Source organism: Chlamydiota bacterium (genome assembly GCA_012729785.1).
Taxonomy (GTDB): Bacteria; Auribacterota; Tritonobacteria; order UBA1439; family UBA1439; genus UBA1439.
Window position 1 is genome coordinate 1 of the sequence record JAAYCL010000045.1, and the last position, 42,047, is coordinate 42,047.

At 67.4% G+C, this 42,047-nt stretch carries 42 protein-coding genes and 1 other RNA gene; 7 read left to right on the forward strand and 36 right to left on the reverse strand.

Features of this window, described 5'->3' with window-relative positions:
* The 3 genes from GXY35_11550 to GXY35_11560 all read left to right on the forward strand — a co-directional run.
* Positions 1–256 (forward strand): PQQ-binding-like beta-propeller repeat protein (locus GXY35_11550; GenBank protein ID NLW95212.1); only part of this gene is annotated, 256 nt, incomplete at its 5' end.
* A gap of 307 nt (positions 257–563) precedes the next feature.
* Complete coding sequence (locus GXY35_11555) at positions 564–782, forward strand: hypothetical protein (GenBank protein ID NLW95213.1); 219 nt, start codon at positions 564–566, stop codon at positions 780–782.
* A gap of 30 nt (positions 783–812) precedes the next feature.
* Entirely contained in the window at positions 813–1,121 is a 309-nt protein-coding gene (locus tag GXY35_11560) for a flippase-like domain-containing protein (GenBank protein ID NLW95214.1), read from the forward strand.
* A 354-nt stretch (positions 1,122–1,475) separates the two neighbouring features.
* Here the strand turns inward: GXY35_11560 and GXY35_11565 are convergent, their stop codons facing one another.
* The 4 genes from GXY35_11565 to GXY35_11580 form a co-directional block, all read right to left on the reverse strand.
* Complete coding sequence (locus tag GXY35_11565; protein ID NLW95215.1) at positions 1,476–3,353, reverse strand: S8 family serine peptidase; 1,878 nt, start codon at positions 3,351–3,353, stop codon at positions 1,476–1,478.
* Positions 3,354–3,823: 470 nt separating this feature from the next.
* Entirely contained in the window at positions 3,824–4,513 is a 690-nt protein-coding gene (locus tag GXY35_11570; protein ID NLW95216.1) for a response regulator transcription factor, read from the reverse strand.
* Complete coding sequence (locus GXY35_11575) at positions 4,510–6,339, reverse strand: PAS domain S-box protein (GenBank protein ID NLW95217.1); 1,830 nt, start codon at positions 6,337–6,339, stop codon at positions 4,510–4,512. Before GXY35_11575 ends, GXY35_11570 begins: the two co-directional genes overlap by 4 nt.
* Positions 6,340–6,648: 309 nt before the next feature.
* Complete coding sequence (locus GXY35_11580) at positions 6,649–7,032, reverse strand: ComEA family DNA-binding protein (protein NLW95218.1); 384 nt, start codon at positions 7,030–7,032, stop codon at positions 6,649–6,651.
* A 288-nt stretch (positions 7,033–7,320) separates the two neighbouring features.
* Between GXY35_11580 and GXY35_11585 the strand changes: the two genes are divergently transcribed.
* Together GXY35_11585 and GXY35_11590 are read left to right on the forward strand one after the other, a co-directional pair.
* Positions 7,321–8,814 carry a sigma 54-interacting transcriptional regulator gene (locus GXY35_11585; protein ID NLW95219.1) on the forward strand — a complete coding sequence of 498 codons (1,494 nt, stop codon included), beginning with the start codon at positions 7,321–7,323 and terminating at the stop codon, positions 8,812–8,814.
* 124 nt (positions 8,815–8,938) lie between these two features.
* The gene (locus GXY35_11590; GenBank protein NLW95220.1) at positions 8,939–10,864 is read left to right on the forward strand and encodes a hypothetical protein; all 1,926 of its coding nucleotides are present in this window, start codon (positions 8,939–8,941) and stop codon (positions 10,862–10,864) included.
* Positions 10,865–10,882: 18 nt separating this feature from the next.
* Here the strand turns inward: GXY35_11590 and GXY35_11595 are convergent, their stop codons facing one another.
* The 4 genes from GXY35_11595 to GXY35_11610 are packed head-to-tail and all read right to left on the reverse strand — an operon-like array spanning position 10,883 to position 12,914.
* Entirely contained in the window at positions 10,883–11,329 is a 447-nt protein-coding gene (locus GXY35_11595; GenBank protein NLW95221.1) for a hypothetical protein, read from the reverse strand.
* Positions 11,326–11,769 (reverse strand): rhodanese-like domain-containing protein, encoded by a 444-nt coding sequence (locus GXY35_11600; GenBank protein NLW95222.1) that lies wholly within the window; start codon positions 11,767–11,769, stop codon positions 11,326–11,328. The genes GXY35_11595 and GXY35_11600 overlap by 4 nt, the downstream gene beginning before the upstream one ends.
* Positions 11,770–11,829: 60 nt before the next feature.
* Entirely contained in the window at positions 11,830–12,555 is a 726-nt protein-coding gene (locus tag GXY35_11605; GenBank protein NLW95223.1) for a SagB/ThcOx family dehydrogenase, read from the reverse strand.
* The gene (locus GXY35_11610; GenBank protein ID NLW95224.1) at positions 12,552–12,914 is read right to left on the reverse strand and encodes a hypothetical protein; all 363 of its coding nucleotides are present in this window, start codon (positions 12,912–12,914) and stop codon (positions 12,552–12,554) included. The genes GXY35_11605 and GXY35_11610 overlap by 4 nt, the downstream gene beginning before the upstream one ends.
* A gap of 654 nt (positions 12,915–13,568) precedes the next feature.
* Here GXY35_11610 and GXY35_11615 point away from each other — a divergent pair.
* Positions 13,569–14,876, forward strand: coding sequence for an MBL fold metallo-hydrolase (locus tag GXY35_11615; protein NLW95225.1), 1,308 nt, complete (start codon positions 13,569–13,571; stop codon positions 14,874–14,876).
* Between the two features lie 225 nt (positions 14,877–15,101).
* Here GXY35_11615 and GXY35_11620 read toward each other — a convergent pair whose 3' ends face one another.
* The 9 genes from GXY35_11620 to GXY35_11660 all read right to left on the reverse strand — a co-directional run bounded on the left by GXY35_11620 (position 15,102) and on the right by GXY35_11660 (position 24,070).
* Positions 15,102–15,869 (reverse strand): NYN domain-containing protein, encoded by a 768-nt coding sequence (locus tag GXY35_11620; protein NLW95226.1) that lies wholly within the window; start codon positions 15,867–15,869, stop codon positions 15,102–15,104.
* A gap of 25 nt (positions 15,870–15,894) precedes the next feature.
* Positions 15,895–16,329: a hypothetical protein gene (locus GXY35_11625; GenBank protein NLW95227.1), complete on the reverse strand. Its 435-nt coding sequence runs from the start codon at positions 16,327–16,329 to the stop codon at positions 15,895–15,897.
* A 75-nt stretch (positions 16,330–16,404) separates the two neighbouring features.
* Entirely contained in the window at positions 16,405–17,535 is a 1,131-nt protein-coding gene (locus GXY35_11630) for an ABC transporter permease (protein ID NLW95228.1), read from the reverse strand.
* A gap of 27 nt (positions 17,536–17,562) precedes the next feature.
* Entirely contained in the window at positions 17,563–18,693 is a 1,131-nt protein-coding gene (locus GXY35_11635) for an ABC transporter permease (GenBank protein NLW95229.1), read from the reverse strand.
* Positions 18,690–19,652: an ABC transporter ATP-binding protein gene (locus tag GXY35_11640; GenBank protein ID NLW95230.1), complete on the reverse strand. Its 963-nt coding sequence runs from the start codon at positions 19,650–19,652 to the stop codon at positions 18,690–18,692. The genes GXY35_11635 and GXY35_11640 overlap by 4 nt, the downstream gene beginning before the upstream one ends.
* 214 nt (positions 19,653–19,866) lie before the next feature.
* Positions 19,867–20,595, reverse strand: coding sequence for an ABC transporter ATP-binding protein (locus tag GXY35_11645; GenBank protein NLW95231.1), 729 nt, complete (start codon positions 20,593–20,595; stop codon positions 19,867–19,869).
* Positions 20,596–20,669: 74 nt separating this feature from the next.
* Positions 20,670–21,554 carry an efflux RND transporter periplasmic adaptor subunit gene (locus GXY35_11650; protein ID NLW95232.1) on the reverse strand — a complete coding sequence of 295 codons (885 nt, stop codon included), beginning with the start codon at positions 21,552–21,554 and terminating at the stop codon, positions 20,670–20,672.
* Between the two features lie 39 nt (positions 21,555–21,593).
* Complete coding sequence (locus tag GXY35_11655; GenBank protein NLW95233.1) at positions 21,594–22,949, reverse strand: TolC family protein; 1,356 nt, start codon at positions 22,947–22,949, stop codon at positions 21,594–21,596.
* Complete coding sequence (locus GXY35_11660) at positions 22,946–24,070, reverse strand: GNAT family N-acetyltransferase (GenBank protein NLW95234.1); 1,125 nt, start codon at positions 24,068–24,070, stop codon at positions 22,946–22,948. The genes GXY35_11655 and GXY35_11660 overlap by 4 nt, the downstream gene beginning before the upstream one ends.
* Before the next feature lie 171 nt (positions 24,071–24,241).
* Between GXY35_11660 and GXY35_11665 the strand changes: the two genes are divergently transcribed.
* The gene (locus GXY35_11665) at positions 24,242–25,528 is read left to right on the forward strand and encodes a radical SAM protein (GenBank protein ID NLW95235.1); all 1,287 of its coding nucleotides are present in this window, start codon (positions 24,242–24,244) and stop codon (positions 25,526–25,528) included.
* Between the two features lie 15 nt (positions 25,529–25,543).
* Here GXY35_11665 and GXY35_11670 read toward each other — a convergent pair whose 3' ends face one another.
* The 19 genes from GXY35_11670 to GXY35_11760 all read right to left on the reverse strand — a co-directional run bounded on the left by GXY35_11670 (position 25,544) and on the right by GXY35_11760 (position 41,306).
* Positions 25,544–25,849, reverse strand: a complete 306-nt coding sequence (locus tag GXY35_11670) for a hypothetical protein (GenBank protein ID NLW95236.1) — start codon at positions 25,847–25,849, stop codon at positions 25,544–25,546.
* A gap of 59 nt (positions 25,850–25,908) precedes the next feature.
* Positions 25,909–26,266: a transfer-messenger RNA gene (gene ssrA, locus GXY35_11675) on the reverse strand.
* Positions 26,267–26,377: 111 nt separating this feature from the next.
* Entirely contained in the window at positions 26,378–26,797 is a 420-nt protein-coding gene (locus GXY35_11680) for a YjbQ family protein (protein ID NLW95237.1), read from the reverse strand.
* 43 nt (positions 26,798–26,840) lie between these two features.
* Entirely contained in the window at positions 26,841–27,611 is a 771-nt protein-coding gene (locus GXY35_11685; protein ID NLW95238.1) for an NAD-dependent deacylase, read from the reverse strand.
* Between the two features lie 41 nt (positions 27,612–27,652).
* Positions 27,653–28,717, reverse strand: coding sequence for an alpha/beta fold hydrolase (locus GXY35_11690; protein ID NLW95239.1), 1,065 nt, complete (start codon positions 28,715–28,717; stop codon positions 27,653–27,655).
* 63 nt (positions 28,718–28,780) lie between these two features.
* Complete coding sequence (locus GXY35_11695) at positions 28,781–29,902, reverse strand: hypothetical protein (GenBank protein ID NLW95240.1); 1,122 nt, start codon at positions 29,900–29,902, stop codon at positions 28,781–28,783.
* Positions 29,903–29,965: 63 nt separating this feature from the next.
* Positions 29,966–30,364, reverse strand: a complete 399-nt coding sequence (locus GXY35_11700) for a hypothetical protein (protein ID NLW95241.1) — start codon at positions 30,362–30,364, stop codon at positions 29,966–29,968.
* A 129-nt stretch (positions 30,365–30,493) separates the two neighbouring features.
* Entirely contained in the window at positions 30,494–31,330 is an 837-nt protein-coding gene (locus GXY35_11705; protein NLW95242.1) for an A/G-specific adenine glycosylase, read from the reverse strand.
* A complete protein-coding gene (adhP, locus tag GXY35_11710) occupies positions 31,330–32,358 on the reverse strand; it encodes an alcohol dehydrogenase AdhP (GenBank protein ID NLW95243.1) in 1,029 nt (342 codons plus the stop codon). Before adhP ends, GXY35_11705 begins: the two co-directional genes overlap by 1 nt.
* 54 nt (positions 32,359–32,412) lie before the next feature.
* Complete coding sequence (locus GXY35_11715) at positions 32,413–34,125, reverse strand: tetratricopeptide repeat protein (protein ID NLW95244.1); 1,713 nt, start codon at positions 34,123–34,125, stop codon at positions 32,413–32,415.
* Positions 34,125–35,159, reverse strand: coding sequence for a hypothetical protein (locus tag GXY35_11720; protein ID NLW95245.1), 1,035 nt, complete (start codon positions 35,157–35,159; stop codon positions 34,125–34,127). The genes GXY35_11715 and GXY35_11720 overlap by 1 nt, the downstream gene beginning before the upstream one ends.
* 84 nt (positions 35,160–35,243) lie before the next feature.
* Complete coding sequence (locus tag GXY35_11725) at positions 35,244–35,747, reverse strand: hypothetical protein (protein ID NLW95246.1); 504 nt, start codon at positions 35,745–35,747, stop codon at positions 35,244–35,246.
* 22 nt (positions 35,748–35,769) lie between these two features.
* On the reverse strand, positions 35,770–36,249 hold the full coding sequence (locus GXY35_11730) for a hypothetical protein (protein NLW95247.1): 480 nt from the start codon (positions 36,247–36,249) through the stop codon (positions 35,770–35,772).
* Between the two features lie 43 nt (positions 36,250–36,292).
* Positions 36,293–37,057, reverse strand: a complete 765-nt coding sequence (gene hisF / locus GXY35_11735; protein NLW95248.1) for an imidazole glycerol phosphate synthase subunit HisF — start codon at positions 37,055–37,057, stop codon at positions 36,293–36,295.
* A gap of 90 nt (positions 37,058–37,147) precedes the next feature.
* A complete protein-coding gene (locus tag GXY35_11740; GenBank protein ID NLW95249.1) occupies positions 37,148–37,912 on the reverse strand; it encodes an ABC transporter permease in 765 nt (254 codons plus the stop codon).
* The gene (locus GXY35_11745) at positions 37,905–38,822 is read right to left on the reverse strand and encodes an ABC transporter ATP-binding protein (protein NLW95250.1); all 918 of its coding nucleotides are present in this window, start codon (positions 38,820–38,822) and stop codon (positions 37,905–37,907) included. Before GXY35_11745 ends, GXY35_11740 begins: the two co-directional genes overlap by 8 nt.
* A gap of 153 nt (positions 38,823–38,975) precedes the next feature.
* Positions 38,976–39,350, reverse strand: a complete 375-nt coding sequence (locus tag GXY35_11750) for a hypothetical protein (protein ID NLW95251.1) — start codon at positions 39,348–39,350, stop codon at positions 38,976–38,978.
* A complete protein-coding gene (locus tag GXY35_11755) occupies positions 39,337–39,771 on the reverse strand; it encodes a pyridoxamine 5'-phosphate oxidase family protein (GenBank protein NLW95252.1) in 435 nt (144 codons plus the stop codon). The genes GXY35_11750 and GXY35_11755 overlap by 14 nt, the downstream gene beginning before the upstream one ends.
* Positions 39,768–41,306 carry a DEAD/DEAH box helicase gene (locus tag GXY35_11760; protein NLW95253.1) on the reverse strand — a complete coding sequence of 513 codons (1,539 nt, stop codon included), beginning with the start codon at positions 41,304–41,306 and terminating at the stop codon, positions 39,768–39,770. The genes GXY35_11755 and GXY35_11760 overlap by 4 nt, the downstream gene beginning before the upstream one ends.
* Positions 41,307–42,047 lie beyond the last annotated feature (741 nt).

A 42,047-nucleotide genomic window follows, 5' to 3' on the forward strand; every position in this document is an offset into this window, starting at 1 on the left:
GACCTCGGCGGGGGTCTTCTCGTGGGTCTACGAGACGGACAACTACGTCAACTCCTCACCGGCGGTCGGGACGGACGGGACCGTCTACATCGGATCGATAGACAACACCCTCTACGCCCTCCACGGCCAGGCGCCGTCGGTCGCGCCGCCGGTCCAGGTGAACTTCCAGCCGCCGGACGCCTTCCCGCCGCCGGACATCCTTATCATCGACATCGGCCGGGGCTACGACTACCGCGGCCGCGACTGGGGCTGGTAACCGCGGCGCGGACGCTGTAGGTATCCGATTCCGCCCCTTATGGTTGCATCGTAATTTGCCCCCGAGCCGCCGCCCGCGGACGCTCTATATGGCGTTTCCCCCTCCCCTGCATAGTGCCCTAAAAAGTCACTCGGCAGCAGGCGAGAACCGACTGCAACTTCTGCGCGACGGGTGCGCGGGCCCACCCGCACCGCTCCTGTCTGTTCCGGGTGCTCCTTGTCAACCGCCCAGTCCGGGTGTTATCATCCGTATCCGATCCGGGAGCGCGGTCCGCGGCTGCGGCCGCGGCGGAGGGGGAAGCGGCGGGATGAAGAAACGCACGCGGGCCGTACTGGGGATCGCCCTTGCCCTATGCTGTCTCGCCGTGGCGTTCCGCGGCGTCAACTTCGGCGCCCTCTGGGAGGCCCTCGCCCAGGCCGATTACCGGTGGCTCTTCCCGGCGATGGCGTGCGTGTCGGTCTCGATGCTCTTCAGGGTGTTCCGCTGGGGGTGCCTCCTCTCGCCGACAAAGCGCATCGGTTTCTGAAACCTCTTCTCGGCCATCAGCATCTGCTTCATGGCCAACAACGTCCTGCCCGCCCGAAGCGGCGAGGTCATCCGCGCCGTGCTCATCGGGAAGAAGCACGGCGTGAGCATTGGCACGGTGCTCGCCACGGTGGTGCTCGAACGGGTGTCCGACGCCCTGTGCGTGATGGGGACAGTAGGAGAGCGGGTCGCGGTCCGCCAGCAGATCCGCGAGCGTGGGGAGGAAGAGGATCTTGAACGTCCCGGGGCCGCTGCCTGCGGCGATCGGTCCCGGGGGGGATGGCCCCGGCGCGCGCAACGACCGGGGTGCCGTGTATCCGCGGTATCCCCGCCCGTCTGATCGAGCGGCTCGCTCACACGCGTCGGATGCGGCGATTACGGCCCGCTGTCCGCATGCCGCCCCATCCTTGCTCCGCCGCGCACTCGCGACCGTCCGATCGACCGGACAATGGGCTCGGCGCCGCGGCGCTCCTGATGCTTCGACGCCCGACACTGCTGTCCCCCGAATGGTGCGTCGAAACGATGGAACGTCGAGACGACGAAGCTCAGTCAGCCGGCGCATACCGCGGGCTTAAACCGGCGATAGCGGGAACCTCCACGCCGGCGGTCACCGCCCCTCCGCTTCGAGACGGGGAGGAGAAGCGGCGTGAGCCGCAGAGAGAACCGGTCGAAGCTGCAGCCGGTTTCGTGCGCCCTACTGCACCTGGAAGAATGCGCTCACGTCGAGAAACGCCTGCCACCGCGACTGCACGTCGACGGTGCTGTCGAAAAACGCGGTCACCAGCGCGTAGGTGCCCGGCGGTGCCCCCTCCGGGACCCTCGCGCGGAGGATTTCGTACTCGAACGGCGCCCCGAGGGCCGGCATGAACCAGACCAGCGGGTTGAGGGTCATGCCGAGCGTCCGGGCATCGCGCATCGAGCCGTCGGGAAGCACGACGACCACATACGGCCGGAACGGCCTCTTCACCGATTCACGAAGCACAAACGTCCCCCGGAGGATCTCCCCGCGCGTCACCAGCGACGAACTGAGAACATTCTCGGCGGAAGGGAGCGTCGGCACGGGCGTCGGGGGGACCGTCGGCGTCGGGGTCTCCGTCGGCGTCGGGGTCACCGTCGGCACCAGGGTGGGAATCGGCGTCGGCGTGGGAACGGTACGCGGCTGGACCGCGGCGTAGCAGTCGATCTCGCCCCATCCGTACACGGCGTTCGGCGGCGCCGGGGCCGAACATTGACCGTCCTCGGTGGGGACCGCGGACTGCTCGATGATACGTTGTGTCTGCGCGACATCGCCGATGAGACTCGGGTCCGCCGACCATAGAAGCGCCACGAGGCCCGAGGTGTGCGGCGCCGCCATCGAGGTCCCATTCCAGCCGCTCTCGTACGTATTGGTGGGAACCGAGGAGCGGATGTTGACGCCGGGGGCCACCACGTTGGGCTTCGGCGTGACGGGGGTCATCTTGGAAGGCCCGCGGCTGGAGAAGGAGGCGATGGAGCCGCCCTGCGAGACCGCGCCGGTGCTCGTGACGATGTCATAGTCGCCCGGGGACCCGTGCGTGGAACATTTGGATCCGCTGTTGCCCGCGGAGAACGACATGTAGATGCCCGCGTCGACAAGCGTTTGGATCGTCGAGTAGCACCAGTCGTCCCCGCCGGATCCGCCCCAGGAGTTGTTCATCACGTGCGGCGCCTTTTGCGGGTCCGGGTTCGCCCCGGAGAGATCGGTGGGCGCAAGGGCGAACTGGAAACAGGCGAGAAGGTGCGCATCCGAACATGAATTGGACGCACACCCCTTGCAGGCGATCCATTTCGCGCCCGGAGCCACCCCGATCCTGTTCCCCCCCCCGTCGTCGCCCACCATTGTGCCCATCGTGTGCGTCCCGTGATCGTTGTTATCGCCCGGCGCCGCGGGAAAGCGCCCGCCTGGATCAAACCAGTTGTAGTTGTGGTCCGCCGCGGCGCCGTTCCACCCTCGGTAATGGTTCTTCAGGGCGGGATGGTCCCACTGGACCCCCGTGTCGTTGCCCATCACCACGATGCCGCTCCCCGTCACCCCCAGCTCGTCCCAGACCCGGTCGGCCTGTATCTGCGTCAGATTCCACTCGACCGCCAGGGACCCGTCCCCCGCGTCTCCGGTTCCGCGCCGGACGAGATCGATGTAGTTGGCCGTCCTGTTCGGCCTGATCTCCGCTGCGTCCGGATGCTCCGCGACGTCCAGCAGCACCTCGAGGTCGCCGGTTACGAGCACCATGTTCTTGATCCAGTACGGGCGGTACTCGACGCTGCGGCTGTCCAGCCAGGCGCGGATTTTCCTCTGGGAGCTCTCCGCCTTGGCGCGCAGCGTCTCGAAGACGTAGCGGCCCTTCTCCTCTTTCCGCGCGAGCCGCCGCGCCGCGGAGAGGTCCGCCTGCTCCTTGAGGATCACGAAGAACTCCGCTTCGCCGTCCGCGAAGATCGCGTCGGCGATCTCCTCCGGTATGACGGGTGCGCCGGAGGCGGCGTGTGCGGCGAGGAGCGCCGTGATGAAGGGAAGGAGACGCGCTGCGACGCGCATGCGGCCTGGAAGAATAGCCATCGGACACTCCTCGGGTTACTACTCCGGTACGTAGAGCACTCGGTACGACCGCGGTCAATCGCGCTCTGATGCGCTCTTTCGCCGCATTTCAGTCACTCCGGGCGATTCTGCTCCAAACCGGGGCGGGGAACCGGCCATCCCGCCATACAAGTTTGGATCATTTGCGCGGCAGATTACAATCCCCCGAGGGGGGAGATTTTCAGGGGGTCTACTCCGCGCTTCATGGAACGGATGCAGGTGGCGGGGGAACGGATCTCGACGGCCGGCGATGCGGCAACCGATGCTCCCGCAGCGGATTGCAGATCGACAGCGAGGAGCGCGCGCTGCGGCGAGGCGCATGCGGCTCACCTGAAACGGGGGAGACCGCAGCCCCGGGATTCCGGCCGCACGGGAACGCCGGCTGTTCCGTGAAGCGGAATACGATGCGCGGCGTGGCCATGCAAAGCCTGCTGCGGAGCCGAGACCGGCCCCTATGCCGGCTTCAGGGTGAATTCTTTCACCGCCAGCGCCGCCAGATCCGCGGTGCTGCGAAGTTTCAGCTTGGTCAGAATATTTCTCCGATGTGTCTTTACGGTCTCGGGGCTGATGTGCATCCGCTTCGCGATCTCGCTCCTCCCCGTTCCTTCCGAGATTAAGGTCAGGATGAGTTTCTCCTTCTTTGTCAGGTTCTCCCACCCCTCGATCACCTTCGCCGGCCGCGCCGCCAAGATCACCTCGGCCACCACGTCCGAGAGCGCGGGGCTCAGGTACCGTTTCCCCGCCGACACTGCGTCCATCGCGCACAGGATCTCATCCGCGGCCCCGTCCTTGAGCAGGTACCCCGACACGCCCTGCCGGACCGCCTCCGCCACGTACTCACGGTCCGCGTACATCGAAAGGATGATCACCTTCAAGGCGGGGTGCAACTCCCGGATGTGCCGGCAGGCGTTCAGCCCGTTCATTCTCGGGAGCCCGATGTCCATTATCAGGATGTCGGGGCGCAGCTTCTTCGCCAGTTCGATCGCCTCGACGCCGTCGATCGCCTCGCCCACCACCGAGTATCCCGCGCGCTCCTCGATCAGGTCGCGCACCCCCTTCCTGACCAGGGCATGGTCTTCCGCGAGGAGCACCCTCCTCACCGCAGAGGTGCGCCGCCGCTCCCTCATCCGTTTCGTCCTCATCCGCTTCCCCCCTTCCGTCGCGCGCGCGGCGCGCAGAGCGGCAGAGGCACGCGCGCCTCGATCCGCGTCCCCGCGGCGGGGACGGACCTGACCGCGAACGAGCCCCCCACCCCCTCGATCCTCTCGCGCATCCCGGTCAAACCGAGACCCGTCACCCTGTTCGCCCGAAGCGGCCCGAACCCCTTTCCGTCATCGACGATCCGGAGCGTCAGGGTGCGCCGGATCTTGCGGAGGGAGATATCGATGCGGGTGCACTCCGAATATCTCAACGCGTTGGTCAGCGCCTCCTGCGCAACGCGGTACAGCGCGATCTCTATCCTCGCGTCCATCTTGCCGCGGACGTTTCGGGAACGCAGGCGGACGGGTATGCCGCTCTGCAGGGAGAGCGACTCGACGAGCTGCGACAGGGAGGGGACGAGGCCGAGGATGTCGAGGGTGGGCGGGCGCAGCCGCCGGGAGATGGCCCTCACGTCGCCCAGCGTGGCATCGATGAGGGCATAGGCCTCGGTGAATTCGGCCGGCGCGGCGCAGTCCCCCTCCGCGCACCTCTTCCCGATCCGCCGGAGATGGAACCTCAGGGCCGCAAGTCGCTGCCCCACCTGGTCGTGCAGTTCGAGCGCCATCCGCTTGCGCTCCTCCTCCTGGAGATCGATCAGCATCTTCGAGAAGCTCCGCAGGTTGTGCAACTCCTCGGCCCCGACCTCCGTGCCCGCCTCGATCGCCACCACGACGCTCCCCGATATCCTCCCCTCGGAGTCCCTGACCGGGAAGACGCCGACGAGATGGCGGCGCCCGTCCCTGACAGCGGATTCCCCCCACGCCGGCTTGCCTGTCCGGATCGCCACAAGGGCGGGGCACCGGGGACACGGACGGCCGCGGCCGTGCCAGACCTCGTAACAGCGCCGCCCAAGTAGGTCCCGGGGCATCATCCCCGCCCGCCTGGCCGCGGCCAAGTTCGCCCAAACGATCCGTGATCGTCTGTCGTTGTACGAGATCGACTCCGAGATGCTGTCGAGGATCAGCGCCTTCTCCTCGCGCAAACGCGCGAGCTCGTCCGCCGCATTCTTTGCGTCGGTGATATCTCGGCAGCTGGCGACGAATCCGATCTCCCCGCCCTTTTCATCGCGCAGAACGGTTGTCTGCACAAAACAGGGGAACGCGGTGCCGTCCCGCCGTGCGTGCCAGAGTTCTCCGGAATAACGCCCCGTGGACCTCGCCTGCGCGAACGCGGCCCGCACCGCGGCAATCTGTTTCCGGCTGTGTAACACGGCGGACGGTTTGCCGGCCAGCGACCCGGGCGCGCGGCCGTGCATCACCGCGACGGCGGGGTTGGCGTATACGATCTTTCCGTGGAGATCGATCACGCCGACGCCCTCCTCGACCTGCTCCGCGGCTTGCGAGAGCAACTGCAGTCTCCTCTCGTTCGCCCAGCGCCGTGTCCAATCGATGAAGGTGGCCTGCACCGCGGGCCTGCCCTCGTAGCGCACACTCCTCGATGAGATCTCCGCGTGGCAGATACCGCCGTCTTTCCGCACGATCCTCCAACCGTTTAAGAGCGACGCTTCCCTCCCCGCGATGCGTTTCCCCAGGTAATCGAGCACGGCCGCGCGGTCCTCGGGATGGAAGCACCGCGCCGCTTCTTTGGGTCCCAGGGAGGTCAGTTCCCGCGCACGATAGCCGCTCATCCGCAGGAACGCCCTGTTGGCGAACAAGAAGCGCAGCGGGCGGAGCCGCACTATCGCGATCCCGACCTGCATCTGCTCCACGAGCGACCGGTACCGATGCGCCAGTTCACGATCCGCCGCGCGGCGTGCATGCCTTCTCATTTCCGTCGCGCGCCCCCTCGACGAGGCCCGGCCCCTGCCGCCGGCCGGGCAGACAAAAAAGGCGCGCCCGGTTTCGGACGCGCCGCGCGATTCAGATCCATGTCCCCGTCGATGCGCTGTGCCGTTCATGGCGCCCTCGCGTAGCCGATTTTCTCACAGCCCGCTCCTGCGCGCAATCTGAACTTGTCGGATCCCCGCCGCGGACGCCTCTCTGCGCCTCGACCCCGCCGAACGTCCGCGAATACGAGAAGGCAGCTCGCGGCGTCACCGCCGCGAGCTGCCCGGATTAGCCGATGCCAGCGAAAACCGTCAGAGCCTCTTCTCCGCCAGACTCCCGAACGTCACCTCGTCCTTGAGCACCTCGATGCGCCTCTCGCCGATGCCGGGGACATTCTTGAGCTCGGCAAGATTGTCGAACGGACCGAACTCCTTGCGGTGCTCTATGATCCTCACCGCAAGATCTCTGCCGATACCCGGCAGCCGTTCCAGCTTGCGCTTTGATGCGGTGTTGATGTTCACTTTCCCAGCAGCGTACACCTGCGTTTGACCGGCCATCGCCAGGAACGCGCATCCAACCAGCACCATCATCATCATCTTTCTCATTTCGCTCTCCTTTCTAATATGGAGCGTCAAAGCAAATACATCGCCTGATGCACCCAATGATAAGCACATTTGATGCCAAGATTCGTGCATTAAACAAGTATTGATCTAATATGCTGCATTGCAGCATATTACTGATATTGCGGAAAATGATAATTCCAGGTTTTAATAATTAGTTTTGCTAATAATATCACTATTGCATATAACTATATATTCTTTTATGTATGGTAAGAGCAAGCGGTCTAGTTGCTAAGTGAAGCATTGACTCTACTTGCGATTAAGATATAATGCGTCATTGTCTGTTGGGTTGGAGATCTCGTGAGGAGAACATACATCCCTCACTTGAATACGGTTTGAAAGGCGCACGGAATGACTCCCGAGATGAAGCAGCAGTACGTGGTGAACAAGTTGTTCTCTCTTCTCCAGGCGGCGCAGGAGGTCTCCTCCACAAGGGACAAGACCAAGCTTTTGGAGGCGATCGTCTGCTCCGCCACCAAGGTGGTGGAGTGCCGGAACTCCTGCCTGATGCTGCTTCGCCCCGAGACCGATGAGCTCGTCGCGTTCGTCGTGGTCGGGAGCGACAGGAACAAGATGCAGGAGGTGCGGTTCAAGGTCGGCGAGGGCATCGCGGGATGGGTCGCGAAGCACGGAGAGCCGGTCCTCTCCAACGATGTGCAGCACGATCCCCGCTACTCCCACAAGCTCGACGCGATTACCGACATCCCGCTCAAGTCGATCCTCTGCCTCCCGCTCAAGGCACGGGACAAGGTTCTCGGCGTACTCAACATCATCAACAAGCCGGATGACGGCCGTTTCACGGAGGAGGATCTCCATCTCGCGCAGGCGTTCGCCGAGCAGGTTTCCATCGCGATAGAGAACGCGAACCTCTACGACGCGATGTCGAAGGAGAACAAGATTCTCCGCGAACAGCTCGATATGGCCCCCCGCCTCCTCAAGAGCTTTTCCCCCTCGATGAAGGCCGTCATCGAGATGGCCCGGCGTGCGGCCGAAAGCGACGCCACCGTGCTCCTCCTCGGCGAGAGCGGCGCCGGCAAGGAGGTCGTCGCCCGTGCCATCCACACCTGGAGCGACCGCAGCAGCCGCGCCTTCGTGGCGTTGAACTGCGCCGCCCTCCCCGAGCAGCTCCTCGAGAGCGAGCTGTTCGGGCATGAGCAGGGCGCCTTCACCGGCGCGATCCGGATGAAGAAGGGCAAGGTCGAGCTGGCGAACGGCGGGACCCTCTTCCTCGACGAGATCGGCGAGATGAAGCTCGACCTCCAGACCAAGTTTCTGCGCATCCTCCAGGAGCATCAGTTCGAGCGGGTCGGCGGGACACAGACCATAAGCGCCGACCTTCGCGTCATCGCCGCGACGAACAAGGACCTCCGGGAGGAGGTGCAACGGGGCGCCTTCAGGGAGGACCTCTTCTTCCGGCTGAACGTCATCACCCTGCCGATCCCGCCCCTGAGGGAACGAAGGGAGGACATCGTCTACATCGCCAACCGGTTCATCGAGCGCTACTGCGCGGAGGAGGGACGCTCGATCCCCGTCATCACCGCCGCGGCGAAGCAGGCGCTCCTCGGGTACGCGTGGCCCGGCAACGTGCGGGAACTGGAGAACGTGCTCGAACGCGCCATCGTGCTCGGCGCGAAGGAGACGATCGACGCGGACAACCTGCTCCTCGACATCTCCCTCGTCCCGTCGCGGCAGGTAGCCATCGACCGCCCCTACCGCGAACTCGTGAAGGAGTTCAAGAAAGGCGTCATCGCGGAGGCGCTCCGCGAGTGCGGCGGAAACCAGTCGCGCGCGGCGGCGAAGCTCGGCGTCACGCAGCCGTACCTCTCCAAGCTAATGAAGGACCTCGGTCTCAGGTAGACGCCCGCGTCCCCGCGCCGTCGGGGAGGTTCCTCCGCGCGGGGGCGCCGCCGCGACGCCCTTGAACCGCCTCCTCAAGATGCTATGATTTCCCTATCCCCGCGCCCCACGACGGCGCGGGGGGATGAAAGGGTATCGTATGATTTCCGGCTCCCGCCCGCGCCTGTCGGCGCGGCTGCCTGTCGTCGCGGCCTCGTGTCTCGGGGCCGTCTGTCTCGCCGGCTCCTGCGCCTTCCCGCGAACGCCGTTTTTCCCCGCGCCGCAGATCCACGAGGCCCGGCCGTTCGACGGCATCCCCGTGACGAACCGGGACTACGATTTCGACGGCGACCTGAGACCGGAGTTTCGGAAGCAGGATTTGGACGGCGACGGGGTCGTCGACCGCTACCTTAAGGACCTCGACGGGGACGGGACGTTCGACCTCTCCATCCCCAAGGCGCCCGAAGCGGATCGGGCACTGCGCCACCTGATCATCTGCGTCGACTCCGTCCCCTTCTCCGTGATGGATGCGCTGTGGCGGCAGGGGCGCTTCAGGGACTTTTACCCGCCCGGCCGCGTCATCAGTACCTTCCCCTCCGACACCAATCCCGCCTTCGCGGACCTGTTCGGGATGGAGAAGACGCCCGGGATCGAGAACCGATACTTCGACCGCCTCCGCAACCGGGTCGCCGGGGGCGCGTGGGATCATATGGTCCGCCCCACCGGCGACACCTTCCACGCCGCCTTCGACTACGAGCAGCACCCGCGCTACGGAGCCCTGATCTACCTCGCTCCGTACGCGGTCGCCGATCACGACCTGGCACGCTGCCGGGCGGTATTCCGCCGCCTCCTCCGCGAGAAGCCCCCCGACCGGCCGATCCTCCTCTACATCGGTTCGACGGACGCCCTGGCCCACCGCGAGGGCCGTGAAGGGCTCACCCGCCATCTGCTCATGCTGGAGCGGATGCTCGACGAGATCATCTTCGAAACCGCGGGCGAGGTGCGTATCAGCCTCTTCTCGGATCACGGGAACAACCTCGTCCCCAGCGGTCAGCTGGTCGACCTCCAACGGCATTTGTCCCGCAACGGGTTCAGGGTCGCCGGCTCGCTGCGCTCTCCTCGCGACGTGGTGATCCCGCGCTTCGGGCTTGTGGGCGTCGCGTGTCTCTATACCCGGGAGGAGAATCGCGCGGAGGTGGCACAGGCGCTCACCTCGCTCAAGGGGGTCGATTTTTCCGTGTATGAGAACGACGGCGCCTGCGTTGTGGAGGGGGCGCGCGGCAAAGCCGTGATCAACCGGAACGGCCGGCGCTACCGCTACGAGATGCTCTCCGGCGACCCGCTCAGCCTCGGCGGGATAGTTGCGGAGATGCAGCGCCGCGGGGAACTCGACAGGCAAGGGTACGCGGACGACGCGGCATGGTTCGAGGCGACCGGCCTGCACGTCTACCCCGATATCCTGCGGCGCCTCTCCGATGCCGTCGAGAACCACGTCGTCAACCGCCCCGACGTGTTCGTCAGCCTCGAGGACGGCTACTGCTACGGGAGCGGATTCTTCGTCAACATGATCGCGCTCCGCGGCACGCATGGAAGCGCAAACGCTGCGCAGACGAACGGGATGGCGATGTCCACCGACCGCCCGGTGCCCGGCGTCATCCGGGCGGAGGAGATGATGACGGCGCTCGGCGCGGTGAGGCCCGGAGGGCCGCCGGCTTCGCCGATCGGCGCCGCGCCCGCGGAGCCGCCGGACGCGGAACCCCGCCGGGAGCCGGAGAACCCCGCGCCGCCCGTCACAACGGCGACCCCGGCCCCGACCGCCACGCCGACGGCCGAGCCCACCCCGACGCCCACAGCCGTGCCGACGTCGACGTGCACGCCCATGCCGCAGCCGTCCTCGACGCCCACGGCCCCTCCGCCCACGGCGACCGTTTCGCCGGCGACCCGAACCCCCGCCCCGACGAGAACGCGCAGGCCGCGCGTGCGGGCGCTGCGCAGGACCCCGTTGCCGAGGCGCACCATGCCGGCGCGGGTCCCCCCGCCGCAGGGAGACGTCCGGTCCCAACCGGAGTAGGGGATGCGCCACGGAGGGTCAGGAACGGCGTGCGGGCCGCATTTCGTTCCCGCTTCGCCGCGCGCGCTTCTCGCCGGCCTTGATGCGGTTCCAGTTCGCGACCACCTCCCGCGACGACGAGACCTTCGTGTCCGCGAAGACGTGGGGGTGCCGGTGCGTGAGCTTGCCGATGAGCCCCTCGATAACCTCCTCGACCGTGAACGCCCCCTCCCGCGCGGCGAGTTCGGCGTGGAACATCACCTGGAGGAGGACGTCCCCGAGCTCCTCCCGCATCCCGTCCCGATCGCCCCCATGGACGGCGGCGATGAACTCCTCCGCCTCTTCCCGGAGATAGGGGATGAGCGTCTCGTGCGTCTGCTCGCGGTCCCACGGGCAGCCGCCGGGGCCCAGAAGCGTGCGGAACAGGGCCTTCAACTCGCCGAACCGGGTCGCCGCCGAAACCGTCTCCGCGCCTCGCGACTTCACCTCGCGAGTGCGTTTCCTTTTTCTTTCCACTCTTTGAGGCCGCCCTTGTAGTCGAGGACAGTATACCCCAGCGCGGAGAGCTTCTTCGCCGCGGAGGTGCTCGCCGTGCACAGGAAGCTCCCGCAATAGACCACGACCCGCGCGTCCTTTTTCAACATCCTCTCCGCGGACTCCTTCGTGATCTTCCCCACCGGAAGGTTCGACGCCCCGTCGATATGCCCCTCGCGGTACGACTCCTCGTCGAGCACGTCGAGAAGCACGTACTCCTCTCCCGAATTCCTGATCTCGATGAACTGCGCGTAGCTGATCTCCCTGACTCCGTCCTTCTGGGCCGCGGCGGCCGCGATACGGTCAAAGGCCCCCGCCCGCGTCCCTGCCGCGCACCCGGCGCCGCCCGCCGCGACTGCGACGGCGAGGAGGATCGATCCGTGCCGTTTCATCGCACACCTCCGATGGTCGCGCCGGGGGGTGTCCCGCGGCACATTCAGTATACCATGCCGCTACCGCGACCGGCCGATCGCGCTCATGTAGAGGACGCTCTCCGTCGTCCCGTCGATCCCCAGCAGGGCGTTCATCTCGTCGTCGAACAGCGCCCCGATCTGGCAGCTTCCGAGGCCGAGCGCCGCGGCAGCGAGTGCGAGATTCTCCGCGATATGCCCCGCGTCGAGGTAGACGTAGCGATAGGCGCGCTGCCCGTATCTCCACCGCGCGCGGGAGAAGACCGCGGCCCAGATAAAGACCGCGGCGGCGGCGGCGCACATCTCCTGGCCAAGCGCGGCCCGCGCCGTCTCCGCCCCGAAACGCCCGAAGCGGAGCTCCTCGAGCGCGTGCCGCCCGACGGCGTAATGATACACCCCCGGGCGCACGCCCTCCACCCGGTTCACCGTGAGGTACGTTTCGATCGGGTACAGGGCGCCCGCCGAGGGAGCGGTGCGGAACATATGGCTTCCCTCGCGGCGCTGTATGCCGGTCGAGGCCCAGAGGAGGTAGGAGAGCTGCCCGAGGGAGAGCGGCTGCTGCGCGAATGCGCGGACGCTCCTCCTCTTTCGCAAGGCGCTGTCGAGCGACATCCGCCCGCCGGAATCGGGTTCCGGAAGGGGCAGGACCGCGGCGTGGGGATACTCCTTGTACGGCGGGGGCGGCTCCTCTCCCGTCGCGCCGCCGCCCAGCCCGCCGGGACGGTATTTCGTCTCCCGCTGGAACCTCTCCCCGATGCCCTCGGTCATCTCGCCGCCCCCTGCCGTGTCGTCGCGCGCGCGCCGCTGCCCGAGTGGTTAGTGAAGACCGTTTTCGTCTGCGCGGAGAAGTTCACCCCCTCCCCGGCCATCTCGCAGTCGCCGCAGCCGGCGGCCTTGCATTCGCCGAACGGCCACTGCACCTCTTCGAACGGATCGCGGGCCGCCGCGAGTGCCTTGCGCACCTCGGGCTCGCCCGCCGCGACGTGCGGGACGGCCGTTTCGCACCTGTCGGCGGGGTTGACGTTCCGGACCGCGGGGCCGTCGGCCGGCGTTCTCCACTGCCATCCGCCGTGGCTTCGTATCCCCGTCGTGTCGCTCCTGCCTGTCCCAGGCGAGTATGACAGCATACCGCCGGTTCGTCAACCCGCGCCCGCACAACACCGTGGGGGTGAGAAAGATGAACCAACCCGCCCTCACCCCGGCCCTCTCCCCCCATGCTTGGGGGCAGAGGGAGAGCAAGCAGGGGACATTTCTAATAAGTTAATGGAGGGGACATTTCTAACGAGTATTGACACCCGCGCCCACACAAGGATCCTTACTTTTCCATTTTCGTCTGCATGGGGACAGTGAGGGGGGATGACATCTCTTCCCCGTTGTTCACGCAGGAGCGGTAATCCAGAGCGCCGCACCTTGAAACTAAATCGCTGCTTCCGCCCGGACGGCATTCGGCACCCCCTCGCTGTCCCCCCTTCCGAGCGATTTTTGGAGATTTATTAGCTTGACACCGACGCGCAAGTGTGCAATATTAATGTTGAAGGTTGGGGTAGTTGTGGTTGCAGCGGGACCGCAGTCAGACGGCGATGAAGTCAGTGCGGAACGTGCCTTCTGACTGCGGTCTTTTTTGTCCGCAAACGCCGTACCGATCGTCCCCCGGCGCGGAGTCGGGGTCACGCGGAGGAGGTCCTGCCCCCGGAGGTCCATCGATTTTGCCGTTTGCGCAAGGTTCTCCTACGTGCTATGCTGAAAAACAAAATGACTGGACCCGCGAGGAGGATCGGACCATGACGAGACGCGGCGGATACGGCAGACGGCGGGCGCTTATGTGCGCGGCTGTACTGGCACTGACCTGCCGGGGGGGGATCGCACAGGAACAGGCGGCAGCGACGGCGGCCGCGCCGCTCTCCCCCGCACCCTCGGGCACCCTCGCCGTGTACTTCCTCGACGTCGACCAGGGGGATTCCACCGTCATCACGACCCCCGCAGGCAAGACGATCCTGATCGACGGGGGCCGCGGCGGCTCCGGCTACAAGAGAAAGGACAAGGGCAGAACCGTGATCATCCCCTTCCTGAAAAAGAAGGGGATCAAGAAGCTCGACTACGTGGTCATGACGCACGCCGATGAGGACCATATCGGCGGTCTCGTCACCGTGGTCACCGAGACGAAGCCGGACAGCCCCTGGCCGATCGAGATCGTCGAGTTCATCGATCCCGGGCAGGCCCACACGACCTACCTCTACAAGGAGCTCCTCGCGGCGGTGATGAGCCGCCCGGATATCGGGTACCGGAACCTTCTGAGCGGGGAAAAACTCGACCTCGGCGAGGGCGTGACCGCCGAGGTGCTGAGTCCCTCCACCGTCGAGGGGAAAGGCTCCAACGCGGCCAGCATCGTGCTGAAGGTCACCTACGGCGCCGTTTCGTTCCTCCTGACGGGCGACGCGGAGAAAACCGCGGAAAGGAATATGCTCGAGACCTGCGGGGACAAGCTCAGGTCGACGGTTCTCAAGGCCGGGCACCACGGCTCCAACGCCTCCTCCACCGAGGCGTTCGTGAAGGCGGTGAAACCCGAGGTGGTGCTGATCAGCGTCGGGCAGAAGAACAAGTTCCACCTCCCCGACGAGGAGGCGCTCGGACGGCTGCAGGCGACGGGGGCGAAGATCTACCGGACGGACTACCAGGGCACCATCGTCATCAAGACGGACGGCAAAGAATACGGCGTCACGACCGAGCGCGAGTTGCCGCCCCCCGACAAGCGGTGGGACTTCGTCCCGGTGTTGACCGAGGACCAGAAGTTGGATATCAACAGCGCCTCCGCGGCAGAACTGCAAACGCTCCCCAAGATCGGAAAGGCGCTCGCACAGCGGATCATCGATCGGCGCCCCTACAAGAGCGTCGACGAACTCCGCAGGGTCCCGGGGATCGGCGTCAAGATCCTCGAGCGGCTGCGCCCCCTCGTCACGGCACGGCCTCCCGCCGAAACGGCCCCGCGGAAGGCTGCCGATGCCGAAGTTGCTCCCGCCGCGCCGCCGACTGCAAGCCGGCCGCCGGACGAAGCGGCCAAGGTGAACGTCGACGCCGCCTCGATCGAGTAACTCCAGCAGGCGCCGGGCGCGGGCCCCGCGACGGCGAAGGCGATCGTTGAGGGGAGGCGCACGGGACCGTCGACGGCCTGAAGAACGTTTCGGGGGTGGGGGCCGCACAACTCGAGACGACGCGGCCCCGCCTCATCGTTGATGCCCCCGATCGTCCGCGAGCCGGGGGCCGCGGGATCCGATCCGCAGGGTTTCCGGGGCTTCTTCCGATTCCCGGCGGCGCGGTTATTTGCGCCGGATGAGTATGTTCTTGCGGTGAGGATCGGAACCCGACGGACGCGGGCTCATCTCGAACGCCCCCATCGCCCTCACCAGCGTGCTCAGCTTGCCGAAGCCGTAGTTCCGCGAATCGAATGACGGGGACTGGTTTGAGATCGTCTCCCCCACCCTCCCCAGGTCGGCCCACCCGTCCTCATCGGCGACGGCGTCGATCGCCCCGCAGACGAGCTCCATCAGCCTCGAGTCCTTTTTCACGGCGTCCGGGCCTTTGAGCTTGCGGACCGCCTGCCCGCCGCCGGCCTGTTCGTCGTCCTTCTTCTCGCCCCCTCGTTTCAGGATCTCGAAGTAGATGAACTTGTCGCAGGCGCTGACGAACGAGGCGGGCGTCTGGCGCTTGCCGAAGCCGTAGACCGTGATCCCCGCCTCGCGGATGCGCGAGGCGAGGCGGGTGAAGTCGCTGTCGCTCGAGACGAGGCAAAACCCCTCGAACCTTCCCGCGTAGAGCAGATCCATCGCGTCGATGATCATCGCGCTGTCGGTCGCGTTCTTCCCGACGGTGTTGCGGAACTGCTGGATCGGGTGGATGGCGAAGGTGGCCAGGACCTTCTTCCAGCCCTGGAGGCTGGTCGAGGTCCAGTCGCCGTAGATGCGCTTGACACTGGCGGTTCCGTACTTGGCGATCTCCGCAAAGAGCGGTTCAACGACCGAGGCGGAGGTGTTGTCCGCGTCGATGAGCACCGCGAGCCGTTTTTCCTGCGCGAATCGTGCGTCCATGATCGGTTCCTCCATCTGGGGCTGTTCAGCGGGCGGATCGAGGCGGGGCCCCCGTGGCGTTCCCGGGATGCGCCGCGCGTTCGAGCTGATCGACGCGGTAATAGCGCCCGGACGGGACCGCCCTGATTTGGAAGGACCGCCCGACCTCGATCCCTTGCCGCGTCGGATTCCGGACGCGGAAGAAGAATGTCTCGCCCGGTGACGGCCCGGAGAGCACGCGCTCCACCTTCAGGTCGATGATCCAGTTCAGGTCGGAGTTCACCAGGGGCGAGTACGCGATCCGCTCCACCGTGGCGACGAACGTGGAGGCGGGGGACGCGCCCCTCGGGGGGGCGGGGCCGCGCTGCGGGACAATCGCGGTGCAGGCGCCGAGCAGAAGCGCCGCCGCGAGGGCCGCAGACGCCCCCGCGGCCCCGCTGCTCCCGCACAACCTCGTCGCCCGCCTCCGCCAGCCGTTCACTGGATCCTCCATATATCAGCATAGCATATATCTCTCCGCAGGCGTACCGTGTCGTTGCGCCCGCCTCGCGGGGGGTCATCCGAGGGTTTTCCGGAAACGGAGCGACGCGAGGACGATGACGGCGAGACCGTAGACGAGCAGGGCCGCCATCTGCGGCCAAAGGATGCGGATGCCGATCCCCTTCAGGAATATCCCCCGGAGGATGACCAGGTAGTAGCGCAGCGGGTTGAGGTAGGTGAGCCACCGGATGGCCGCCGGCATATTGGCGATCGGGTACATAAAGCCCGAGAGCAGGTTCGCGGGGAAGAAGAAGAGGAAGGTGGACATCATCGCCTCCTGCTGGGTCGAGGAGAGGGTCGATATGAAGAGCCCGACGCCGAGGATGGTCAGCAGGTAGATCAGGGTGCACAGGAGGAGGAGCGTCACGCTGCCGCGCATCGGCACGCTGAACCACCACGTCCCCACGACGGTGATGAGCAGCACCTCGACGAGCGCGATGACCGCGAACGGCACGAGCTTCCCGAGGATGAGCTCTATCGGCCTCAACGGACTCACGATGAGCTGCTCCATCGTGCCGATCTCCTTCTCGCGCACGATCGCCATCGAGGTCAAGATGAGCGTCATCACGGTGATCATCAGGCAGATCACGCCCGGGATGTAGTAATCCCTGGAGTCCAGGTTCGTGTTGAACCAGGAGCGGTCGCGCATCTCCACCGAGGGGTACGGCACGGCCCCGGCCGGCGATGCCGCGACGGCCGCCGCCAGCTCGCGCTCGTTGTAACGCGCGACGATCTGGTTCGCGTAGGAGAGTATGATCCCGGCCGTGTTCGAGTCCGACGCGTCGAGGACGAGCTGGAACTGCGCGCCGCGCCCCCCCCTGAGGTCGCGCCCGAATCCGCGGTCGAAGCGGAGGACCGCGCTCGCCCGCCCGCGGTCGATGAGCGCGTCCTGCTCGCGGTCGGAGAAGATGCGGTGGAGCGCGCTGAAGTAGTTCGAGGAGGTGAAATCGCGCACGAGGTCGCGGCTCTCCCTCGTGTTGTCGAGGTCGTAGACGGCGGTCGGGACGTGCCGGACGTCCGTGTTGGCCGCGTAGCCGAAGACGAGGACCTGGATCACCGGCGTCACGAAGATGGTGATGCGCATCCGCGGGTCGCGGAGGACCTGGATGAACTCCTTGACGAGCATCGCCCGTATCCGCTCGAACACTTGCGCCTCCGCGTCCGTGGACCGCCCCTACGCGACCTTCTTCCTGAACGCGCTCCTCGCCACCGACATCGCCGCCGCCGCGAACACCGCTAGGAGGATCGTCTGCAGCCAGAGCCCCCGCAGCCCGACGCCCTTCAGGTAGATGCAGCGCAGGACCACGATGTAGTAACGCGACGGGACGAAGTAGGTAATCCCCCGGATGAAGAACGGCATATTCCAGATCGGGTACAGGTATCCGGAGAGGAGGAAGGTCGGCATGAACGTCGTCAGGACCGCCATCTGGCTGGCGAAGAGCTGGTTCCGCGCGACGATCGAGATGAGGATCCCCTGCGCCAGGGCGCCGGCGAGGAAGAGCCCGCTCAGGGCGAAGAGGAGCGCGAGGCTCCCCCTCAGGGGCACGTCGAAGACGAACTCGGCCATCAACGCCGCCACGACGATGTTGACGTAGCCGATGAAGACGTACGGCAGGAACTTCCCGGCGACGAGCTCCCCGGCGCTGACGGGGGTGGCGATGAGCTGCTCCATCGTGCCCCGCTCCCACTCCCGCGCCACGGTGAGCGAGGTGAGCAGGGCCGAGATGATCATGATGATGACGGCCATCAGCCCGGGGATGATGAAGATCCTGCTCTCGAAGTTGGGGTTGAACCAGGGCCGCGGCCTGAAGTCGACGGCTGCCGGGAGCGCGCCGCCCGAGCGCGCGAGGGCGTCGACGAGCAGCTCCCGGTTGTAGCGCTCCACGACGCTCGAGACGTAGCCCCGCACGATGGTGGCGGTGTTCGAGTCGCTCCCGTCGATGAGGAATTGGACGGGGGCCCGCCGGTCCGCCTCGACGGCCTGCGAGAAGTCCTTCGGGATGACCATCGCGAAGTACGCGTCGCCGTGGTCGATCGCCCGGAGGAGGGCGGGGTAGTTGTCGTGGAAGCCGGCCATCCGGAAGTAGCGCGAGTCCCTGAAGCCGAGCAGGAAATCCCTGGCGACCTGCGAGTTGTCCCGGTCCCACACGACCATCGGCACGTCGTCCACGTCGAGCGTCAGGGCGTAGCCGAAGAGGACGAGGAGCATCACCGGGATGCCGATCGCCATCGCCAGGCTCCGCGGGTCGCGCAGGATCTGGATGAACTCCTTGCGCGAGATCGCCCGCACCCTCCTGAGGTTCACGCGCCCCTCCTGTCCTCGCCCTGCTCGGCGTCGTAGCGCTCGATGAGGGAGACGAAGACATCCTCGAGCGAGGGGACTATCGTGCGCACCGAGGCGCCGCCCACCCCCGCGGCCGCGAAGAGCGCCTCGATGCGCGGCCCGACCAGTCCGGCGTCGTCGGCCACCGCGTGTATGCCCGAGCCGAAGAGGGCGGTCTCCTTGACCCCGTCGACGCCCTTGATGCGCACGGCCCACTCCTCCGCCTCGGGGACGGCGATCTCCATCACGTCGTCCTCCATACATCGCGTCTTCATCTCGTCCGGCGTCCCCATCGCGATGAGGGAGCCGCGGTAGATGAGCGCCATCCGGTCGCAGTTCTCCGCCTCGTCCATATAGTGGGTCGTGACGAAGACCGTCACCCCGTCGGCGGCCATCGCCTTGATCGTCCCCCAGAAACTCGCCCGCGTGATCGGGTCCACCCCCGAGGTGGGCTCGTCGAGGAAGATGATGCGGGGGCGGTGGATGATGGCGCAGCCGAGCGCCAGCCGCTGCTTCCAGCCGCCCGAGAGGTGCCGGGTGAGCCGCGTCCTGAACTCCTCGATGCCCGCCGTCCTGACGATCTCCTCGGCGCGCGCCGCCTTCTCCGCCGGGGGGATGCGGTAGATGCCGCTGTAGAAGTCGATGTTCTCGTCGACGGTGAGGTCGTCGTAGAGGGAGAACTTCTGGGACATATAGCCGATGTGCTGCTTGATGCGCCGCTGCTCCTTGAAGATGTCGAAGCCCGCCACCGTCCCCGCGCCCGCGGTGGGCGGGAGGATGCCGCAGAGCATCCGGATGGTGGTGGACTTCCCCGCGCCGTTGGGGCCGAGGAAGCCGAAGATCTCGCCGCTCCGCACCTGGAAGTTGACGCGGTTGACGGCGACGAAGGAGCCGAACCTCTTCTCTAGGTCGCGCACCTCGACGGCGACGGCGGCGGTCATAGTGGGCACCCGGGTGGGCCGTCGTAATCCCAAATCCCGAATCCCAAATCCCACAAGATCGGATTCCGGAGCGTACTGGCTCCGCCCGTGGCCCTTGCTCGCGCATCGCTATGTCGGGGCGTGGGCTGCGGAATGTGGGATCTTGAATCCACCCGCCCTCCGCGGCGCCGGCGGTGCACATCTCTTTGGGATTTGGGATTCGGGATTCGGGATTTCATCCGGCCTGCTCGCCGATGATCCGCACGAATGCATCCTCGAGCGTCGGGACTCCGCACTCGCGCTTGATCGCGTCGGGAAAGTCGCAGCGGAGGAGCCGGCCCTTGTGGATGAGGCCGACCCGCCGGCACCGCTCCGCCTCGTCGAGGTAGGAGGTGGAGAAGAGGATGCTCACCCGATCCCTGACGAGGCCGTAGAGGATCTGCCAGAAATCGCGCCGGGAGACCGGGTCGACGCCGTTCGTCGGCTCGTCGAGGAAGAGCACCCTCGGCGTGTGGATGAGTGCGCAGGCGAGACCGAGCTTCTGCTTCATCCCCCCCGAGAGCTTGCCCGCCAGCCGCTTCCTGAACGGGGCGAGGCCGCTGAACCCCAGCAGCCGCTCGACCTTCTCCGCCCGCTCCCGGCGGGGGACACAGTACACCTCGGCGTAGAAGTCGATGTTCTCCATCACGGTCAGGTCCTCGTAGAGCCCGAACCGCTGGGACATATAGGCGATATCCGCCTTCAGCGCCTCCGCATCGCGGCTGACGTGCCGGCCGCAGATCCACCCGTCGCCGGCGGTCGGGTCGAGGATGCCGGTGAGGAGCCGCATCGTGGTGGTTTTCCCCGCGCCGTCGGGGCCGACGAGGCCGAATATCTCGCCCTCCTCGACGGAGAAGGTCAGGTCGTCGACGACGACGGTGTCGCCGAACCTGCGTGTCAGGCCGCGGACGGTGATGGGATGCACGTTCGATCCATGGTCGATGGCTCGGGGGCCATGGCGGGCCGACGGCGCGGGAACGGCCGGCCGCGGATCGAGGACTAGTCGATCCTGATGTAGGCGTCCGCCGGCATCCCCGGCTTGAGTTCGAGACTCTTGTTGTCCACCCGCACCTTGATGCGGTAGACCAGCTTGACGCGCTCCGTCGTGGTCTGGATGTATTTCGGGGTGAACTCCGCCTCCTGGGAGATGAAGGAGACCCGTCCCGGGTACCGCTTCCCGCGGAACGTGTCGGTCTCGACGTGCGCCTCCTGGTTCAGCTTCACCCTGCCGAGGTCGGTCTCGTTCACGTACGCCGTGAGCCAGAGGTTGTTCAGGTCGATCGAGGTGAACACCGGCGCCCCGGGCTGGACCACCTCCCCCGGCAGGGCGCTCTTCAGCAGCACGAAGCCGTTCAGCGGCGAATCTAGGTTCGCGTAGCCGAGCCGGGTCTCTTCGAGCGCGAGCTGCGCCTTGAGCTGCGCGACGTTCGCCCGCGTCGAGTCGGCCTTGGTTTTGGCCTCGTCCCGCTTTTGGGCCGATACGGCGCCCGCCTGGAACAAATTCTCGAGACGCGCGTAGTCGACATCGGCGAGCTCCGCCCGGTACTGTTCCGCCCGGAGCGACGCCGCCGCCTCGTCCCGGATCTTCGAGAGCTCGTCGGTGTCGAGCCGCGCGACGATGTCGCCCCGCGAGATCACGCGCCCCTCGTCCGTCAAAAGCTCGACGATCCTCCCGCCGACCCTGAACGAGATGCGCACATTGTCGCCCTCGATGGTGCCCGAGACCTTGAGCGTCCCCGCGCGGATCCGCTCCGCGCGCCGGACGATGCAGACGAGCGCGACGACCGCACATACGACCGCGACGACGGCTGCGGCCGCCACGCGGCGATGCGCCCGCGCGAAGGCGGCGGCGTCCCTGAGCAGCTTCAGCATCCTGTCGCGCATTCGATCCCTCCTCGGTCCGCTGTCCGCCCCGCCTCGCGCCTACGGTCCCGCCGCGCTCTCCCCCATCGCCCTGTCAAGGGCGGCGCGCGCCATCAGGTACTCGTAGATCCCCGAGGCGTAGTACTGCTGCGCCTGGCTCAGGGAGACGAGCGAGTCCAGGACGTCGAGGTTGGTTCCGACGCCGTTGTCGTACGCCACCTCGGAGATCCGCAGCGCCTCCCGGGCCTCGTCGACGTTGTCGCGCTGCGACTCGATGATCGCCGAGGCCTGGCGCAGATCGAGGCAGGCGCGCCGCACGGCGACCGCCGTTTCCTCCTCCGTGTTCTCCCTGGAGAGGCCCGCCCGCGCGTACCGGGCCCACGCCGCGTCCACCCTCGACTTCGTGTAGAAACCGTCGAAGATCGGCACGCCCACGGTCACCCCCGCATTCCAGAGGTTATGTTGGGAGTTGAACAGGTCCCCGGCCTTGTCGGACTGGAAGAAGGTGTCCAGGACGGCGTCGACCCGGGGCAGGCGCGTCGCCCGTGCCTGCCGGATCGCCCACGCCTCCATATCCACCCCGAGCGCCTTGAGGACCATCTCGGGCCTGCGGGCCAGCGCCCGGGCGAGGAACCTCTCCTCGTCGATGGCGATCGAGGCGTGCTCGAGCCGCCCCGTCAGGACGACGCGGTCCCCCATCCGGAGACTGAGGAGTTTTTTCAGGTCCGCGTCGGTCAGATCGACGCTGTTCCGCGCCGTGACGACCTGGGGGAGGAGCAGGGAGACGTGGACCTTCGACTGGAGCAGATCGAACCGCGAGGAGGTGCCCTGTTCAAACTTGCGTGCCACGACCGCATAGTGCGCCTGCGCCTGGGCGAGGAGGTTTTCGGCGATGCAGACGTTCTCGTGGGCGAGGAGGAGGCCGTGGTAGAGCCGTTTCGCCTCGAACTCCACGTCGAGTTTCAGCGCCCGCAGCGTCTCCTCCCGGACCCGTATCTCCAGATCGGCCTTCTTCAAAGCGGCATAGTCCCCCCCGCCGCGGTAGATCGACTGGGCGACCGTGCCACCCGCCCGGAGGGTGTTCTTGTAGCCGGTGAAGACCCCGATATCCTTGTCGGAGTCGGCCGCAAACGAAGCGTCCCCGTTTTCGAAAAGCGTCGCGCTGTTGCGGGTGTAGCCCCCGTCGATGTCCAGACGCGGGAGGAACGGGGTCACGGCGCCGAGCCGGTCGGCCCGGGCAGCCCGGATCTCCTTGGCCTGCATCTGGAGTTCCTTGTTGTTCAGGTGGGCGCGCTCGATCGTCTCGCGGAGGGACAGCGAGAGCGACGCCGGGAGGGTGGACTCCGCCGCCCGGCAGGGGATGCCCGCCGCGGACAGGAAGGTCAGCGCGACGACAGCCGTATTCGCGGCCCTCATCTCCTCTCCGCCCGCCGGGCGACGCCGGCCGCCCCTGCCACCGCCATCCTGTAGAGCAGACCGGCGGTCGGGTTCCGGTGCCGGATGTACAGGTTGAGCGGCATGAGCGTCCCCCCGAGGCGCAGCTTCGGGCCGTAGCCGTTCTGCCCGGTCTGGTAGCGCCGCACGCCGTGCTCGAGACACCATTCGATATTGCAGAACCATGATACGAAGTAGAGGTTGTGCAGGCGGGAGATCTCGTAGTCGAAGCCGATGTACTTGTCGAGGAGCAGGTCCTTGTGGACGAGGCAGAGATTGAAGGCGGCGAGCCTCCCGTCCGCGCGGTAGAGGAAGAAGAGGAGGCGCGGCTTCATCTGGGCTCCCGCGTGGAGGAAGAACTCCTTCGTCAGCCGGCCGAAACGCGCGCCGCCGGCCCCGCAGGTGTTCATGTAGAGGCGATGCACCTCGTCCGCGATCGGGGCGACATCGTCCGCGATCTCGACCCGCACGCGCGCCTCGGCGAGCGCCTTCCGGACCTTCCGGCGGACATCCTTCCGCGTCGAACGGGAGAGGGCGCGCAGGTACCCGTCGAAGGTGGGGCTCTGAAGGTCGGTGACGACGGTGGGCAGACCGCGCACCTTCGCGAACCCGCGACGCCGCAGCGGTTCGAGGAGCACGGAGTCGCACTCCCTGAAGTCCTTGAAGACGATGCACGGGAGATTGCGCGCCCGGGAGAAGCCGTCCAGGGCGCGGAGGAGCTCCTCGACGAGGGCGCCGGGGTCGTCCGCGCCGGGCCGCACGCCGATAACGCCATACTCGCTGAACGGCGATCCGCAGTAGAGCGTCCGCGTGGAGAGAATGCGCGGGAACGCCTTGCGGAGGCGGCGGAGGAGACGCCCGGCGACGCCGTGGAACCCGGCCTCGAGGGGACAGTCGGAGACGAAGAGCGGCGCGATGAGGAGCACGCGGCTTCGGTCGAAGATCGCCGCGTAGAAAAAGGAGAAGCCGGGGGGGTTCGAGAGTTCGAGGGTGCGGTAGAAGTCGTACCCCTCCGGGATGTCGCCGAAAACGGCATCCCACTCGAGGCGCGGGATCCTCTCGACCGAGTCCACGATCTCGTAGCTGAGGGTCCGGGGTTCCATAGCGGAATGTGCCGTAGTATAGCACAACCAGGCGCGGGCGAAACCCGGCATTGTACGCCCCCCCGCGCCCGCCGAGGGGGCGATTGAGGTTGCGTCCGGGGATAGGCGGGGGTACACTGTGGCCGGATCGCGGTTCGTACCGACGCGGGAACCAATGGGGCTGAAAGCGCAGTGAAGATCGTATTCATCGAACCACGCTCGTCGGGGGCGAACGTCTACAGCAAGATCCCGATGCCGCTCCTGGGCCCCGTCTACCTCGGGACGATACTCCGTGACCGCGGCCACGAGGTCGTGATCCACCACGAGGATTTCCACGCCCCGGACTATTCCCGCCTCGACGCGGACCTGGTCTGCATCTCCATCCTCACCGCCACCGCCCCGCGAGGCTACGAGATCGCGGACAGCTTCCCGCGCGAGAAGGTGATCATCGGCGGGGTCCACGCGAGTCTGATGCCCGAGGAGGCGCTTCTCCACGCGCGGCAGGTCGTCGTCGGCGAGGCGGAGGAGGTGATCGCCGACATCGTCGAGGGGAAGAACCGGGAGCCGATCGTCCGCGGGAGGCCGGTGGAAAACCTCGATGCGCTGCCGTTCCCCGACTTCACCCTCGTGAACGGATTCAGATCCAGGATACCCATCGTCCCCGTCTCGACCTCGCGAGGGTGCCCCTTCGACTGCAGCTTCTGTTCCGTGACGAAGATCTTCGGCCGGCGCTACCGGTTCCGGAGCGCGGGAAACGTGATGGCGGAGCTCACGGCCCGCGGGAAGCAGAAGTACTTCTTCTGCGACGACAACTTCACCGCGAACCCCGCGCGCACGCGGACCCTGCTGACGATGATCGAGGAGGCGGGGATCAGGGGTTGGATCTGCCAGATCCGGTGCGAGGTCGCGCGCGACAAGGAACTCCTGGACGCGATGGCGCGCGCCGGCTGCAGGATCGTCTGCATCGGGTTCGAATCGGTGAACCAGAAGACGCTCAGCTCATACGGGAAACGCCAGTCCGTGAGCCAGATCGTGCACGCGATCCGCTCGATCCACCGGAAGGGGATCCTGATCCACGGGATGTTCGTGCTCGGGGGGGAAGACGACAACGCAAAGACCGTCTGGGACACGGTCCGCTTCGCGCTCCGCGAAAAGCTCGACACGCTCCAGATCTCGATCCTCACCCCGTTCCCGGGGACGCGCGTCTACGAGCTGCTGGAGGCGCAGAAGAGGATCTTCACGAAGGACTGGACGCTCTACGACGGGCATCACATCGTCTTCACCCCGAAGCTCCTCTCGGCAAAGGAGCTCCAGGTGGCCGTGCTGAAGGCCTACATGCGGTACTACTCGCTCACCAGGACGTTCTTCTCCCTGCTGAGGTGCAGGTTCCGCGACGTCTTCTTCCGCTTCATGGGCTTCATGATCCTGCGCAAGTGGCGCGCGCACAACCGCAGGATGTCCTGGATCGCCGACGCATGACGGCGTCCCCACCCTCTACTTGTGCTTGTGCTTCGGGGCGTCGTGGTGCTTCGAGCCGCTTTGGTGCTTCGGGGCATCGTGGTGCTTCGGGGCGTCGTGATGCTTCGGGGCATCGTGGTGCTTCGAGCCGCTTTGATGCTTCGGGGCGTCCTTGTGTTTGACCTCCCTGTCCCGGTAGATGATCTTCTCCCGCTCGATCACCCTCTCCCGCCGCGGATACTCGTACTCGCGGATGACCTCCCTGTCGCCCATTCCCCAGACGGGGCCGGCGAGGGCGATCGCCGCCGCGCACACGGCGCACATACGACAAACGGTTTTCATCTGCCTCCTCGCGGTACGAGGCCCGCAGCGGTGCGCCGCGGGCCTCGGATGGAAAAGAATGGTGGAGGTGGCGGGAATCGAACCCGCGTCCTGATGGACACACGCGACAGCATCTACGTGCGTAGCCCCTGCTTTGAATTCGCCGCCCTGGCCTCCCGAAGGGGCCGGATGCCCGGGCCGCTATCCCCTGCAGAACGATGGGCACGACCCCCAGGGAACAAGGTCCGTGTCCAGCCTGCTTCCGGCGTCCTTCCCGTCACCGCAGGCGGGTTTCAGGAGGACGTGACCGCGTGATTTACGCGGCCAGTGCTAACTGCTCGTTCGCAGTTATGATTGTGCCAGGTGTTTTAAGAGGCCTCCTGACAACCTCTGCACGCAGCTGAAGCACACGTACACCAGTCGAAACCGATCACCCCCCTTTCGTTGGTCCGAAATATAGTATATCCCACCCGCCTCCCGGAATCAAGCCCCGGGGGGCGTCCCCGGGCCCGCTTGAGGCGGAGCCGCCGCATCGTTCACGCCCTTTCGTCACTCCCCCATCACCTGCACCACTAGCCTTCGCCTGCGCGGCCGATTGTCGAACTCCGCCAGCACAATCTGCTGCCATCTCCCCAACGTCAGTTCGCCTCCCTCGAACGGCACGACAAGCGAGGGCCCCTGCAGCGCCGCGCGCAGATGGCTGAAACCGTTCGCGTCCCCCCACGTCTCGTCATGCGCGTAACGCCTGTTGCGGGGAACCAGCCTCGCGTAGAGTTCCGTGATATCCTGGACCATCCCGGGTTCGTACTCGAATGTCGTGACCGCGGCGGTGGACCCCGCGACAAAGACCGTGACGATCCCCGTCTTCAGCTTCGTCGCCTCGAGGATCCGCGCGACCTCCCCCGTGATATCGCGCAGGTCCCCGTCCCCCTTCGTCTCGATCTCGATCTTCCCGTTCACAATCCTCATCGTCCCCCCTTGGGGTCAGGTCCTTATTTATTATATTGCCGGACTAAAATAATAAATAAGGACCTGACCCCATTGCTGAAAGGAGCGCCGGGAGCACCTCGCCCGATCGGCCGCGGATGGCCCAGTCGACCGCATGCGTCGCCGGCGTCGGATCCCGGTTGATCTCGACCGTTTTGGCGCCGCGAGCGAGCGCAATCTCCATGAAGCCCGCCGCGGGCTGGACGACGGCGCTCGTCCCCACGGAGAAGAAGAGGTCGCAGGAGCGAAGCGCTGTATCTGCCGCCTCGACCGCCTCCTCCGGCAGCCGCTCGCCGAACCAGACCACCGCGGGGCGCCGCACCCCTCCGCATTCGCACCGGGGGGGGTAGCGGTTGAACGCCCCTTCCCGCTCCTCGCGCTCCATCCCGCAGCGCAGGCAGCGCCACCGCCGTATCGAGCCGTGGAGTTCGACGACGCGCCGGCTCCCCGCCGCCTGGTGCAGGCCGTCGACGTTCTGGGTCAAAAGCGCGAACCGCCCCCCCCGCTCCTCGATCAGCCGTTCCATTCCCGCCAGCGCCGCGTGACCGGGATTCGGACGGCACGAGGCGCATTGCAGGCGCCGTTCGTCGTACCAACGCGACACGACACGCGGACGCCTCGCGAACGCCTCGGGCGTGGCGAGCTCCATCGGGTCGAACTTTTCCCAGAGCCCCTCCATCGCGTCGCGGAAGGTGGGGATCCCGCTCTCCGCCGAGACGCCGGCGCCCGTAAGAACGACGACGGACGCCGCCTCCCGGAGCGCCGCCGCGACCGCGTCGAGCGTTTTCCCGCCCATCGGCAGATCCCCGCGCGCACGGCCGCCGCGCCCCGCCCCCCTCATTTGGGAAACGGCCGCTCCTCCCCGCGGGCGGCCGCCTTGACCCACGCGGCAATCCGGTCGAGCACGGGCCCCTCGACCGTCCTCCGGCGCTGGAGGTACTCCTCGGGGGTGCTCATCCCCTCCCCCGAGACGAACAGGTGATTGCACTCAGGGTACCAATCGAACTGCGCGTTCTGCCGCCCCTCGAGCGCCTTCTTCCACCTATCGAAATCCGCGGCGGTCACGTGGTAATCCCTCCCGCCCTGGAGGACCAGGATCGGGATATTCAATCTCCTCGCCTCCCTCGGGGGATCGTAGCCGCGGAGACCGAGCCAGTATGAGGCGGGGAGCCCCTGGGGCAGGTCGGCGGAAGAGGTCGTATCCGAGAGCGATGCGTCCTTCACCTTCGCGACCTGCTCCCGGAGCCCCTCCAACGCGGCTCTGTCGCCCGGTGACGGGTCATCCCCCCCCAGGGAGAGAAGGTACTCCGCGCGGGAGAGCAGCACCTCCTCGATCGGCCTGCTCGCGCCCGCGAAGACGATAATCCCCGCGACCTTCTCGTCGCGCGCGGCGATCCTCGGGGCGAGCGTCCCCCCGAAACAGTGCCCGAGCAGGTATATCTTCTTCGGGTCGATCCCGGGCGTTTCGCGCAGGAGCTTCACCGCCGCGAGGGCGTCATCCACCGTTTCCTCATCCGCGGTGAGACGTTCCCGGTCGATCGTGCGCCGGTGCTCCTTCGTCCTCTTCTCGTAGCGGAGGACCGCGATGCCCCGCGAGGCGAGCCCCCACGCGAGGTCGCGAAACGGCCTGTTGGGACCGAAGCTTTCGTCGCGGTTGTGCGGCCCCCACCCGTGCACGAGCACCACGGCGCAGCACGGCTCCTCCTTCGCGGGGAGGGTGAGCGTCCCGGGAAGGGCCCACTGCCCCGCCCCGACCGTCACCTCCTTCTCGCGGAACAAGGCGGGCATCGAAATCGAACGCTCCGCCGCGGTCGGAGACGCGTTTGGCTTCGGCTGCTGCGCCTGCAACGGCGCGCTGCAGAGGAGGGAGACGCACAGCAGACGCATCATCGGTCGTTTCATGCTCGATGCCTCCGGTATCCGCCCGCCGCGATCAGGCCCGCCGGCGGGGGGCGAACCGTGCGGTCACACCCAGCGTTTGAAATAAAACGGGCTCGCCGTGTCCTCGTTCAGGCGCGCGAGCACCTCGATGAACCAGAGATCGAGCGCCGCCTCGTGGAGGTCGAGCCGGGGAAACGGGTTGTGTGAGTCGCCCGCGAGCGCGCGGCCGACCCTGTCGAGCGCGGCGAGGGCGAGCTCGGGCGGATCGACCCGCCGCACTCCCTCGCGCCGCATCAGGGCGTCGAAGAGGCGCGGCATCAGGATCCCCCCGGGGACGAGGGAGAGGGCGCGCGTCTGCATCACCGGCAAAAACAGGTCGACGGCGATCTTGTTCGTCCCGATCGCCGCGCGCGTCGCCTCCCGGAGTATCTCCTTGGGGATGTAGAGACTCGTCGAGTAGGGCCCCTGGCGGCCGTAGTCGGGGCTCGCGGGATCGCGGCTGGTGCGGTCGAGGCTTCCCCGCCAGTCGCAGAACAGCGTCGCCTCGACGCCCACCCCCGCCCGCTCAAGCGCCGCGGGGAACCCGGCGGCGAGACGCCCCATCGGCCCGTGCGTCGCCTCGATCGCCCTTTCATCGAGAGGAAGGAGCCGCCACTGAAAAAGCCCCTCCTCGTCGATGTCCTTCACGTACACGGGAGGGGAACCGGGCATGAGTCCAGAGTGCGCCGCCGCGACGGCGTTCAGGTAGACGACCCGCGACGCCCCCGCCTCGCGGAGCGCCGCGACTATCCGCTCGAACTTCTTCCCCTCCACGGCGAGCCCGTAGTTGATCCAGTGGAAACGCGTCCCCATCCCGGCTCGCGCCGCCGCCTCCGCTGTCAGGATTCCCGTCTCGTAGGCGATCGACCGGGACGGGTCCCGCGAGACGATCGTGAGGCTCCCCTCCTCGCCGAGACGCTCCAAGAGCGCCTGCGCGACGCAGCCGCCGAACCCGGAGCCGGTGCCGCCGGCGACAAGAAAATGGCGTCCGCGGACCCAGTCGAGACGGAATCCGGAACAGGCGGCCTGCGCCGCCCGTATCTGCTCGAGGATCTTCGCCGCCTCCGCGGGGTAAACCGCCGCCTCCTCCTGCGTCGGCATGTCGATCGAAGGGCTGCCGGGTTTCACCCGGAGCCCGGGCTGGGGAATCGCGAACGGACTCGTCATCACGCTCCTCGCTTTCGCATGGATCACGGCCCTGTCCGGCCGACTCTGTTCGCCCTTGACGCACTACGCTCCGCGGGAAACGCCCCGGCGCCTCGCCCGCATCATCCCGTTGCGAAGATTCCCGGGCGAAAGATTGTGCACAGTTCCCGGCCCGTGCTCGAACAGGCGACGGAACCGCGCGTCCCGCGCGATTCCACAAACACGGCGTCCGGGTGCCGCATCGCCCCCCCACGGCACCGCGACGAGGAGGCGCCGGATGAGCCTTTCGGCCGCGAGCGCCTTGTCGGCCTCGCGTGGGGCGAGGATGAGAAGACGGTCCTTCGCCCCGATCGGGCGGAGGGCGCCGGGCGCCGGGGGCACCGGTGCGGGCTGCCGGATTTGGAGGAGGATGCACACGGCGACGGCCGCCGCGGGCCCGATGCCCGCCGCGACCCACCGGACGCGCGGCCCCCTGGCGATCATCGCATCCTCCTCCCGAGCGCGTGCACGATGATACCCCGCGCGCGGCGCCCGTGTCCACCCCCAACGCCCGCACGCATCCGCACCGCCGCCGCGAGGGGCGCCGCGGACGGGGGCGTACCGTCGACCCCCTCAGGCGATCGACCAGCGTGCGCCCCGCTGCGCCACCAGGCCGTCGCGCCTGAGCCCTCCGAGGATTTTTTTCACCCGCGGAACGTCCTCGCCGAGGCGGACGGCGAGGAGGCGCGCGACCGCCGCCCCCTCCGCCAGCATCAGGCGGAGCAGACGCCCCCGCAGTTCCCGGTCGGATCCCGCGAAGGGTGGCTGCCCCCGGTGGTGCGCGCTCCGCCGCGCCGGGTTGCCGTGCCGTCTCTTGAGCATCGCCCCGTAGTCCATGAGGGCGTTGTACCATTCCCGCGGGTTCCGCCTGTCGAGCGTTTGCCTGACGAGGGGCAGCAGCTCGCGGTCGGCCACGGTCCGCCGCGCCGGAAAGAATTCGTGTATGAACGCCGCCCTGATATTCGTCTCCACGAACACGACGGGGGCGTTGAAGGCGAACGCCGCGATCGAGGCGGCGGTCGCCCGCCCGATCCCGGGGAGGAGGCGCAACTCCTCCGGGGAAGGCGGCAGCGCGCCGCCGGGCCCCGCGACGATGCGCGCGGCGGTCTCCTTCAGGGCGAGGGCGCGCCGGTTGTACCCGAGACCGCTCCAGGCCGCGAGCAGCCGCCGCAGAGGGGCGCGCGCGAGCGAGGGGAAGTCGGGAAAGGAGGCAATGAAGCCGGGGAACCTCTCCGCGACGCGGTCGACCTGCGTCTGCTGAAGCATCACCTCCGACACGAGCACCCGATACGGGAGGGGCGCGTCGCGCCAGGGGAACAGACGCCCATGCCGCGCGTAGTGGCGGCGGACGCGCCGCCTGAAGGCGCGTACCTGGGCCGGGGAAAGGCCCCGCATCTTCGTCGCCACCATCACGCACCCGGGGTGAGGACGATCCGGCCGCGCACCTCCCCGCGACGGAGACGGCCGAAGATATCGTTCACGGCCTCGATCGGCGCGGTCTCGACGGCGCAGCGCACCTTCCCCTCCGCGGCGAACCTGAGGGCCTCACGCAGGTCCTTCCGCGTACCCACGATCGATCCCCTGACCGTGAGGCGCTTCAGCACGATATCGAAGATCGGGAGCGGGAACTCGCCCGGGGGCAACCCCACGAGCACGCAGGTCCCGCCCTTCCTGAGCATCCCCACCCCCTGGCGGAACGCCGGCGGCGACACGGCGGTGATGAGCACCCCGTGCGCCCCTCCGGTCAGCGCCTGGATCTCCTCAACCGCCTCCCCGCGCCGCGCGTCGACGGCGACCTCGGCCCCGAGTTCCCGTGCGAGGGCGAGCTTCTCGTCCGCGATATCCACCGCCGCCACGTGCAACCCCATTGCCCGCGCGTACTGGACCGCGAGGTGGCCGAGGCCGCCGATGCCCGATATCACGACCCACTCCCCCGGCCGCGCCTCCGTCTCCTTGAGCCCCTTGTAGGTCGTCACCCCCGCGCAGAGGATCGGCGCGGCCTGGACGAGATCGAGCGCCGTCGGCAGGGGGCACGCGTAGGCCGCGGGGGCGACAAGGTACTCCGCGTAGGCGCCGTTGACGGAGTAGCCGGTGTTCTTTTGAGACTCGCAGAGCGTCTCCCAGCCGGTCAGGCAGTAGTCGCACGCCCCGCAGGCGCGGTAAAGCCAGGGGACGCCGACCCGCGTGCCGACCGACGGACACTTCACCCCGTGCCCGAGCGCGGCCACGGTCCCCGTCCCCTCGTGCCCCGGGATGAACGGGAGCGACGGCTTCACCGGCCAGTCCCCGTCGGCGGCGTGCAAATCCGTGTGGCAGACCCCGCTCGCGACGACACGGATGAGCAGCTCCCCCGGCCCCGGCGAGGGAACCGGGACCTCCTCGATCGAGAGCGGCTTCCCGAACTCGCGCACCAGCGCCGCCCGCATGGTTTTCTTCATCCGTTCCCCCCTGTCCCACGCGGCGGCAGTGCGCCGCGGGCAAACTTCCGTCGGTCAGCGGATGCCGACGGTCTCGTGGAATTCCGGCTGATCCTTCGCGATCTTCCGCAGCATGACACCCGCCATCGTCTGCGACGGTTTGATGCGGAGGGACTCCCTCAGCGTATCGCGCGCCAGGAGGAGATCGCGCGTCCGGGCAGGGTCGGCCTGATACCTGTGCAGGTACGCATCCGCGAGGGAATTCAACACCTTGTAGTTGGACGGATCCTGCGCAACAAGCTCCCGGTAAACGTCGATTCCCTCGTCTATCTTCCCGTCCAACACCAGGATCGTCGCAAGATTGTGTTTCGCCGCGGAGCAGCCGGGGTCGAGCTTGAGTGCCCTGAGATAGGAAAGCCCGGCGGGGCCGACGCGCTGTCCCTGCCACTGGATGTTGCCGAGATTGACGTGCGGTTCCGGGAGCGTCGGATCCGACGCGATCGCATCGTTGAGATACTGCTCGATTGCCTCAGCGGGCGCGAGACCGCCGAGGTAGAGCATTACGGCGTAGTTGTTAAGCGCCTGGGCCCTTGAGGATCCATTGCTCTCCAAGGAGAGCAACGTAGTAAAGATGTCGTTGAGTTCCTTAAGCTCGCCGAATGACTTACGCGTGTGCAGGTACGGGTAGGCCTCCCATCTCTCCCTGTTCTGCAGGATGCGGGCCAGCGCCAAAGTCTGAAGGGCAGGTATATTGGCGGGATCGGGGATAAGCGCCCGACGGCAGGCATCGACCGCGGCCTCGTACTCGCCCGCCTGCAGACGCAGAGCCCCCGCTCGGAGGTCCGCATCCTCGCCGGATGAGGTCGTCCCCGCTCCGTCGGCTGCACCGATCCCGCCCGTCTGCTCCTTGATCGTCTTCATGACAAGGGGGCTCTGAAGCTCCCCCCCAACCCTGAACACGCCCCCGGTGCCGCCGTCCACCTTTTGGAGATCCACCCGCCAGTTTCCGTCCTCCACCGTGACCAGGAGAAAATGGTAAATCCCGCCGTCATCCTCCAGAAAGAGCGGCCCCCCCCCGCCGCCGGTGACGTAGTAGCGAATACCATCGTGCTCCTCGGCGCGATAGAGATGCTCGTGCCCCGAAAATACGCCCGCGACGCCGTGGCGCAGCAGCAGGGAGTGCAGACGCCGGGAATCCGCGATGGGTTCCCTGGAAAAGACCGGGTGGTGCAGGCAGACGAAGATCGGCTTCTTGTCCTTGTTCTCCGCGAGCATCTTCGACAGCCACTGAAACTGCTCTTCGGAAAGGACCCCATGCCGATCCGGATCGAGCATGCTCGTATTGAGAAGGACGAAATACGCACCCTTGTGATGGAACGACTGATAGAACGGCTGCCCCAGCATCCTTGACAGGTCGCCCCTCCCCTGGGGAACGCTCATGTCGTGATTCCCGAACGCGATATAGCACGGGACCTTCAGCTTCCTGGAGGAGTCGATAAACTCGGTAAGCTGCCGCTTGAACGTGCCGAGATTGCAGTACCCCTCGACCACATCCCCGACATGAAGCACGAAATCGACGCCAAGTTTGTTAACCCGGTCCAGGATCATCCCATAGACCTTGTTGGGAAGGGCGTAGGCGTTATGCGGCTGGCTATCCCCCACCACGGCGAAGCGGAACGACTCCCCGCCGGGCGGGGACACGCCGGCCGCCCCCCCCTGCGGGGAGGCGGGCCCGGCGCAGAGGACAGCGCAGAGCGCGCCCGCGAGCCCGAGCGTATGACGGCGCATCAGCCCCCCCGCGGCCACGGCTTCCCCTCCCAGAGGGTGTCGAAGTACCGGATGAAATAGTCGCGCGCGTACGGATCCGTGAGCAGCACGCCGCATTCGTTCCTGCGGTCCATCGCGTCGCGTCCCCAGTTGTACGACCCGACGACCGCCGCGTCGTCGGCGATGATGAGCTTGGCGTGGCTCGTGACCCGCTCGTCGTCCCAGCGGACCTCCACCCCCTGAGACTCGAGGTACGCCTTCGTCCGCTCGTTCACCTCGTTGATCCCCTCGTTGTAGTCGCTCCGGTCGAGGAGGACCCGCACCCCGACGCCGCGCCTCCGCGCCGCGACGAGCGCCTCCACAAGCCGGTTGACGCTCGACCCGGCGTTCCCCGCACGGTAGCTGATTCCGTACATCAGGACGCGGATCGACTCCTTGGCCCCGTCGAAGAGCGGGAGGACCTGCCCGAGGAACGAACGGTTGGTGAAGGCGGTGACCGTCCCCGCGGCGAGCGGGGGGAGGTCCGGCTCCTCCGCGGAGTCCGCCCAGAGCCTCTCGAAGTAGTCCTGGAAGTACCCCGCGACGGCCGTGTCGCGGATCAGCACGTTCGTCTCGTTGTTGCGCGCCATCGAGTTGTGCGTGAGGTTGGTCGAGCCGAGCAGCACCGCCGCCCCGTCCGCAATGAACAACTTGTTGTGCGTCATCTTCTCCGGCGTGTCGAGCTTGGCGTCCACGCCGAATTTCTCCACGAGGAACTCCACGCTCCGGGGGTTGAAGGAGATATGGTCCTCGATCAGGCCCCGCACCCGCACGCCCCGCCTCCCGGCGTCACGGAGCGCCTCCTGGATTTTCCCGACCGTCTCGGGGGTGTAGTGCCACTCGAGCTGGATGAACTCCACCGTTTTCTGCGCCCCCTCGATCATCTGCATCAGCGTGGGGAAGTAGTCCCGGTTCACGACCGGCACGACCGCCCCGCGCGGCGCCGCCGCCGGGGTGGGCGCGCCGCACCCGCACAGGCACACGAGCAGTGCCGCGATCGCCGTCCACCCTCTCATCGTCCCTCCCTGGCCCAATGCCGTCACGGGCCGTCTCAAACCCCGGCGCAGACCCCCGGGGGGCGTCGTGCCGCGGAATGATCGCTACCGCTGCAGCATCAGGCGGCCCCGGGGCATCCTCCCGCCCGGCCCGCCCGGCGGCGCCTCCCCGATCTCCTCGATCCGCTGGACGATGAAGCCGTAGAGCTCGGAGCCCTTCACCGACCGCTTCACCGTCCGCCGCTCGCCCTTGATCTTCGTTTCGAGCCTGAACTTCTTGAGATGGCCGGTCAGGGTCACCTCCTGGCCCCGGCGAAGCCCCCCGAGCAGCTCCGCGTTCCTGTCGTTCTTCTCCGCGTAGCATGCGATCTCGGCGAGCGGCATCGCGGCGAATTTGATCTTCGTGGACGCCTTCAGATTCGCCTCCGCCTCCCAGCCGCGGAAGACGTTGTTGATCTTCCCGAACCTGACCGTGATCGTCACCGTCCTGCCGACGAACCCTCTCGGGTTCGCCACGAGGCCGGCCGGGTCCGTCTCCTCAGCCCCCCGCGCGCCGCCGCCGGTCGCCAAAATGGCGGCAGCGCACGCCGCATACACCGCCCCTCGCATCCCGCACCTCCCACATGGGTCCTCATCGGCCCCCGCCGTCCCGTTCGATCGAATCGACGACGAATCCGTACCGCACCCGCCCGCGCTCCTCGCGCTCGGTCTTGATCCACCTGCCGGTCGCCTTCGATCTCCTGGTGACGGACACCTTCCTCGACGTCCGGTACCTTTTCACCGCGCCGACGAGCACGATCCGGTCCCGCCTCTTCAGCTCCGCGAGCGCATCCACGTTCCGCCGCGAGCGGGCGGCGTAGCATTTGAGTCCGCCAAGCGGCGCCGCCGTGAACTTGACCATCCGCGAGGCCTTCAGGTTCGCCTGCTCCTCCCACGGATCGCGCCCGTTGTCGATCCTCGAGAATTTTGCCTCGATCGCCACGCGCCTCCCGACGTACGCCTCGGGATCCACCGCCAGCCGCCGGGCATCCGCCTCCTCCGTCGCGCGCAGGCACGCGGGAGCCGCAACGATGAGAAACGCCGCGCCCCGGCGGAGCCGATGCAGGCGCATTCGCGCCGTTGCGGGATGGCTGCGCATGTGTCACGCACGGCCCTCAGAGGCGCACCGGAACGCCCCGGGAGGCCAAATACTCCTTCATCTGCCGGATCGTGTAGGTGCCGTAGTGGGCGATGGAGGCGACGAGGACCGCGTCGGCGTGCCCCTGGGCAATCGCCTCGTAGAGGTGCTCGAGCGTGCCCGCCCCGCCCGAGGCGATGACCGGTATCCGCACCGCGTCCGCGATCAGGCGGGTCATCGGGATGTCGTACCCGGCCTTCGTGCCGTCGGCGTCCATGCTGGTGGGGAGGATCGTCCCCGCGCCGAGCCCCTCGACCTGCCTCGCCCACTCGACCGCGTCGAGCCCGGTGCCGTCCAGGCCGCCGCGCACGACCACCTCGTACCCCGACGGGACCGCGGCGGACCTCCGGGTATCGATCGCGACGACGACCGCATCCGGACCGAACTCGTGTGCCGCCTCCCGCACGAGGGCGGGCTTCCTCACCGCGGCGGTGTTGATGGCGCACCTCGCCGCCCCCGCGGCCATCAGCTCCGCGAACGATCGGATGCTGCCGACCCCGCCGCCCACGGTAAGCGGCACGTTGATGCGCGCCGCGGTCTGGCGCACCGACTGGATGAACGTCCTCCGCCGCTCCACGGTGGCGGTGATGTCGAGGAAGACGATCTCGTCCGCGCCCGCCTCGCTGTAGGCCGCGCCGCTCTCCGCGGGGTTGCCGAGCTCCTTCAGCCCGATGAAGTTGACCCCCTTGACCAGCCGCCCGTCCTTCGTGTCGAGACACGGGATGACCCGCCTGTACTCCATCGCATCCCTCCCCCCGATGTGGATAGTATGGCCGATAGGGGGATGGAGGTCAATTTGTTCGCGCCGCGCGCCGACGCGGCCTCCCGCGCGCTACCTGATCAGCCGCGTCCGCATCCGGCGCATGCTCGCGAGGCAGAGGATGACCGCCGGGATGATCAGCAGCGCGGCGCCGAGGAACGGGTGCGGGGGCCGATGCCCGAGCAGCAGGGAGCGGGCGATGGATACGGCGTGCGCGAGGGGGGAGCAGAAGGCGGCCGCCCGCAGCCATCCCGGGAACCGGTCGAGCGGAAAGAAGACGCCCGAGAAGAAGAAGAGCGGCGTCACCGCCAGTTCGAAGTAGTAGCTGAAGAAGTCGAAATTCGGGCTCAGCGTCGTCACCAGCATCGCGAGGCTCGCAAACAGGAACCCGACCGCGAGGATGAGCGGGATGACGAGAAGCGCCCACCACGACTGCACGAGGCCGAAGGCGGCCGTCACGGCGAACATCATCGCCCCGCTGAAGAGCGCCTTGCTCGCCCCCCAGGCGATGTCGCCGAGCACGACATCCTCGACGTTCACCGGCGTGGCGATGATGGCGTCGTACGTCTTCAGGTGCACCATCTTGAGGAAGCTCATGTAGGTGCACTCGTACGTGGCGGCGAACATCGCCGCGGAGACGATGATCCCGGGGGCGAGGAACTGCACGTAGGGGACCCCCTGGAGATCGCCCATGTAGCTCCCCAGGCCGAACCCCATCGCGAGCAGATACAAAACCGGGTCGCCGAGGTTCCCGATCAGGTTCACGTGGAAATACTTCAGGAATGCGTCGAGGTTCCTTCGCCACACCCTCCAGAAGCGCGCGCTCGGCCTACTCAACGAGGTTCCTCCCGGTGAACTTCAGGAACACGTCCTCGAGAAGGGCGGGTCTCCTCCGGAGGTCCCGATACCCGTGCTCCATCAGGGCCGCGAGCGGCGCGGCGCAGTCCCTGCAGTAGATGTAGAGCTTGTGCGCCGTCCTCTCGATTGTGACCGGTAGACCGGCGAGACAGGCCTCGACGACCGCCCCGTCGCGGGCGTCGGGGACGAGCTCGACGACCTCGTCGCCGATATGCTCCCGGACGAGGTCGCGCGGCGAGCCGGTGACGAGGATTCTACCCCGGTCCATGATCGCGACGCGGTCGCACAGCTCCGCGGCCTCCTCCATGTAGTGGGTCGTGACGAGGAGGGTGACGTTGCGGCGTTTCAGCTCGCGCATCCGGTCCCAGAGCAGGTGCCGCGCCTGCGGGTCGAGCCCCACCGTCGGTTCGTCGAAGACCATCAGCCGCGGGTCGTTGATCAACCCCCGCGCGATGAGCAGCCTCCGCAGCATCCCCGAGGAGAGCGTTTCGATCTCCGCGGCGCGTTTCTCCGAGAGCTGGACGAAGTCGAGGAGCTCCGCGGCGCGGCGCGCGGCGCGCTCCCGCGGGATGCCGAAGTAGCGGGCGTAGACGACGAGGTTGGCCCAGACGTTCAGGTCGCCGTCGAGGTTGTTGTCCTGGGGGACGACGCCGAGCTGCGCCTTGATCGCCGCGGGGCAGCGGTCGGGATCCATCCCGAGGACCGACAGGGCACCCGAACTCCGGGGGAGGGTGCAGTAGACCATCTTCATCGTGGTGGTCTTGCCGGCGCCGTTGGGGCCGAGCAAGCCGAAGCACTCCCCCTCCCGCACGTCGAAGTCGATGCCGTCCACCGCCGTCGCGGCGCCGTAGCGCTTGCACAGCCCCGACGCCGTCACCGCGGATGCCATGGGGGGGTCTCCGTCATAGTTTGTCGCGGGAAAGGCGAAATCTCTCCGCGGGGGCGTGGGGGGCATGCAGGCGCGGGCACGGGCGGCGAAGCCGCCGATTCCCCCGCGCGCGCCCCGTCGCCCCCTCCACGCCCCGCGATGCCCGACGAGGCATCAGCGCAGCTTGAGCATCCGGCCGGGCTCATCGCCGGGGACGATGATGCGGGAGGCCTCCTCGCGCTGCAGCTCCTTGACCTCCGCGATCATCTTCTCCACCGCGGCCTTCACCCCGGCGGGGAATTTCGCGAGCGCCTCGTCGAGGGTCGCCGCCTCTATCGGAAACTGTATCGGGATGGGGCCCGCCGCCGACATCACATGCGCCTGCCCGATGAAGAGGGGGGGGCGCGCCGGATCGTCCGTCCCGTCCGCCTTCACCGGTAGCAGCCTCCTCAGCGAGGCCACCCGCAGATCGGTGAACAGCTCCTCGCGGTAGAGGTTGCCCGCATCGACCGCGACATCCTGGACCGATTTCCCTTCAGCGCCCGCCATCGTGCACGTCCTTTCCTGCCCCCCCCGCGCGCCGAGACCCGCCGGATGGCGGGCCGACGAGCGGCAGCACCCTGTCGACCCGGAACGAAACAAGGAAACGCGGCCCGGACGACCGGCGCCGCGCGCCCAAACGCGTCCTCCGGAGCGCGTCTATCCGGCCGCTATCCCTCTCCTCGCCGGTCTTGGTGAGATACAGCCGTCGCCCGCGGTACCCGTCCCCCCGTTCCACGAACAGATAGGCCGCGTGCGGATTCTTTACAAGGTTCCGGCGGGAGAGGCGGTCGGCCATGATGAACTCGATAGTCCTCCCGCCCGCGGCGTGCGGCCGCGCGTAGAGGGCGATCGCCACCTCCCCGGAGGCGTTCGCGGTCGCCAGCACGCCGATCCCGCGTTTCTTCTCGAAGTAGTCGCCGAGCTTCACGGAGCCCCCTCAACCGAACCGGGGCCGCCGCCGGGCCCCGGATCCACCCGGGGTGCGGAAGGCGAAGGGGACGCGGCCTCGGATGCGGCGGGCGCGGGGTCCGGCGGAACAGTCTCCGCGGGCGGGTTCTCCGGGCGGCCGCCCGCGGCCGCAGGTTCCACTGCCGCCTCCCCGCCGGGGGCGGGGGCCGCGGCTTCCGCCGCGCCGCGCCGCGTATGCCTCCTCCCCCCACGACGCCGGCGGCGGCGCGGCTTCCCGTCGGGACCGAGGCGCGGCGCACTCCCCCCCGCCTCCGCCGGGGCCTTTTCAAGCTCCGGCGCGGCGGCCGCCTGCGCGGCGGGCTGTGCGGGCATCGGGGGGAGCGTCACCATCTCTTCCGTCGGATACTCGCAGGCGATCGGATGCCCGAGCAGCTTCTCGAGGGCGGGGATCATGTGCGCGCCGTATTCGCAGACGAAGCCGATCGACTTTCCGGTCTCCCCCGCCCTGCCGGTTCGGCCGACGCGGTGCACATAGTCGTCGGACTCATACGGCATGTCGTAGTTCACGACATGGGTGACCGAATCCACGTGGATGCCGCGCGCCGCGACATCGGTGGCGACGATGACCGGCGTGGTCCCCGACCTGAAGCGTTCGAGGATCTTCAGCCGCTTCTCCTGCGGCACATCCCCGCTCAACAGTCCGCACTGGACGCCGTAGCGTCCGAGCTGGCGGGCGAGGCGCTGGCAGGCGTCCCTGCGGTTGCAGAAGACGAGCACCCTGTCCGCGTTGTCGCAGCGCAGGATCCAGAGGAGGAAGGCGAGCTTCTCCGCCGCCGCGACGGCGATAAACTTCTGTTCGATCAGGTCGGTGACGAGCTGCTCCGGCTCCGACTCGATCATCACCGGGTCCACGAGCCACCTGTCCACCAACCGGATGATCTCGGGCGTCAGGGTCGCGCTGAAGAGCATCGTCTGCCGTTCGCCCGCGGGCGGCAGCTTCCCGACGATGCGGCGGACGTCGGGGATGAACCCCATGTCGAGCATCCGGTCCGCCTCGTCTATGACGAGGATCTCCGCCTCCCCGAGGCGCATATGCCCGCTCCGCGTGTAGTCGATGATGCGCCCCGGGGTCCCGACAAGTATGTCGATGGGCCTCTCGAGCGCGTCGCGCTGCTCGTGGTACCCCATCCCCCCGAAGACCACGAGGTTGTTCATGCCGCAGTACTTCCCGAGCACCTCGGCGTCCTTGTATATCTGGATGGCGAGCTCCCTCGTGGGGGCGAGAACGAACACGCGGCAGGAGCCCGGGGTGCGGTTCTCCTTCGGGTGGCGCAGGAGGTAGGTGAGCGCGCTGGCGAGGAACGCCGCCGTCTTCCCCGTGCCGGTCTGCGCCCGGCCCGTCACGTCCCTCCCTGCGAGGGCGTGGGGGAGACACTGCTGCTGGATGGGGGTGCAGTACTCGAACTGGAGGTCCTGAACGCCGCAGAGCACCTCCTTGGCGATGTCGAGGTCCGTGAAACGCGTCTTCCCCTCCGCCGGGGGCACCTCCCTCAAAAGCGGCATCCGGGGCGGCGGCGTCGGGGCGGGCGAAGGCGCATGCCCGCGGCCCGCCCCCGCGGGGCCGGGCGCCGCGGCGGGCTTTTTCGACGCCCCCCTGCGCCGCGCGGTTTGGGGGGCCTGCCCCCGCTTCCGCCCCTCGCGCGGCACCCGCGGCTCCTGCGTCCCCTTCCTCTCGCGGCGGCGCCCATCCTGCGCGCCTTCCTTCGCCCTTGCGCTTCGGCCGCCGCGGCGGCCGCGAGGCCTCGGCCCGTCGTCCTCCTCGCGGCGCGGCGCCGCGGGAAGCGGCATATTGCGGCGGAGATGATCCCGCGCATAGGGGGAGTAGGTTGCGGATTCGTCCTGTCGGGGTGCCGTGCCGGCCCCGAACAGGCCCTTGATCTTCTTGATAAACGAGAACACTCTGTGCGTCCCTCCTGTAGGAATCTGCGCCTCGATGGGAGGCGCGAAGGTGAATCGGGCGGGCGATACGGCCGGCCAGCGTGCCGCGATATGCCGGATGCGGCTTCATGTCGAGGGCTTCAGTGCCTCCGCGGGGGACACCCCGCAAAGCTGAAAAAGTATACACCAGGCGGCTCCCCGGGCGAAGCATTTATTTGCACCAGGGGTCCGGGGATCATGCAACAAAAAGTGTGGGCTTTCCGCCGAAGGGCTTAGTCAAATAGCCGGGCACAAGCTCTCCGGATTTATACACGACATACGTAAACAGCGCCAAATTGAGGTTTGCTCGTCCCTGGA

Bases quoted from the DNA above. Each gene is read 5' to 3' on its own strand.
- adhP (NLW95243.1), bottom strand. From the start codon at position 32,358: ATGAAGAAAACCATGCGGGCGGCGCTGGTGCGCGAGTTCGGGAAGCCG.
- GXY35_11700 (NLW95241.1), bottom strand. From the start codon at position 30,364: ATGATCGCCAGGGGGCCGCGCGTCCGGTGGGTCGCGGCGGGCATCGGG.
- GXY35_11705 (NLW95242.1), bottom strand. From the start codon at position 31,330: ATGGTGGCGACGAAGATGCGGGGCCTTTCCCCGGCCCAGGTACGCGCC.
- GXY35_11745 (NLW95250.1), bottom strand. From the start codon at position 38,822: ATGGCATCCGCGGTGACGGCGTCGGGGCTGTGCAAGCGCTACGGCGCC.
- GXY35_11600 (NLW95222.1), bottom strand. From the start codon at position 11,769: ATGAAACGGCACGGATCGATCCTCCTCGCCGTCGCAGTCGCGGCGGGC.
- GXY35_11620 (NLW95226.1), bottom strand. From the start codon at position 15,869: ATGGACGCACGATTCGCGCAGGAAAAACGGCTCGCGGTGCTCATCGAC.
- GXY35_11585 (NLW95219.1), top strand. From the start codon at position 7,321: ATGAAGCAGCAGTACGTGGTGAACAAGTTGTTCTCTCTTCTCCAGGCG.
- GXY35_11655 (NLW95233.1), bottom strand. From the start codon at position 22,949: ATGAGGGCCGCGAATACGGCTGTCGTCGCGCTGACCTTCCTGTCCGCG.
- GXY35_11580 (NLW95218.1), bottom strand. From the start codon at position 7,032: ATGCACGAATCTTGGCATCAAATGTGCTTATCATTGGGTGCATCAGGC.
- GXY35_11555 (NLW95213.1), top strand. From the start codon at position 564: ATGAAGAAACGCACGCGGGCCGTACTGGGGATCGCCCTTGCCCTATGC.
- GXY35_11750 (NLW95251.1), bottom strand. From the start codon at position 39,350: ATGGCGGGCGCTGAAGGGAAATCGGTCCAGGATGTCGCGGTCGATGCG.
- GXY35_11570 (NLW95216.1), bottom strand. From the start codon at position 4,513: ATGAGGACGAAACGGATGAGGGAGCGGCGGCGCACCTCTGCGGTGAGG.
- GXY35_11650 (NLW95232.1), bottom strand. From the start codon at position 21,554: ATGCGCGACAGGATGCTGAAGCTGCTCAGGGACGCCGCCGCCTTCGCG.
- hisF (NLW95248.1), bottom strand. From the start codon at position 37,057: ATGGAGTACAGGCGGGTCATCCCGTGTCTCGACACGAAGGACGGGCGG.
- GXY35_11615 (NLW95225.1), top strand. From the start codon at position 13,569: ATGACGAGACGCGGCGGATACGGCAGACGGCGGGCGCTTATGTGCGCG.
- GXY35_11670 (NLW95236.1), bottom strand. From the start codon at position 25,849: ATGAAAACCGTTTGTCGTATGTGCGCCGTGTGCGCGGCGGCGATCGCC.
- GXY35_11660 (NLW95234.1), bottom strand. From the start codon at position 24,070: ATGGAACCCCGGACCCTCAGCTACGAGATCGTGGACTCGGTCGAGAGG.
- GXY35_11605 (NLW95223.1), bottom strand. From the start codon at position 12,555: ATGACCGAGGGCATCGGGGAGAGGTTCCAGCGGGAGACGAAATACCGT.
- GXY35_11575 (NLW95217.1), bottom strand. From the start codon at position 6,339: ATGAGAAGGCATGCACGCCGCGCGGCGGATCGTGAACTGGCGCATCGG.
- GXY35_11565 (NLW95215.1), bottom strand. From the start codon at position 3,353: ATGGCTATTCTTCCAGGCCGCATGCGCGTCGCAGCGCGTCTCCTTCCC.
- GXY35_11715 (NLW95244.1), bottom strand. From the start codon at position 34,125: ATGCGCCGTCATACGCTCGGGCTCGCGGGCGCGCTCTGCGCTGTCCTC.
- GXY35_11640 (NLW95230.1), bottom strand. From the start codon at position 19,652: ATGACCGCCGCCGTCGCCGTCGAGGTGCGCGACCTAGAGAAGAGGTTC.
- GXY35_11685 (NLW95238.1), bottom strand. From the start codon at position 27,611: ATGGGCGGGAAAACGCTCGACGCGGTCGCGGCGGCGCTCCGGGAGGCG.
- GXY35_11730 (NLW95247.1), bottom strand. From the start codon at position 36,249: ATGCGCCTGCATCGGCTCCGCCGGGGCGCGGCGTTTCTCATCGTTGCG.
- GXY35_11720 (NLW95245.1), bottom strand. From the start codon at position 35,159: ATGAGAGGGTGGACGGCGATCGCGGCACTGCTCGTGTGCCTGTGCGGG.
- GXY35_11725 (NLW95246.1), bottom strand. From the start codon at position 35,747: ATGCGAGGGGCGGTGTATGCGGCGTGCGCTGCCGCCATTTTGGCGACC.
- GXY35_11560 (NLW95214.1), top strand. From the start codon at position 813: ATGGCCAACAACGTCCTGCCCGCCCGAAGCGGCGAGGTCATCCGCGCC.
- GXY35_11680 (NLW95237.1), bottom strand. From the start codon at position 26,797: ATGAGGATTGTGAACGGGAAGATCGAGATCGAGACGAAGGGGGACGGG.
- GXY35_11695 (NLW95240.1), bottom strand. From the start codon at position 29,902: ATGACGAGTCCGTTCGCGATTCCCCAGCCCGGGCTCCGGGTGAAACCC.
- GXY35_11690 (NLW95239.1), bottom strand. From the start codon at position 28,717: ATGAAACGACCGATGATGCGTCTGCTGTGCGTCTCCCTCCTCTGCAGC.
- GXY35_11590 (NLW95220.1), top strand. From the start codon at position 8,939: ATGAAAGGGTATCGTATGATTTCCGGCTCCCGCCCGCGCCTGTCGGCG.
- GXY35_11610 (NLW95224.1), bottom strand. From the start codon at position 12,914: ATGCTGTCATACTCGCCTGGGACAGGCAGGAGCGACACGACGGGGATA.